We start from the raw sequence: 46204 nt of genomic DNA on the forward strand, positions 1-46204 counted from the left end.
AGACATATTAACCAAAAGAGGGTTAGTTAGTCCATTAGATTACTATGAACACAGACGTAATGTTAGATTTAATTGAACCGCCGTATACGGAACCGTACGTACGGTGGTGTGAGAGGGAAATTTATTTTTCCCTACTCGATTATATGACAATTATTGGCGTGAATTAGCTAATGAAATTATTAGGATGATTCCATAATATTGCAGGTCATGAGTATTGATAATTATATAGATTAAGGTTTTTTATTGAAAAAAACAAATATTGCGTTTGTGTAGAAGGTATTTAGAATTTATTATTGAATAATATGGTAAAGCATATCTAAAAAAGCACATAGAATTTACAGGTTCCTTGTAATTAAACGGTAAAATGTATTATATTAAAAGTAAAAATATTAATATAATACAAGATACTCGGGAAATAGTAGAATTTCAATTGGTTCTTCAACCTACATATGAATATATTCGTATATGTAAGAGCATATGTTACGACCGTGCTAAAAGTGAAGCACTTACATTAGATAATAATAAAAGGCCAGTAAAGACACTACTATTGACAACATATTATTAATGTTATATAAATTGATTATTGACAGAAATCTGTAAAGCAAGATAAGAGTTTGATTTGTATTTTTTTATAACCAATAGATTTTATGATTATATTTTTAATATAATATTTTTTTAGTTAAACTTGCATTGCTTCTATTAATTTTATAACAATTAAAGATAAAGGAAGATAATAATGGAGTATAAAGTTATTTTAGAAACCTTTGAAGGTCCCCTAGATTTACTTATGCATTTAATTGAGAAAGAAAAAGTTGATATATACGATATTCCAATAGCTAAAATAACAGATCAATATATAGAATATATTAAATCAATGCAGAGCATAGATTTAAATATGACTAGTGAATTTCTTGTTATGGCTGCAACTCTTTTGGAAATAAAGTCTCGAATGCTCTTACCAGTAAGCAATGTAGACGATGAGCAGTTAGAATTGGAAGAACTTGATCCAAGAGAAGAGTTAGTTAAGAGATTATTAGAGTATAAAAAATATAAAGAAGTTGCAGAAAGCTTAAAAGCAAAAGGAGACATTCAAAGCAAAGTATTCTTTAAGCAAAAAGAGGAACTAGGAGAATTTATAGGACAAGATTCTTTTGAATTAGAAAAAATTGATTTTGATGAACTTGTGACAGCTTATTTTAATATTTTAAAAAAATGCAAAGAAGTGACAAATGAAGTAGAGCTCGCAGAAATTCAAAGAGATGAACTAACTATTGAAGAATGTATGAATGATATAGCAATTATTGTTAAGCAAAAAAAGAAAATTAAATTTAATGAACTTTTCAATGAGAATATGACAAGAACTAAAGTTGTTATAGTTTTTCTATCTGTTCTTGAGTTAATAAAATTAAAAATTATTAAAGTAGTTCAAGAGCAGAATTTCGGTGAAATAATAATCAAAATTATTGATTCTATGCTAGAAAGTTAGGAGTGATTTTATGGATACTAGAGAAATAAAATCGATTATAGAAGCATTATTATTTACTTGGGGCGATCCACTTTCTATAGAAGATATTTCAGATGTTATAGAGTTAGATATTAATACAGTAAATAATATTGTATGTGAAATGATAGATGACTTCAACTTTAGTAGAAGAGGAATCCAGATTGTTCAGGTAAACAATAAATATCAATTAAGTACAAGGCCTGAGCATTTTGAATGGATTAAAAAGTTATGTACGCCTAGAGTAAATAAAACATTGTCAAATGCAGCTCTAGAAACTTTATCGATTATTGCATATAAGCAGCCAATAACAAAAGCTGAAATAGAAATAATTAGAGGAGTTAAATGTGATAAAGCCTTAAATACACTAATTGAAAAAAATCTTGTAAAAGAGATTGGAAGACTGGACAAAACAGGAAAGCCAATAATTTATGGTACAACAGATGATTTTTTAAGATGTTTTGGATTGTCTACATTAGAAGCTTTGCCTACACTTGATGAAAATATAATTGAAGAAGACTTAGATAACACAAAATAACTTTGTGTTATTTTTCTTTTTTTGGAAAAAATACTAAAAGGCGATAAATATTAATATGGAGCTGATAAAATGAAATTTGTGCTTTTACTAATTTTTATTATTCTAGTTATTATTTCAATTATTCCTATTTATATAAAAATTGAGCTAAAGAGAAAAAACCATGATGACATAATAAATGTAAAAATATCATTGTTTAAGAGGTTGATCAATTTGGAATATAAGATTACATATAATGATATAGTTAAAACTTATAAAGAACTCGAAGACAAGAATATGGAAAAGAATTTACCAAAAAGAAAGGTAATATTTATACTAGATGAGATTATTAAAAAGTATAAAAAAGTAAAAAAATTCAAAAATACTTTTAGTGAAGTTTTTAAATATATTCTAAGGAAAATTGATTTTAGTTCTTTTGGATGGTCATCAAAAATTGGGTTAGGAGATGCAGCTTTGACGGGAATTGCATATGGAACAGTTTGGGTAATAGTGAGTACATTAATAAATGTAATAACAAATTATAAAGATATTAAAGAAACAAGCATAAATATATACCCAGACTTTGATGAAAATATTTTAGAAATTGACTTGTTTTGCATAATTAAGTTTAAAATTGTCCATATTATAATTGCAGGCTTTAAAGGAATAAAAGTATTTATTAAAGGTGGTGTATTAAATGCCTGATCATCCTATTCAAGGATTAATGAAGACAACAATGGAAAGCATTAAAGAAATGGTAGATGTAAATACAATAGTTGGTGATCCAGTAGAATCTCTTGATGGGCAAGTAATAATTCCAATTTCAAGAGTGTCTTTTGGTTTTGCTTCTGGAGGATCCGAGTTTAAAGGAACAAACGGGAATAATAATAACGAACAACATAGTAGCGGTGAAAACAAACTTCCCTTTGGTGGGGGCACAGGTGCAGGTGTATCTATACAACCAGTTGCTTTTATTGTAGTAGGAAATGGAAATATGAAACTGCTGCCAGTAGATCAAAATGCAAATATATTAAATAGTATCTTAGATTTAATCCCTAAGATGACAAGTGGTATACAGAATAAACTTAAGGGGAATGAAGCTAAAGGGAAAAATGCAGATAATTGTGATAATAGTTAGGAGCAGAAGATACTGCTCTTAATTATTTAAGCTATATTTTATAATAAATTATGGAGTGTTGAGATTGAACAAGTTAAAAAAGGCAAAAATATTAATAGCAATAATATTAATAGAGTTTCTGATACTAGGATTTACTTATCCATCAACTAGTGCGGAAAGTGCTATATTAATTGATTTTAAAACTGGAAGGATATTGTATTCCATAAATCATGATCTAAAGAGGCCTATGGCTAGTACTACTAAAATTATGACTGCATTGTTGGCAATTGAGCATGGTGATTTAGATTCTTTAGTTAAAGTTAAGACTAATGCATTAGGTGTAGAAGGATCAAGTATCTTTCTTAAGAAAAATGAAGAGATTCTATTAAGAGATTTAATTTATGGTTTGATGCTCAGATCTGGAAACGACGCTGCAGTAGCTATTGCAGAGCATATTTCTGGGTCAGTAGATAAGTTTGTAAACTTAATGAATATTAAGGCAAAGAATATTGGTGCAAACAATACTAATTTTGTTAATCCTCACGGATTACACGATCCCAATCACTATTCATCTGCATATGATATGGCTATTATTACTCGAGAAGCAATGAAGTTAGATTTTTTTAGAGAAGTTGTAAAAACAAAAACATGGGTGGCAAACCGAGACACTAACCAATATTTTTCAAATAAGAATGATGTTTTATGGAAATACAAGGGTGGAGATGGGGTTAAAACTGGTTATACGAGAGCAGCTGGTAGGTGCTTAGTAGCTAGTGCAACAAGAGATGAAATGCAGCTAATTGCAGTAGTAATTAATGATAGTAATTGGTTTAATGATTGCTATAGTATGTTTGATTATGGATTTGAAAATTATAAACCGGCTTTGTTATTAAGCAAAGGACAATTTCTTAAAAAAATAGAAATACTAGATGGAGACAAAGAATATCTGAATCTTCTATGTGAAGATGATTTGATTATTCCTGTAAAAGATGACGAGAAAGGGAAAATTAAGATTATTTTAAATCTTCCAGACTCATTAGCTGCACCTGTGTATAAAGATCAAAGGATAGGAAATATTCAGGTTTTTCTTGAAGGTAAGCTATTATATACTGCGCAAATAAAATCCAATTTCGATTTAAACAAAAGTAAACCTAAAGGTAACTTTATTAAATTTATCAAAAGTATTTTCTAGTATTAAATAAAAAATGGTTAAAATAACATGGTTTTAAACTATGTTATTTTTTTTGTAACAAAAAACTCCTAGTTCTATAATCTAATACTATAGTCAAAAAAAGAGAAGGGAGTGAAGTGTTTGAAAAAAAGACAGGAGTGTGTAGATGTTGGTAGTGAGTATTGTCCATGCTATCTTGCAGAAACTAATAATTGTATAACATGCTCTCAACTTCAAGGAAAAGAGTTTTGTGACTGCAATTGGAGAGGAGTATGCGTGTATCAAGAATTTGTAATGAACAGAAACAAAATAAAGCAACAAAGAGACTATTATAATAGTTCGGTTGAGGATATTAAACAAATAGGAATGGATAGTTATCTAATAAAATTAAAAGTTACTAAAACGCTTGCTAGGCAACTTAATGAGCCAGGTTCTTATGTTTTTTTAAGGGATAAAAAGCTACCACAATATTTTGATGTTCCTATGTCAATAATGCAGTCTGATACTTCAAATGGTGTAATTACTATAGCTTATAAAGCTATCGGTGCTAAGTCTAAAAGTTTAAATAACTGTAAGGATAGTATTTTAATTAAGGGTCCTTATTGGAATGGAGCTTATGGATTAGGTAACTTGAAAAAGGTCAAAAATCAAAACTGTCTAGTTATAGCGAGAGGTATTTCACAAGCTCCATCTTTGCTTGTTATAGAGAAACTTATAAAAAATGGGAATAAGATTTCTTTAGTATTGGATAAAGGAAGTGTGGGAGAAATTTTTATTCATGACTTAATTAAAAATACAAATATATATACATACGAAGAAGATGTCATGAGTGAGAAGGGAAAAAGCTTAATCACACATATATTGCATAATAAAAATATAAGTCTTATATATAGTGCAGGTTCAGACTTACTTCATATGAATATAATAAAGATAATAGATGAACTAGGTATGGATCCATATTTAGTTGTGACAAATAACAATGAATTATGTTGTGGTGAAGGTATTTGCGGTGGTTGTACTACGCGACTCAAAGATGGAACAAGAGTTAAACCGTGTAAAACTCAAATTGATTCAAGACAAATAATTGAGAGGAGGGTATTACTTGACTAAAGTAGTAGTAATAGGTGGAGGATGGGCAGGTTGTGCAGCTTCATTGACGGCAAAAAAAGCTGGAGCAGAAGTAACTTTAATTGAAAAAACTGATATGCTAGTTGGTTTAGGAAATGTTGGAGGAATAATGAGAAATAATGGAAGATTTACAGCAGCGGAAGAGAACATTCATCTAGGTGCAGATGAGTTATTTAAGATAACTGATGAATCATCTAGACATAAGAATATAGAATTCCCGGGACATAAACACGCATCACTTTATGATGTAACTAAGGTAGAACCAGAAGTGAGAAAGTTACTAATTCAAAAAGGTATTAATGTAATGCTTGAAACTAGAGCAGTTGATGTAATGATGGAGGATAGAAAAATAAAGGGAATAGTGCTTGCTGACGAAAGAATTATAGAGGGGGATGTCTTCATAGAAACCACAGGTTCAACAGGTCCTATGGGTAATTGCTTGAAGTATGGTAACGGATGTGCAATGTGTATTTTGAGATGCCCTTCCTTTGGGCCAAGAATTAGTATAAGTATGCGTGCAGGAGTAGAAGATATTTTAGGGCAACGTGGAGATGAGTCCTATGGTGCCTTTAGCGGATCATGTAAACTAAATAAAGATTCGTTAAGTAAAGAAATAAGAGAAAAACTTGACAAAGAGGGAGTTGTTATATTACCAATTCCACCAGAAGATATTAGACCAGAGAAACTTAATCTCAAAGTATGCCAACAATATTCTTTGAAAGAATTTGCCGAAAACATTGTATTGCTCGACACTGGTCATGCAAAGCTTATGACACCTTTTTATCCTTTAGAAAAATTAAGAAAAATAAAAGGACTAGAATATGCTAGATATGAGGATCCATATTCAGGTGGGAAAGGGAATTCAGTAAGATATTTATCTATTGCTCCAAGAAACAATGCACTTAAAGTTAATGGAATTGATAATTTATTGTGTGCAGGAGAAAAATCTGGACTGTTTGTTGGGCATACAGAAGCTATTTCAACAGGTAGCTTAGCAGGACATAATAGTATAAGATTAAACCTAGGAATGACTTTGCTAGAACTTCCTAGAAGCTTAGCTATAGGAGACATAATTGCATATGCAAATGAGGAAATTAAAACTAAAGATGGTTTGAAGAAAAGATATACATTTGCAGGTTCAGGATTTTTTGATAGAATGAAATTAATGGGCACTTATACTACTGATACCGAAGAAGTTAAAAGAAAAATACAAAGAATTGATTTGTTGAATATTTATAATGAGAGACTTGTATAATACTATTACACTCAATAACTATGAATAGTTAAAAATTCATGATTACGAAAGAAGGGGTATGATGAGGCTACAAAAGTTTATGGCACAATGTGGAATTGCATCAAGGAGAAAATCTGAAGAAATAATAGCTAATAAGAGAGTAAAAGTAAATGGAACAATAGTAACTGAACTAGGATACAAAATAGATCCATTGCACGATGTTGTTATAGTTGATGGTAAGAGGATCAAGCATAGAGAAAAAAATATTTATATAATCATGAATAAGCCTAAAGGATACGTTACTACAGTATCGGATGAATACAGTAGAAAAACAGTATTGGACCTTGTCAAGGATGTAAAAGAAAGAGTATATCCTATAGGCAGACTTGATTATGATACTTCTGGTCTTTTGCTTTTAACTAATGATGGTGAATTAGCTTATAAACTAATTCATCCTAAGTTTGAAGTTGTTAAAACTTATATTGCAACTGTTAAAGGCAAACCAACAGAAGAAGAATTAGAAAAATTCAGGAATGGCTTAGAAATTGATAGATACATTACATCTGATGCAGAAATTGAAATATTAAGTAATACAAATGATAAATCTGTTGTGAAAATTCAAATACATGAAGGAAAGAATAGACAAATAAGAAAAATGTGCGATAAAATAGGTCATCCAGTTACTTCGTTAAAAAGAATAGCCATCGGCGAGTTAGAGCTTGGAACTTTAAAAAAAGGCTGTTGGAGATTTCTAAGAGAAAATGAAATAGAATACTTAAAAAGAATCTAATCATTACGTATTTACGTAGTGATTAGATTTTTGATGCAAATTTTTAACTTTATATGTTTGAAAATGTATTAGATAGTTTTATAATATTTATATATCAATTGAACTTAAATTGTATGTTTGGTATAATTTGGTTTAAGGAGAGGATGATTTGATAGTAATTAGAAAAACAAAAAATAAAGAAGAGAATATAAAAATGGAACAAATGATTAATGATTATAGCTTTAGTAATAATATTAACAGCAGTAGTATTTTTTTTGTTTTAGAGGATAAAGGTGAGATAAAAGGTGGCTGTAATTTTCAAATTGCTAATAGATATGTAATAATAAACTTCCTTGTAATAGATAAAGATAGGAGAGGAGAGAACCTAGGTGATGGTCTACTAAGATCGGTGTTAAATTATTGTTCAAAGAATGATGTAGAAAAGGCCTACTTTATAGGAGATAGTAACTACTTATTAAAAAAGGGGTTTTCAAGAATCGAAGGAGATATAAATGAGGCTAAAGTTCCTATAATAAGGGAAAATATAAAAAATATCTTAGAGTGCGATGTTGAAGATTTTTTTAGTAAAGGATGTTGTTGTAAGAGGAGCTGATGGTATGTACAAATATTTTAATAACGCGACTAGCATTGCTAAAGAGATTATGAAAAATAAGGTTACTGAAGGCGATGTTGTTGTTGATGCAACTATAGGTAACGGCCATGACACTCTTTTACTAGCGGAGTTAGTTGGATCACAAGGCAAGGTTTTTGGATTTGATATTCAGCAAACTGCAATAATTAGTACAAAACAAAAATTAAATGAACATAACCTTAGTGAAAGGGTATATTTAATAAGAGATAGCCACGAGAACATTGATAAGTATTTAGTGAATAAAGTAGATTTAATTGTTTTTAATCTAGGATATTTACCAGGAGGCGATCATGATATAGTAACAAAAGTGGATACGACAATTATAGCATTAGAAAAAAGTTTGGATTTACTCAAAGAAAATGGCTTATTGTTAGTTACAACATATGTAGGCCATAGAGAAGGGAAAAATGAAGATAAATATATTAATGAGTACTTTTCACATCTAGACCAAAAAAAATTTAATGTACTAAAATTTGAATTTATTAATCAAGTTAATGAGCCACCTTTGCTTTATGGTGTAGAGAAAAACAATTAAAAACTTTAGGGGGAATATATTATGAGTAAACCGAAAATTACTGAAACAATTTTTAGAGATGCTCATCAATCACTAATTGCAACAAGGATGAGAACTGAGGAGATGCTTCCTATTGCAGAAAGATTAGATGAAGTAGGCTTTCACTCTTTAGAGGTATGGGGAGGAGCTACATTTGATGCTTGTCTTAGGTTTCTAAATGAAGATCCTTGGGAAAGGCTTAGAAAACTACGAAAAGCAATTAAGAAAACAAAGCTTCAAATGCTTCTTAGAGGACAAAATCTTTTAGGATATAAAAACTATCCAGATGATTTAGTGGAGGAATTTGTAAAAAAATCAATTGAAAATGGTATTGATATTATTAGGATATTTGATGCATTAAATGACGTCAGAAACCTGAGAACATCAATAGAAGCTACAAAAAAAGCTGGAGGACATGCTCAGACAGCTATCTCTTATACAATAAGCCCAGTACATAATATTGATTATTATGTTAAACTATCGAAAGAAATGGAAAACATGGGTGCTGATTCTATTTGTATAAAAGATATGTCTGGAATATTGCTACCATATTCAGCTTATGAATTGGTTACAAAGCTTAAAAAAGAGATAAAAGTTCCAATACAACTACATTCTCACTTTACAAGTGGTATTGCAAATCAGACATACATGAAAGGAATAGAAGCTGGGGTTGATATTATAGATACAGCACTTTCGCCTTTTAGTATGGGAACTAGTCAACCATCAACTGAATCGATGATTGCTTCATTGAAAAACTCGCCTTATGATACAGGTTTAGACTTGAGTCTTGTTGCTGATATTGCAGATTATTTTAAGCCTATAAGAGAAAGATATATTAAAGAAGGTGTTTTAAATCCTAAGGTTTTAGGAGTAGATAGTAGAACCTTGATAAATCAAGTTCCAGGTGGAATGCTCTCAAACTTAGTATCTCAACTTGAAAAACAGGGCTCTCTTGATAAATTTGAAAAAGTACTTGAAGAAATTCCAAAAGTTAGAGAGGACCTAGGATTTCCGCCATTGGTAACTCCAATGAGTCAGATGGTAGGTACACAGGCAGTTTTTAATGTAATATTGGGAGATAGATATAAAATGGTTCCTTCAGAGGTTAGAAACTACGTAAAGGGTCTTTATGGTAGACCAGCAGTCCCTATTTCAGATGTTATTAAGGAAAAAATAATCGGAGGCGAAGAAGTGTACAGTGGTAGACCAGCAGATTTACTGGAACCTCAGTTAGAAAAGATGAAAAATGAAATAAATGAATACATTGAACAAGATGAAGATATATTAACATATGCTTCTTTTCCACAAGTTGCAATAAATTATTTCCAATATAGGCAGGCTGAGAAGTATAAATTAGATAGTTCTTTACTTAATGTAGAAGAGAAGACTTATCCAGTGTAGAAGCTCTTATTAAGAGCTTCTTTTTATTATTTTAGAAAAGATATAAATATCTACCACATATTTAACAATGATGCAGAGAAAATCAAAGTTAGAAAATTAGCAATTGTCATGAATTATTATAGTTGTTTTTCTATTGCTAATATATGTTATTGCTTTTACTTTTGAGTTTCTTTTTATTTCCTTACCACACTTCAGACACATAATATTACTTTTTAGAGCAATAGTCTCATAAATACTTGGCTTTAGATTTCCGTACTTTCTCCAACTTTTCCAACCTGTTTTACATAAATCTTTTCTTTTTTCATAATCTGCATATACCCATTTTAGTATTGTATGAAAATGAAAAGGATATTTATTGAAACGAATATAATTTTTAAAAAGGCCTAAACTAAGGCAATAATTTTCAAAGGTTGATTCTATAATAGATTGTAATGGTTCTTCTATTTTACAGCTTAAATAGTTATAGTTTTCTCTTGATAGCCATTTTCTCAAATTATCAAACATATACCCTCTGCATATTTGAATCTCTTCTGTTGTGTCAACATTAAGTTTTTTTAATAAATTGCTTACTATTATTACTACATAATCAAGATATTTTTTTTCATTAAAAGCAGAGTCTCTATAGAGCTCTATAGGAATAATTTCATAGTAATATTCCATTGTTTCTTTCCTTAAAACACCTATACAAGTACCTCCTATTAAACTTCCACTTCCAGCATCATCTATTTGTATCATAAAATCACCCCTATAATGAACAAAATTAGAACAAGACAATATTTAGTATTTGCTTATGGATATAAAATATTAGTGTTTACTAATTATTATTATTTCATTTATAGTCTTAGTGCTGTAATAAAGTGAATTTTTGAGTGATTTAAATGTTATGAAGTTAAACTTGCAAAACTTTTCAATTAATTAAAAAAATGAAATAAAAATTGCATAATTAGAAACGTTTTGATATGATATATTTATAGAATATTTTAACAATATTATAAGGGGGACTTAGAATTGGCTACCACGAGTGAAAAAGAGCTAAAACTTAATGTAGAGTGGTGTAAAGGTTGTGGTATCTGTGTTGAATTTTGCCCAAGAAATGTATTGGAACTTAAAAGTGGCAAAATAAATATTAAAAACATAGAGGCATGCATTAAGTGCGGACAATGTGAACTAAGATGTCCTGATTACGCAATTTATTTGGGGGGTAAAGAGGATGGACGGTAAAAGGATTAAATTAATGCAGGGAAATGAAGCTTGTGTTGAGGGAGCAATTGCTGCTGGAATGAGATTTTATGCTGGTTATCCAATTACGCCATCAACTGAAATAGCTGAGCTTTCTTCTGAGAAGTTGCCTAAAATAGGCGGAAAGTTTATTCAGATGGAAGATGAAATAGCTAGTATGGGTGCTGTTATTGGTGCTTCATTGGCAGGATTAAAATCAATGACTGCTACTAGTGGTCCCGGTTTTTCTTTAAAGCAGGAAAACCTAGGTTATGCTGCTATTACAGAGGTACCTTGTGTAATAGTAAATGTTCAAAGAGGAGGTCCTAGTACTGGACTACCTACATCTCCTGCACAAGGCGATGTAATGCAAGCAAGGTGGGGAACCCATGGAGATCATCCTATGATTGCACTTACTCCATCTTCAGTTAGAGAAACCTACGACCTTACAGTAAAAGCCTTTAATTTTGCAGAAAAATATAGAACTCCTGTGATACTGTTAATGGACGAAGTTATAGGACATCTTAGAGAAAAAATTGAAATACCTAATTTTGAAGAAATTGAAGTTGTAAACAGAATGAGACCAGATAAAAGTTCATCTGATTATAAACCTTATGAAGTATTAGAGGGTGAAATAGTACCGAGAATGGTACCCTATGGAGAAGGATATAGATTTCATGTTACAGGTCTAGTGCATGACGAAACTGGTTTTCCAACTGGTAAGCCAGAAGTTGCAGAAAAATTGATATCCAGACTCATAAATAAAGTTGAATTAAATAAAGATGATATTTCGTTATATGAAGAATACATGCTTAATGATGCTGAAATAACAATTATTGCTTATGGAGGAACTGCTAGGTCAGCAAAATATGCTGTTGAACTTGCTAGAAAACAAGGAATAAAAGTTGGATTATTTAAACCAATGACTATATGGCCATTTTTGGATAAGCAAATTATTGATTTATCTAAAAAGGCTAAAAAAATTATTGTGGTAGAAATGAATTTTGGTCAGTATGCAATTGAAGTAGAAAGAGTAGCTAATAAATATGCTGATATTTATAGATGTAATAGAGTAAATGGAGAATTGATATCACCAGATGAAATAGTGGCTAAAATTAAGGAGGTCTGTTAAATTGCCTAGTAAACTTGTAGAAACTTATTTTAGGTCAGATAAGTTACCTCATATTTGGTGTCCTGGATGTAGCAATGGCGTTGTTATGAGGTCAATTGTTAAAGCCATCGACAATTTAGATTTAAACAAGGATAATGTATGTATAGTATCTGGAATAGGCTGTTCTTCAAGAGCTACTGGCTATTTAGACTTCAATACTTTACATACTACTCATGGTAGGGCTTTATCCTTTGCAACAGGAATAAAAATGGCCAATCCAAAGTTAAAGGTAATAGTAATAACTGGAGATGGTGACTGTGCAGCTATTGGAGGAAATCATCTTATTCATTCTGCAAGAAGAAACATCGATATAACCACAATAGTATTTAATAATAGCATTTATGGAATGACTGGGGGACAATACTCTCCTGCAACTCCAACTGGAGCATTCGGGACAACAGCTCCTTACGGAAATATTGACTCTAACTTTGATTTGTGTCAACTTGTGAAAGCAGCAGGAGCAACTTATGTTGCAAGATCCACAGCATATCATGCTAATATGATTATTAACCAGATTGAAGAGGGTATTATAAATGAAGGATTTTCTTTTGTAGAGGTTGCAAGTATATGTCCAACTTATTTTGGTAGAAAAAATAAAATGGGGAATTCAGTTGATATGATGAAAAATCTAAAAGAAAACACTATTAACATTAAAGCAGCTGAAAAGATGACTCCTGAACAAATTGATGGAAAGCTTTTAATTGGAGAGTTTATTAAGTCTAAAAGACCTGAATATACAGAAAAGTATCAAAAAATAATTAATAGTTTTCAAAAGGAGAGATAACATGTCTAGTCAATATGAAATACGATTAAGTGGTTCAGGGGGTCAAGGATTAATATTGGCTGGTATAATTTTAGCGGAAGCTGCAATTGAAGACGGTAAAAATGCAGTTCAATCTCAGTCATATGGCCCTGAAGCAAGAGGCGGTGCAAGTAAGGCAGAGGTTATAATAAGTAATGATGAGATACATTATCCTAAGGTAAAAGAATGTGATTTATTATTAGCTTTAACTCAACTAGCTTGCAACAAATATATTGATACTTTAAAGAAAAACGGAACTTTAGTAATCGATAGCAGTATAGATTGGCCAGAACGAAATGATATTAGAATAATAAGTATCCCTATTTTAGATACTGCAAATAATAAGCTAATGAAACCACTAGTTGCTAATATAGTTGCATTAGGTGCCATTAATTGTGTATCTAATATTGTTTCAAATGATTCTTTAAGAAGTGCAGTTTTATGTAGAGTACCAAGGGGAACTGAAGAATTAAACGAAAAAGCATTAGAGGAAGGTATGAAACTTATAAAAAGGCTCAAGGAATGATGACATGGAAGATAAGAAGAAAGATTTAATGAAAATTATACAGATGAATTTTACAAGGCTTAGCAAAGGACAAAAGCTAATTGCTGAATATATAATGTCTAGTTATGATAAGGCTGCGTTTATGACTGCAGCAAAGCTTGGAGAAGTAGTTGGGGTAAGTGAATCTACTGTTGTAAGATTTGCTTTAACCCTTGGGTTTTCTGGTTATCCAAGTTTACAGAGAGCTTTACAAGAACTTATTAAAAATAAACTTACTACCGTACAACGATTAAGTATGTCAGATGACTATACTAACAAGGAAGTAGGATTAAAGAAAGTTTTGAGAACTGACATGGAAAATATAAAGGCAACTATTGATGAAATAAACACTGATACGTTTGATAAGGTTGTAGATAGTATTTTAGGTGCTAGAAGAGTATATATATTAGGTCTTCGTAGTTCAACAGCATTAGCAGATTATCTTGGCTTTTATTTAGGTATCCTTATAGATGATGTTAAAGTCGTAAGAACTGGAATAAGTGATATTTTTGAACAGATCCTTAGAATAACCAAGGATGATTTAGTAATAGGAATTGGTTATCCTCGGTATTCTAGGAGAACTTTAGATGCACTTAAATATGTCAAAGCTCAACAATGTAAGGTGGTTGGTATTACGGATAGTTTGATCTCACCTATAGCCAGTATAGCTGATTATACACTTATTGCACGTAGCAACATGTTGTCATTTGTTGACTCTTTAGTTGCGCCAATGAGTTTACTTAATGCTTTAATAATTGCCATAGGCATGAGAGAGAGAGAGGATATTGAAAAATATTTTAATGAGTTAGAGAGTATTTGGAAGGAATATAATGTTTACGATAGCAAGGATAAATTAAATAACATCGATAAATAAGGGAACTGTTAATCAGTTCCCTCATTTATTTTATAGCTCATTAAAAGGTTCTTATTTACTGCACCAAAATTATTTTAATTGTAAGCTACATACTTATTATCATAATAGATGTTATCATAAATGATAACAAACTTTTTATTTTATTATTTTTAGTTTATAATGTATATAATAAATTTAAACAACTATGAATTAAAAATAATTTTATTGAGACTAACTTAAATCTAATAATTTAGACATAATATTTCTTATTTATAGGAGGAAGCAATGAATAGACTTTATTTAGTAAGACATGGTGAATCTGAGTGGAACATTTTAAATAAAGTTCAAGGGCAAAGTGATGTGAACCTTACAAAAAAAGGTATAGAACAAGCTAAAAAAATTGGAGAAAGATTAATTCATGAAAAAATCGATATGATTTTTTCGAGTGATTTAAAGCGTGCCTTTGACACTGCTAAAATAATAGGAAAGCTGCTTAATTTAGAAGTAAAAAGTTTAGAGGAATTAAGAGAAATAAGATTTGGAATATGGGAAGGACTTACGACAAAAGAAATAAAAGATAAATATCTGAATGAGCATATTGTTTGGATGACAGAACCTCATAAATTAATTCTACCTGAGGCTGAAAGATTAATAGATTTACAAGAAAGACTTTTGGGGGTAGTAAAGAGTTATATCAAGAAAAATGAGAATAAAAATATTTTGATTGTCTCACATGGAACCTCTATTAAAGCTCTTATATTAGGGATATTAGGTATTGACCTTTCATTTTATAATAAGCTTTCTATAGGTAATACAGGATTAAGTATTTTAGAATATAGAGACTATTCACCTGTTCTAAGGGTTTTAAATGATACAAGTCATCTTAAGGAGGTTTAAATGTTGAAAAATCGTATAGCAGTAATAGGTGGAGGACCTGCTGGAATGATTGCGGCTGCTACAGCTGGAGCCTTAGGGAAAAACGTATTTATTTTTGAAAAAAACAATAAGTTAGGCAAAAAATTATTTTTGACAGGAAAAGGGAGATGCAATATTACCAATGCAGGTGAAGTCGAAGATTTAATTGAAAATGTTGTGTCTAACAAATCATTTTTATATAGCGCATTTTATTCTTTTACAAATAATGATATAATCGAACTATTGTCAAAATTTGGAGTTGATACAAAAATAGAACGTGGGAATAGGGTGTTTCCAGTTAGCAACAAGTCAAGTGATGTAATAAAAGCTTTAGAAAAATACTTAAGCCATGAAAAAGTTGAAATAGTATTAAACAAAGAAGTAAAATACATAGAAAAAAGAGATAATGATAATTTTAGAATTGAGTTTTCTGATTCTGAAGAACAATATTTCGATAGAGTAATTATTGCTACTGGAGGCAAATCATATCAGCAAACAGGATCTACTGGAGATGGATATTATTTTGCCCAAAATTTTGGACATACAATTATTGATTTAAGGCCTGCCTTAGTGCCATGTGAAATTAGTGAAGAGTGGGTTAAAAAATTACAGGGCTTAGCATTAAAAAACGTGAAAATATCTGCATACGTGGGAAAAACAAAGATTTTCGAGGACTTTGGAGAATTACTATTTACTCATTATGGTATTTCTGGGCCTATTGTTTTAACTATGAGTAATTATATTAACAGATATATAGGGGAAAAAATAAATATTGTTGTTGACTTAAAACCTGCATTGTCTGATGAAAAATTAGAGGCAAGAATACTAAGAGATTTTGAAAAATATTCGAAAAAACAGTTTAAAAATTCACTAGATGATCTACTTCCCCGAAAATTAATTCCCGTAATAGTAGAACTTTCTAACATTGATGAAGACAAATTTGTAAATCAAATAACTCGTGAAGAACGAAAAAGAGTAATTAATTTATTTAAAAATTTAAGAATGAACTTTTCTGGATTTAGATCTATTAATGAAGCAATAGTAACTTCTGGAGGGGTATCAACACTGGAAATTGATTCTTCTACAATGGAATCTAAAATAGTTAAAGGATTGTTTTTTGCTGGAGAAGTCATTGATGTACATGCGGTAACAGGAGGATTCAACTTACAAATTGCCTATTCTACTGGTTACCTTGCAGGATTAAACTGCTAAATATAAATAGTAAGATTAGTAAAAATGTACTGTATAAGTACATTTTTTTTCTTTTTTTGCATAGTTTATTTTAATAAGATTAATTTTGGAGGTAAAAGAAATGAAAAGAATTTTTGATAAAATTGAATCTATAATTCTAGTGTTGAGTATAATTGGAGTTTTATTCTTTGTAATACAATTAGGTTTTATAGCTGATATAGAGATGCCAGTTTTTTATGATCATTATGAAATAGAAATAGATAATAATTATACGAAAAACGAAGAAGTGGGCTATATTATTATTAAAAAAAATAGCACAGATTTTAGTAAACTAAAAGTTAATATCAATGGAAGAGGAAAATATAAATTTGATGATAATAGTGAATTAACAATTAAAGTCTATGATGGAGATATGATAGAAGTAGATGGTACTATGTATGATGATGAAATCGAAATAAAGGTAGTGGGTATAAGCAAAAATATTAAAGAACCAAGGCTAAATCAAAAATTAGTAATTAAAGAAGGAATTAAATCTTTTCCAAAGGTTAAGATATATAAGAGATAAATCATCTGGTTTAATATTCATTTAATCAAAATGAAAAAGATAATAATATATATGCCATGGATAAATACTCTTGTGAAGTACAGGTTAATAATATATAATTAATAAGAAGATACTAGAAAAATCGAACAAACTAGCCACCTTGAAAGGTGGTTATGTTTATTAGGAGAGTGTAGTGTAGCCATGAAAAATTTAAAAATAGCCATAGATGGACCTGCAGGTTCAGGGAAAAGTACGATTTCAAAAAAAATTGCTAAGAAATTGAATATTGTCTACATAGATACAGGAGCAATGTATAGAGCATTGACTCTAAAAATCCTTAAGAATGAAATAGATATACAAAACAAATTAGAAGTAAGTAAAATTTTAGAAAAAACAAATATAGACTTCAGAAATAATCATATATATTTAGATGGTGAAGAAGTAAATGAAGAAATAAGAAAAAATCAAATAAGTACTAGTGTTTCTGATGTGGCAAAGATTAAAGAAGTTAGACAAAAACTTGTTGAAATTCAAAAGAATATAGCTAGCAATAAGAGTGTTATAATGGATGGAAGAGATATTGGAAGCTTTGTTCTTCCTAATGCTGATTATAAATTTTACGTTACAGCCTCTATAGAAGAAAGAGGTAGGAGAAGATACAAAGAATTGCTGGAAAGAGGATATAATGTTGATTTAGAACATATAATTGAAGAACTAAAAACTAGAGATGAAATAGATAGTACTAGGGAGTTTGCACCATTAATTAAGTGTATAGATGCATTTGAAATTGATACCACTAAAAAAACTATTGATGAAGTAACTTCAGAAATACTTGATATAATTAACAAGGGGGTAAATAATGACTCTTTATAGTTTTCTTCGAACTATATTATTTGTTGTTTTTCGACTTGTTTTTAGAATTAATGTTACAGGGATTGAAAATGTGCCAACTGAAGGTAAAATAATAATATGCTCTAATCATGTCAGCATGTTAGATCCCATTACTGTTGCAATTTCAGTTCCTAGAAGGATATATTTCATGGCAAAAAAAGAATTGTTTAAGAATAAAATTTTTGGTAAACTCTTAGATAAGTTAGGAGCTTTTCCGGTAGATAGAGAAGGAGCAGACTTATCTGCAATAAGAAATTCCTTAAAGATACTAAAAAGTGAAGAGGCTTTAGGGATATTTCCAGAGGGTACTAGGAGTAAAAAAGAGGAGATTGACAATGCTAAACCTGGTATAGCAATGATTAGTATTAAAGGAAAAGCGCCAATTGTACCTATATATATAGATACCAAGTACAAGCTGTTTAAGAAAATAAACATTATAATTGGTGAGCAAATAATCTCTGAAGAATACTATAATCAGAAATTTAATATGGAAGATTATAAGGAATTTAGTAAACAAGTTATGACTAAAATTTATAGCCTTAAAAACTCTTAAAATAAACAGGAGGAAGGAATTTGAAAATAATAATTGCAGAAAATTCGGGGTTTTGTTTTGGAGTGAATAAAGCTCTTGAATTAACAAAAAAAGTTCTTAGTGAAGGTTGTAAAAAAACATATTCATTAGGACCGCTTATTCACAATAGTCAAGTGATAAAAAAGCTTAAACAAGAAGGCCTAGAAATAATTGAAGACATTGAAGACATTGATAACGGTAAAGTAATTATCAGGTCCCATGGTGTTCCTTTACATGTATATGATACTGCTAAGGAAAGAAATATTGAACTTGTGGATTGTACATGCCCATTTGTTAGGAAAATACAAAGCAAAGTAAAAGAATTTTATGATCTCGGTTATCAAATAATTATTATTGGTGATCCTAAACATCCTGAGGTTATTGGTATTAATGGATGGTGTGGTAATAGTGCTATTATTGTAAATAATGAAGAAGATGTTGCAGTTATGTTAAATTATGATAAAATATGTATTGTAGCACAAACTACTTTTTTTGAAGGTAAATTTAAAAAACTAGTAGAACTGATTTCATTGAAAGGAAATGAAGTAGAAGTTTTCGACACTATTTGTAATGCAACTCAGCTAAGACAAAAATCATGTGAAGAAATAGCTAAAATATCAGAAGCAATGGTGGTTATAGGTGGATACCACAGCTCTAACACTCAGAAACTTGTTGATATTAGCAAGGAATTTTGCAATAATACTTATCATATTGAAATAGCAGATCAGTTGCCTATTAATGAACTAAAAGGATTTAAATCTATTGGACTAACAGCTGGAGCATCTACTCCTAGCTGGATTATTAAGGAGGTTTACGATAAAATGAGCAATTTGGAAAATATGGATGAACTAATGAAGGCCATTGAAGATACGATGGTTAAGGTTCATAGAGGGGATACTGTAAAAGGAAAGGTAATATCAATAAAAGATGATGAAATAATGGTGAACATTGGCTACAAGTCAGATGGTATTATCAAGAAAGAAGAATTGTCAAATGATCCAGAAGTAATTCCCTCTGAACTCTTATCTGTGGGGGATGAAATAGAAGTATATATATTAAAACTAGATGATGGTGATGGGAATGTAATCCTTTCAAAGAAAAGAGTAGATACAGTTAAGAGCTGGGATGAGTTAGAAGAGTTGTTTAATAATCAATCAAAAGTAAGTGCTAAAGTTATTGAAATTGTAAATGGTGGAGCTATTGCTCTAGTTAAGGGATTAAGAGGATTTATACCTATTTCTCAAATAGCAAATAGGTTTGTAAGTGATCTACAAGTTTTTATTGGTAAAACATTTGATGTGAGAGTAATTGATTTTGATAGAAATAAGAAAAGAATAGTACTTTCAAGAAAAAGTATTGAAGTAGAGGAGCTTGAAAATAAGAAAAATAATCTATGGAAAAGCATAGAGAAGGATCAAGTAATTGAGGGACAAGTAAAAAGAATTACTGACTTTGGTGCTTTTGTGGATATTGGAGGAGTAGATGGTCTTGTTCATATCTCTGATCTTTCATGGTCTCATGTAAAGCACCCATCAGAAATAGTTAAAGAAGGAGATATAATTAAGGTAATAGTACTAGATGCTGATAAACAGAAAAATAGAATCTCATTAGGGTTAAAACAAACTTATCCACACCCATGGGAGAATATTGAAGAAAAATATAGTGTTGGAGATGTAGTTGAAGGAAAAGTTATTAGGTTAGTTGACTTTGGTGCATTTGTAATGCTTGAAGAAGGAATCGAGGGATTAGTTCATATTTCGCAAATTTCTGATAAACACATAGCAAAACCATCTGAAGAATTAAGAGTTGGAGAAAAAGTAAAAGTTAAAATATTAGATATTAATAAAGAAGAGAAAAAAATAGGGTTAAGTATTAGAGAAGCTTCAGCGAATGAATCAAATGAGAAGATAGAATATAATTCAGAAGAAAAAATCACAATAGGCGATATTATTAAAGAAAATAAATAGAGTGAGGTTATTTACCTCATTCTTTTTTATTATATAGAATATTTTTAGGGATTATGTAAAAAATATTAATGACCTCACAAAATACATCAAGACCCCCTTTATATAGTTTCCTGTGGCATATTGCCACAGGGTTTTTTTATTGATAGAATATATATTATACATTAGGTTCTAAAGAAAAGGGGACATAAAGATGGATAAGTATGAATGGTTCAAGAAACAAGTATATTATCTAATAGGGATAGACTTATCAAGCTATAAAGAAAAACAGATGAAGAGAAGGATTCAATCTTTATTAAGCAGAAATAAATATAAAGATTTTGGTGATTATTTAGAAGGATTAAAAAAGAACTCTGTATTACTTGATGAATTTATAAACTATTTAACTATTAATGTATCTGAATTTTTTAGAAATCCTATGCAGTGGGAAGTCCTAGAAAAAGAGATATTACCAGAATTAATTAAAAATAACAAAAAACTGAACATATGGAGTAGTGCTTGTTCTACAGGAGAAGAGCCATATACTCTTGTTATGCTTTTATCTAGATATTTTAACTTGAAGGATATAAGAATTCTTGCAACTGATATTGATTTAGGCGCTATAGAAAAAGCTAAAGCTGGTATTTATAACGAAAAAAGCCTTCAGAATGTGCCAAATGATTTAAGAATCAAATACTTTGAAAAAGTAGGTAACAGTTATAAGATCCATCGATCTATTAAAGATTGCGTTCAGTTTAAACGCATTGATTTGCTTCAAGATAAATATCCAAACAATTGCGATCTTATTTTATGTAGGAATGTACTAATATACTTTACTGAAGATGCTAAGGTGAAAATCTACAATAATTTCCATGATTCTTTAAGCAATTATGGAGTATTATTTGTAGGGAGTACAGAGCAGATAATAATGCCTGAAAAATATAATTTAAAATCAGCAAGAACTTTTTTTTATAAAAGAAGCATTTAAATCTTTGATTATCATAGTATTATAATGATTTTTGTAAACAGAATTGATTTCGATATTTGAGAAAAAGGAGGAGAAAACATTTGGAAGCAAAAGAGTTATTGAAGTTTTTATGCGAAAAGTCAGGTGTCTCTGGACACGAGCAAGAAGTATCTAATTTAATAGTTAAAGCCTTTAAAGATTTCACAAATGAAATAAGTACTGATAATTTAGGAAATGTTGTTGCCTTAAAAAGAGGTGCGAAGAATTCGAATAATATCAAAATAATGATGGCAGCTCATATGGATGAGATAGGTCTAATGGTTTCTGACATTGATGACAATGGCTTTGTAAAGTTTACAACAATTGGTGGTATTGACCCTAGAACCTTGTTGGCACAAGAAGTTATTGTACATGGGAAGAAAGATTTATTTGGTGTTATTGGAGCGAAACCTCCTCATTTACAGGATGAAACTGAAAGGGAAACAGCAGTTAAAATTGAAGATTTGGCAATTGATGTTGGCTTTTCTAAAGAGCAATTAGAAGATTTGATTGAAATAGGTAATACTATAACTATTAAAAGAGACTTTATAGAATTACAAGGTAACTGGGTAAGTGGGAAGGCATTAGATGACAGAGCAGGCGTAGTGACTATGTATGAATGCGCTAAGGAGCTGAATTATTTTAGACATGAAGCTGATGTCTACTTCGTATCAACTGTACAAGAAGAAGTAGGGGTAAGGGGAGCTACCACTAGTACATATAGTATCAACCCTGATATAGGAATTGCTATTGATGTAGGATTTGGTTCTACGCCAGAAATACCAAAAGAATATACATTAGATATAGGGAAAGGGCCTGGCATTACTATTGGAGGCAACATTCATCCAAAGCTTAGAGAAAAACTAACAGAAATAGCAAAAACAAATAATATTCCTCACCAGTTTGAAATAGATCCTGGGCCTACTGGCACAGATGCTCGTGCAATGCAGATTACAAGATGTGGAGTCCCAACTTTATTAATATCTCTCCCTCTCAGATACATGCATACCTCAATAGAAACTATAAATATTGAAGATATTAAGATCTCAGCTAAATTATTAGCTAGATTTATATCTATAATTTCTCAGGAGAATTTGGAGGGATTGCTATGTTATTAAAAAAGCTAACAGAAGCCTGTGGTGTTTCAGGAAATGAAAAGGAAGTAAGAGATATAATTATTAATGAAATAAAGAACTATGTAGATGACATTCAAGTAGATAGGATAGGAAATATCATTGTATATAAAAAAGGAGAAATTGATACTCCTAGGATCATGATAGCAGCACATATGGATGAAGTAGGACTTATGATTACTAAGATTGAAGACAGCGGGCTTCTAAGATTTACAAATGTAGGAGGTATCGACCAAAGAGTTTTAGTTTCAAAACCAGTATTAGTAGGTAATAAAAAGTTAAAAGGAGTAATTGGAGCTAAGCCGTTTCATTTACAAAAAAGAACTGAATGGAAAAAAGCCTTGGATTATAAAGAGTTATACATTGATATTGGCGTAAATAATAAAGATGAAGCTGAAAAGCTTGTAAAGGTTGGAGATTATGTTTCTTTTTTAAGTAATTATGTTGAGTTTGGAAATGATTTAATAAAATCAAAAGCTTTAGATGATAGAGTGGGATGCAAAATATTGATTGATTTACTTAAGACCAGTAGGAAGCTATCTATATATGGGGTATTCACTGTAATGGAAGAAATAGGGTTAGTAGGAGCTGGTCCTGCAGCATATAGAATTGAACCAGATATAGGAATCATTTTAGAAGGAACAACTTGTTCTGATGTACCAGAAATAGAAGGCCATTTGCAGGCTACAGAATTAGGAAAAGGCCCAGCTATCTCTGTGATGGATAGAACAACTGTATTTAATAAAGGATTAAGAAATTACATAATTAATATAGCAAAAGAAAATAACATTCCTTATCAACTAAGAAGAACTACTTTTGGTGGAAATGATTCTGGAAAAATTCATTTAACTAGACATGGGGCCATAACTGCTACTATTTCAGTTCCATGCAGGTATATTCATTCACCTATTAGTGTTATGAGCAAAAATGATTTTTATAATGCAAAAATACTATTAAATCTATTTATAGAAAAACTTGAAAAGGGAGGGCTTTGTAATGAATTTTAATGGAGAATTATTAAAAAGGTTAGTTAATATTTTTTCTCCTTCTGGCGACGAAAATTTAGTTGCGGAATTTATAAAAAGTGAAATAAAGAGCTATGTAGATGAAATAGAAGTTGATAGGCTAGGAAATCTAATTGCAAGAAAAAAAGGAAATGGTAAAAAAATAATGGTTGCTGCACACATGGATCAAATTGGATTACTTATAACAGACATTGATGAAAAGGGTTTTTTGAGATTTACAAATATAGGTGGTGTTTCGCCTTTTGTTTCTTTAGGTCAACGTGTTGTATTCAGAGATGGAATAACCGGTGTAATTCACATGGAACATATGGAGGATATTAGTAAGCTTAAGCTAGATAATATGTACATCGATATAGGAGCTAACTCAAGAGAAGAAGCTGAAAAAAAAGTTAATATAGGTGACTCGTGTGTATATTCTTCACAATACTATGAAGACGAAAACAGAGTTATATCAGGCTGTTTAGACGATAGAATAGGTTGTTATATATTAATTGAAACCATGAAAGGGTTGAAGGAATCAAAAAATGATATTTACTTTGTTTTCACAGCCCAAGAAGAAGTAGGCATAAGGGGAGCAAAAACTTCTGCTTATAGTATTGATCCCGACTTCGGTATTGCAATAGATATAACAGGTTCAGGAGATACACCTAAGGCAAAAAGGTTTGCAATAGGATTAAATAAAGGAGCAGCTATAAAGGTAAAAGATCAGAGCATAATTGTAAGTCCATCTGTAAAGGATTTTATGACCAGTACAGCAAGAGAAAATAATATTCCTTATCAGTTGGAAATATTAGAACATGGAGGAACAGATTCAGGTGCTATACATCTTTCAAGAGCAGGTGTTCCAACTGGAGTTATTTCTGTTCCTACAAGGTATACTCATAGTCCATGTGAATCAATTTCTAAAAGCGATGTTAATAATTGCATAAACTTATTATCGAGACTTTTAATTAAAGAATTAAAATTTTAAGAGGGTGAAAATTCACCCCTTTTTTTTATATAAAGATATTGCTGAAAATTGTATTCTTATTATTTATTTTACTAGTTAATAGTATATTATGTTTTAATTTATCGGAATATTTTGGTCGATAGTGATATAAATGTAAAGGAAATATCAAATGTATGAAGAATTCATTTATTATGTATGATCTTCTGGGAGGTGAGTTTTATGTATGATGCAGAAAAAGAATATACAATTTCTGAAGTATCAGAATTAACAGGTTATCCAGCTCATGTTATTAGGTATTATGAGAAAGAGTTTGAGCTAGATATACCTAGAAATAATGCAAATCATAGGTATTATACTTATAAAGAATTAGAGATTTATAACTACATAAAAGCTTTACAAGAAAAAGGATTTACTAATAAGCAAATTAAACTTATAATGAGTTCGCCAGAAATATTAGTCTCAAATGGCGAGACTGCTGTAACTACATTATTTAATAAAGAAACCGAAATTGTTCCAAATACTACAGAGATTTGCAGATTACTAAAAGAATTAATTTCTGAAGAATTGAGACCTATATTAATTGAAAAAGCAGATATTAGCTTAAGAATAGTAACCGAACTTAAGGATGAAGTAACACGGTTAAGAAATGAAATTAGCAATAATGAAAGAGATGTTCTCATTTGTGAAAACATTAAGCTTAAAATGAAAATAAAAGAAAAGTCGTATGAGGTAGTAGAATTAAAAGATAAGTTAAAGAAAGAGCAAGAAGCAAATAAAGGAATATTCACTAAATTTTTTGGTAGAAAATAAAAATTAAACCTAACTGTAATGTTAGGTTTAATTTTTTAACCCATAATAATTTGAAAAATAATCCGACTATGATATGATTATAATGTATGGAAACAATATCATTATATTATAGCAATTGTTCATTAAATGGAGGATTATAAAGTGAAAACAGTTGAAGAAATCAAACTTGACAAGAATAAAAGTCAATATCTATACTTACAATTATATGAAGAGGTAAAAAAATTAATTGAATCCAATATTATTGAACCTCATGTAAAATTACCAACTATAAGATACTTGGCGAGTAAGCTTGGAGTGAATAATGTAACTGTTGTAAATGCCTATAACCTTTTAGAAGCAGAGGGGTATATATATAAAAAAATGGGAAGTGGCTCATATGTTCAGGATATTCGTAGCAAGGAAGTTGAAAGATTAATTTTAGATGAAGAAACAAATATGAATTTTGCAAATTTAGATATAGATATTGATATAAATAATAAAGAAAAAATAGTTAACTTTGCAAGTACTGCACCTATGCCTGATCTATTCCCAGTAGATGATTTTAAATTAGTTTTAAACCAAGTATTAGATAGAGATAAAGGTAGAGCTTTTACTTATCAAGAAAGTCAGGGATATTTTAATCTAAGAAATGCAATAAGCAATTATTTATCTGACTTTAATATTAAGACTAATGAAGGTAATATTCACATCATTTCAGGAGCACAACAAGGCATAGATATTCTATCGAAGGCTCTAATTAATTATGGGGACATTGTTTTTACTGAAAATCCTACTTATACTGGAGCTATAGCAGTGTTTAAATCAAGGTCTGCAAGAATAGTTGAGATACCTATAAATAAGGACGGAATCGATTTAATTGATTTAGAATATAAGTTAAAAAGCTTCAAACCAAAATTTATCTATGTAATGCCAAACTTTCAGAATCCAACAGGTTATTCTTATAGTGTTGCAAAAAAGAAAAAGCTAATTGAATTGGCTACAAAATATAATTTTTATATTATTGAAGATGACTATTTAAGCGACTTAGATTTCTTCACCCAATCAAAGAACACATTGAAATCCCTAGATACCTCTGACAAAGTTGTATATATAAAAAGCTTTTCGAAGATATTTATGCCAGGATTAAGACTTGCATTTATGATAATACCAAAGAGTATATATAATGAGGTGCTGTCTGCTAAACATATATCTGATATATCTACCTCAGGCCTTATACAAAGAGCCTTCCATTTATACTTAGAGAAGGGTATATGGCAAAAACACATTAGAAATGTCAACACTATTTATACTGAAAGATATAAAACAATCGTAAAAAGTGTACGGAAACATATGCCTAAGGAAGTAAAATATATTTTACCTCAAGGAGGACTTAGTTTTTGGTTTTCATTGCCTAGTGGCTACTCTGCAAACGAATTATATAGACTTTGTTTAAAAAATGATATTTCAATAGCACCAGGCTCTCTATTTGATATTTGGCAACGTGACACACATTTTTTTAGATTAAGTATAGCATCTATACATAATGATGAAATAGATTATGGAATAGCTAAGTTAGCACATATAATTAATTATTTTTTGAAAAATTTTCAAAAAGATCGTATTTCTATTGATTTATACAACAACCTATTTTAGGATTTGTATGTATAGTTTTTCATTAAATAACATAAACAAATTGATATAATTATTCTCTTTTCTTCAAAAAATACTTATAGAAAGGAGAATAATTATGTTCCCTAATATTGAAACAATACCTTTATTGCCAAAAGAGATAGAAGTTTTTAAAAACTATATGATTGAACAAGAAGATCCTATAAGAAGGAAAGTATTTAGTTATAGCTTAGTTTCATTTGTTGTTAAGAACATAGTACCTTTTCCAGTTAATATAGAATACTATTATGAAATAAAACCTAAAGATAATAATGTGGAAGAATTTATGGAATTTCTAGTCCTAAGTTATATAAGACGAAAGTTATATCTTATTAGTTACAATCTAAAAGATATTTTTATCAAGAGTGAAGACATGTTCTATAGTAGCAATTTTATAATGACTTTTTTTGACTTTGAAACTCCAATTAGAGATAATGACCAAACTGAAACTGAAATTGTATGGATATACCCTAAAAAAAGTATCAGAAATTTCATTTCCAATAACTTTTTTAATAAAAACCATAATAATTATTTTTATGATGAAATGGTTTTAATTAAGCTTATTATGATAATGGCTGGTTTTTCAAGATATGAGTTAAATAACTTGGATAATTGTACTAATGAAGAAATAAAGCAAATTAATTATCCAACGCTTATTTTAGCAAACATTGGACTATATGAAAAAAATCTAATAAAAATTAGAGATGATATTAATGGAATTAGTGTTTTTTTAGATTTAAAAGCTAAAGGAGAAAAAGAACAGTTATTTTCAAAAGACAAGGAGTCTTTGAAAGAGACTATATTAAAGGTTATTAATAAGACAGAAGATGTATCATATACTATTAAGGATTTTTTATAAGAGGAAGGCTTGCTCTTCCTCTTTATTTAATAAAATTTTCTCTATAAAATATAGCTTGAGCTATATAGCTGTATAATTACTTTGTTTTTATTATCATGTCTGTTATAATGATAGAGTAATTTGTAATAGTTTTGTAGAATTGCTGGAAGTATAAGGAGGATTATAATGGTAGATAACAACAAAAAATATATAATTCTTACATGGGGTTGTCAAATGAATGAGCACGACTCGGAGAAAATGTCAGGAATTTTAGAATCTTTAGGATATATAAATACAGATATAAAGGAAGAAGCAGATTTAATAATTTTCAATACATGTTTAGTTAGAGAAAATGCAGAATTTAAAGTTTATGGTAATCTCGGTGAATTAAAATCTTTAAAGAAAGAGAGACCAGAACTAATAATAGCCATATGTGGATGTATGATGCAAAGAAAAGAAATAAGAGACATAATTAAAGATAAATATAAGTTTGTTGATATAATATTTGGTACTCATAATATACACAAGCTTCCTGAACTGCTAGCAAATTATAATCAGCATACACGAATGATAATAGATGTATGGGAAGATGGAGTAGAAATAATAGAAGGGATACCTGCAAAAAGAAAGTATAGTTTTAAAGCTTTTGTTAATATTATGTATGGTTGTAATAACTTTTGTAGTTATTGTATAGTACCATACACAAGGGGAAGAGAAAAAAGTAGAGCGCCTGAGGATATTGTTAACGAAATCAAAGGACTTGCCAAAGAAGGTTTTAAAGAAGTAACTCTTTTGGGACAGAATGTTAACTCGTATGGAAAATCATTAGATTCTAAACTATCTTTTGCAGAGCTACTTTACCTAATTAATGATATTGAAGGGATTGAAAGAATTAGATTTATGACATCTCATCCTAAAGATTTATCTGATGAACTTATTAATGCAATAAAAGACTGTAGTAAAGTCTGTGAACATATTCATTTACCTTTTCAAGCGGGTAGTGATAGAATATTAAAGCTTATGAATAGAAAATATACAAAAGAGCAATATCTAAATCTAGTAAAAAATATTAAGGCAAAGATACCTAATATTTCGCTGACTACTGATATAATAATTGGATTCCCTGGAGAGACTGAAGAAGATTTTTTAGAAACTATTGATGTTATCAAAAAAGCAGAATTTGACTCAGCCTTCACTTTTCTTTACTCTATTAGAAAAGGTACACCTGCTGCAAATATGAAGGAACAAATTCCAGATGAGATAAAGCATAAAAGACTAAAGGTGCTTCTAGATGTCTTAAATCCTATTAGTCATGATAATAACTTAAAGCTTATGAATACTTACCAGGAAATTTTAGTTGAAGAAACTAGTAAAACTGATTCAACAGTACTAAGTGGTAGAACTAGAACAAATAAATTAGTACACTTTAAGGGGAATACAGACTTGATTGGGAAAATAGTTACTGTTAAGATTACTAACACAAAAACATGGACACTAGAGGGAAATATCATAGATGAAAAATAATAATTCAAATCCTATAGTATTTGAAAGAAAATTGGGCTATTCAATTATTGAATCAACAGAGTATAGAACTTTAAAATAGACAGAAGAAAATATGCTAAACGATACAGTTTGTATTAAATAGACTAATGTACATTAGTCTATTTTTTGTAACACGAATGAAAGTATAGGACACTGTTTTCTATATATGGTATAATAATTAATAACAGGGATTTTGGAGGGAAATAATTTGAGTTTGACGCCAATGATGAAACAATATTTGGAAGTAAAAGAAAAACATAAGGATTCAATTCTTTTTTTTAGATTAGGCGATTTTTATGAAATGTTTTTTGATGATGCTATTATTGCTTCGAAAGAATTAGAAATTGCATTAACCGGAAGAGATTGTGGGCAAAAAGAAAAGGCACCTATGTGTGGAGTTCCTTTCCATTCTGCAGATTCATATATAGCTAAACTAATAGAAAAAGGTTATAAGGTTTCTATTTGTGAACAAGTGGAAGATCCTGCAAAGGCAGTAGGACTTGTGAAAAGAGATGTAGTTAGGGTAATAACTCCTGGTACAATTATAGATACTAATGTACTAGATGAAAAGAAAAACAATTATCTATGTTGCATATTTTTAGATGAAATAGGCTTTGGATTAGCGTATACTGATATTTCTACTGGTGATTTTTTTACAACAGAAAAAAGAATTGAAAATGATAATATTATTGATTCTCTTTTTGATGAGTTAGGCAAAATTATGCCAACTGAAATAATATGTAATAGTTTTCTTTACCAAAACAATATTTTAACATCTAAGATTAAACAAAGATTTGAATGTATGATAAATGCATATCATGAATGGAGTTTTGAGCTAGATTTCGCTAAGGAGTCAATAAAAAGACAATTTTCAGTCATAAATCTTGATGGACTTGGCTTAAATAATAAAGAATATTCTACCATTGCTTCAGGTACTTTAATTGAATATTTAAGAGAGACTCAAAAAATTTCTTTTCAACACATTAATAAAATTTCTCAATATTCAACTAGCAATTTTATGATTCTAGATTTAAATACTAGAAGAAACCTCGAGCTTACAGAAACTATTAGAGGTAAAACTAAAAAAGGTTCATTGCTATGGGTACTTGATAAAACATCTACTGCTATGGGAGGTAGACTTCTTAAGAAATGGATCGAAGAACCTTTGATAGATAAAAAAGATATTGAAAGTAGACTAAATATAGTTGAATTTTTTATTGATAATTTAATGTTAATAAATGATATAAGGGAATTACTAAAGCAAGTTTATGATATAGAAAGACTTATGTCAAAAGTTGTGTTTGGAACCTGTAATGCAAGGGATTTAGTTGCTTTAAAAGAATCAATAAAAGCTTTTCCAAAAGTTAAAAAATTATTGATGTCTACAAACTGTAAAGGATTGCTTGAAATAAGCCATAAACTTGATGGACTTGAAGATATTTATGATATAATAAATGATTCTATTGTTGATGATCCACCTTTTTCAGTAAGAGAAGGTGGGATTATTAAAAAAGATTATAATATAGAGATTAAATCTCTTAAAGAGGCATCAATACAAGGGAAGGAATGGTTATCAAAGCTAGAAGAGCAAGAGAGAGCAAAAACTGGTATTAAAAACTTAAAAATTGGTTTTAATAAGGTTTTTGGGTATTATATTGAAGTTTCAAAAGGTAATATTAAGTTTGTTCCAGATTATTTTATAAGAAAACAGACCTTAGCAAATTCAGAAAGATATATAACTCCAGAGTTGAAAAATATGGAAGATAAGATTTTAGGTGCTGAGGATAAGATGGTAGCTTTAGAATACCAGGTATTTGTCAGCATTAGAGATAAGATTGCATCTGAAGTTAAAAGAGTACAAGAAACTAGTAGACTTATAGCAAAAATTGATGTACTAAATTCACTTGCGCTAACAGCTCTTAATAACAATTATATTAAGCCAAAAATAAACACAAAAGGTTTAATCAGTATTAGGGACGGTAAACATCCTGTTGTGGAAAAGGTACTTGAAGAAGGATTATTTGTTCCTAATGATACCCTATTGGATAATGATGAAAGCAGAGTTTTAGTTATAACTGGTCCTAATATGGCAGGAAAATCTACCTATATGAGACAAGTTGCACTTATTGTGCTTATGATGCAAATTGGAAGTTTTGTACCAGCTGAAGAAGCAGATATATGTATTGTAGATAGGATATTTACAAGAATAGGGGCTTCTGACGATTTATCTCAAGGTCAAAGTACTTTTATGGTAGAAATGAGTGAGGTTGCAAATATACTAAATAATGCAACGAAAAATAGTCTTTTAATACTTGATGAAATTGGTAGAGGTACAAGCACATATGATGGTTTAAGTATAGCTTGGTCAGTAATCGAATATATAAGTGATGTGAAAAAAATTGGAGCTAAGACTTTATTTGCTACACATTATCACGAACTTACAGAACTTGAAGATAAATTAGAGGGAGTAATTAATTATAAAATACTAGTTCAAGAAAAAGGTGAGGATATAATATTTTTAAGGAAAATTAAGAGAGGGGGAGCAGATAGAAGTTATGGAATTGAGGTTGCAAGGTTAGCTGGTGTAAGGGGAGATGTAATAAATAGAGCATATGAAATATTGCAAGAACTTGAAAGAAGAGATAAAAGCGAGTCAGAAATAGCAGCTTCAACAAATGAAAAAATCGAAAGACAAACAGCTATTGAGAACAATAACAGCATGCAGCTAGATTTGTTTAATATTAAGAAAAACAAAATAATTGAAAAAATTAAAAAGGTAAATATAGAAAATTTAACCCCATTAGATGCAATTAATATATTGTATAAACTTCGTGAAGAAGCAAAGGAAATATAGGTGATATAAATGAGTAACGAAATTAGGTTATTAGATCATAATACAATAAATAAAATTGCGGCTGGAGAAGTAATTGAACGACCAGCATCAGTAATTAAGGAGCTTATTGAAAACTCAATTGATGCAATGTCATCTTTCATAACTATTGAAATAGAGAGCGGAGGTAAAAAGTATATCAGGGTTACTGATAATGGAACAGGAATAAATCCAGATAATATTGAGCTAGCATTTCTAAGACATTCTACTAGCAAAATAACTAATGTTGAGGATCTTCAGTCTTTATCTACCTTGGGTTTTAGAGGTGAGGCGTTGGCAAGTATTGCTTCTGTATCACAATTAGAGCTTATTACTAGAACAAAAGAAACTATTAGTGGATTGCATTTATTTATTAATGGAGGTCAGATTGTTAAGAAAAATGAAGTTGGTTGTCCTATAGGTACTACAATAATACTAAAAAACCTATTTTATAATGTTCCAGTTAGACAAAAATTTTTAAAAAGTGATACAGTAGAATCTTCTTATATAAGTGATATTATATATAAATTAGCTTTGGGAAACCCTGGATTGAAGCTAAAGTATATTAAGGATAATAAGGTGATTTTAAATACTCCAGGTAAACATGATATTAGATCTACAGTTTATAGCCTCTTAGGCAAGGAATTTGTTAATTCTATGTTTGATATCATTTATTCTGGAGATGATATAAAGATACGTGGTTTAATCAGTAACACTTCTTTTACTAGGGGTAACAGGAATCATCAATATACTTATGTGAATGGTAGATATATAAAGAATGAATGTATTACAGAAATTATCGAATACCTATATAAATCATTAATACCAACCAACAGATTTCCTGTATATGTTATATATATTGATATAAAGCCGGGATTAATTGATGTCAATGTACATCCTACGAAAACGGAAATAAGATTTTCTGATAATGAAGCTATAAAGAAAGCACTTTCAATTGCTATTAGTTCTGCTTTTTCAAATAATAATTTAATTCCTGAGATTACTATTCCATCCGTAAAACATAAGGATATGATAACAACACAAAAACAGGAGTCTTTTTTGGATAATGCCTTCAACTCAGACTATGAAAATTTAATTACAAATGATAACTCCTCAAAAATTGATTTAGAATACGAGATTTCTTTTAAGAATAAAAATTCTGAGAATAACTTTGATGTAAATGATATAATAAGAATTCTAGATTATAGTGTTAATGAATCTGATAATATAAGCTATGAAAAAGAAACGGAAATAAAAAAGAACCCCATTCCAGATCTCCATATAATTGGCAACCTATTCGATACATATATTTTTGCTGAGGATAGAATGGAAAAGGAGTTATATATTATTGATCAACATGCTGCACATGAAAGAATAATGTATGAAAAAATAAAGTTTCAATTAGAATCAGACGAAGTCTATATGCAGCAGTTGATAGTTCCACAAATTGTTGATGTTTCTCATAGTGAAGCTCAATTAGTAAAAGAGAATATGAGTTTATTTAAGAATATAGGTTTTGATATAGAAGAGTTTGGCACCAATTCAATTGTCATTAGGAGTGTACCATTAGTTTTTGGTACTCCTGATGCTAAAATTCTATTTCTAGACATATTAGACAATTTGAAATATGATATTAAGAGTAGCTACGATATGAGACTCGACAAGGTTATGAAATTAGCATGTTCAAGTGCAATCAAAGCTGGATATAATATTAAAGATATTGAAATTGATACTTTATTAAATGATTTAAGAAAAGCGAAACAGCCATATACATGTCCACATGGACGACCTATAATAATAAAAATATCTAAATATGAAATTGAAAAAAGATTTAAGAGAGTATAAAGCAAGGGATGATTTTATGAATGACAACAGGCCATCAATTGTTATAATAGCTGGACCAACAGCTGTTGGGAAAACAAGCATTTCTATAAAGGTGGCAAAAAAAATTAATGGAGAAATAATATCTGCAGATTCTATGCAAATCTACAGACATATGGATATCGGAACTGCAAAGATTACCAAAGCAGAGATGGATGGTATTAAGCATTATCTAATAGATGAAGTAGATCCGGATGAAAATTTTACTGTTTCAGATTTTCAAGCTAAAGCTAATGAATATATTTTGCAAATATTGAATAAAAAAAAGATCCCCATTATTGTAGGTGGTACTGGATTATACATTAATTCATTAGTTTATGATCTTGATTTTACTAAAGCTATTTCAAATTGGGAATTAAGAAATAAATATTCTGAAATGGCACAAAAACATGGAAATCAATATATATTTAATGAACTTAAAGAGGTAGATATAGAATCAGCTAATAGAATTCATATCAATGATACCAAAAGGATTATTCGTGCCTTAGAAATATTTCATGAAACTGGAAAACCAATGTCGTATTTTTATAAAGATTTCAGAAAAGAAAATGATAAATATAATGTTGTATTTTTAGGAATTACAATGGATAGAGATAAGTTATATGAAAGAATTAATAGACGTGTTAATATTATGATAGAATCGGGGTTAATTGAAGAGATTAAAAAACTATTAGACATGGGTTATAATGAAGATTTAGTATCCATGCAAGGATTAGGATACAAAGAAATTATTCGATATATAAAAGGAAATCTTACATTGGCTCAAGCTATAGAAATACTTAAAAGAGATTCCAGAAGATTTGCTAAAAGACAATTAACTTGGTTTAGAAGAAATGAAAATATAAAATGGATAAAAATTGATAGTTTTTGTAATAGTGAGGAATTAATTGAATATATTGTTAAATATTTAGAAGAAAAGTTGTAGTAAAAATGTATAACATTAGTTTTATTTGTAAATTTTTCTTATAAAATAATTTTATGAGGGAGGGATGACTGTGAAAAACACTATGAATTTACAAGATATTTTCCTAAACAGAGTAAGAAAAGATAATAATCCTATTACTATTTTTCTGCTTAATGGTTATCAGTTAAAAGGTCAAGTAAAAGGATTCGATAATTATACAATAGTTTTGGAAAGTGATGGTAAGCAAAATCTAATATATAAACATGCAATATCAACTATTGTACCAAGTAAGATGATAAATTTTATGAATAGGGGAAATAATGACGACAGTTTTGAATAATAGATATTAAGAAGTACATAGATAAATGAAACCTTTTGAGTGAAAGATAACTTAAGAGGTTTTGTCATGTTAAATCTAATTGAAACTGCTAATTTCATATGTTAAAATACATAAGACAATAATTATAGAAGGTGATATTTTGGACAAGGATACAGTAAATATATTATGTAAACAATTTGGTATATGCAACGAGGTTATTGACTACGTGTCAAGTAAAGAAAAGATACTTAAAGATAAATATTTTAGCAATATCGAAATTACAAAAGAACATAATCAATACAAAATTATTCATGCAATGCAAAAAGCTAGATTAAACGCCACGCATTTTAATTGGACCACCGGTTATGGATATGATGATGTTGGGAGAGAAAAGGTAGAGGAAATCTATTCCTATGTATTTGGTACAGAGGATGCCTTAGTAAGACCGACAATAGTTTCAGGAACCCATGCAATTACATTAACATTGTCTGGAATATTGAGACCTGGAGATGAACTTCTTTCCATTACTGGAAGTCCCTATGATACATTACAAAAGGTTATTGGTGTTAAAGGGAACGAAAAGGGCACTTTTATAGAATATGGAATAAAGTACAAAGAAATATCTCTTGATTGTGATGGAAAGATTGATATTAATAAAGCACTAGCATCAATATCAGATAATACTAAGGTGATTTTGATTCAAAGATCTACAGGATATAGTGACAGAAAAGCTTTAACAGTGGATGAAATTAGAGTAGCTATAAAAAGTATTAAGTCATTCAATAAAAATCTAATTATTATGGTAGATAATTGCTATGGCGAATTTATTGAAACATTAGAACCAACAAATGTAGGTGCAGATATAGTGGCAGGTTCACTTATAAAAAATCCTGGAGGCGGTATGTCATTATCTGGTGGATATGTTGTCGGTAGAGAAGATTTAATAGAATTAGTTGCTAATAGAAGTACAGCACCAGGTATAGGAAAAGAATGTGGATTAACTTTTGGAACAACTAGAAATACTCTACAGGGTCTTTTTTTAGCTCCAATGATAGTAGGCGAGGCGCTAAAAGGTGCTTTGTTAACTGCATTAGTATATAAAGACCTTGGGTTTAGAATTGTACCAGATATAAATGATAAAAGAAGTGATATAATTCAAGGAATTGAATTTCAATCAAGAGAAAAAGCAATCAAGTTTTGTCAAGGAATACAAAGTGCTTCTCCAGTCGACTCTTATGTAACACCTGAACCCTGGGAAATGCCAGGATATGAGGATGAAGTGATAATGGCTGCAGGTGCTTTTGTACAAGGTTCTTCCATAGAACTAAGTGCAGATGGCCCTATGAGGGATCCTTACTTCTCATATTACCAAGGTGGTTTAACTTATAGCCACTGTAAACTGGGTGTTATGATGAGTTTAAATAACTTATATAAAAATAATTTAATAGAAAAAGAAAAGCTGGTTTTTTAGCCAGCTTTTCTTTTTTATCTTATTCTACGGTATACCCCAATCACTTTACCCAAAATTACAACATGTTTAGTAATAATAGGTTTCATAAATTGATTTTCAGGTTGTAAACGAATGAAATCTTTTTCTTTAAAAAATCTCTTAATAGTTGCTTCTTCATCTAGAAGAGCAACCACTATATCACCATTAATCGCGGTGTTTTGCTGTCTTATAAGTACAAGATCACCGTCAAGAATACCTGCATCAATCATACTTTCTCCTCTTACCTTTAACATAAAAACAGAATCGTTTTCGACAAAATCAATAGGTAGAGGAAAGGAGTCTTCGATATTTTCTACTGCTAATATTGGCTCACCAGCAGTAACTTTACCTACAATAGGAACATTTACAATTTCTCTTCTTGGAAATGGGATAATATTATCAGTTCTATCTAAAATTTCGATTGCCCTTGGTTTAGTAGGATCTTTTCTTATATAACCCTTTTTTTCTAATTTCTCAAGATGTCCATGAACAGTAGAAGTAGATCTTAAATCTACCGCTTTACAAATTTCCCTTACTGCAGGAGGATACCCTTTAGAACAGATCTCTTTTTTTATGAACTCAAGTATTTTTAATTGTATTGATGATAAATCCTCATACATGCTGGCACCCCTCAATAAAGTATTTGCTGTTATTATAACATATAAATAATCAAATGGCAAACATTCGTTCGACAAATTTCAAAAAACTATTGACAGGAACATATGTTCTTATTATAATAATGTTAACGAACAAATGTTCTATTGGAGGTTTGATTATGAGAAAAAAACAAGTAAGAGTAGCGAATAAAAAGAGATTTACTATTTTTTTATCAATTGTATTTGTTGTTACTGTACTTATCATTAACAATGTAGCAAAAATAAATTTAGCGTATAGCTCTGATCTTAGAAGTTTCTCTGAAATAACTATTGTATCTGGAGATACACTATGGGATATTGCTAAAAGAAATAATCCTTATAACCAAGATGTAAGAAAAGTTGTTCACGAAATAATGAAAATAAATAACATGAAAACTGCTGAGATTAAAGCCGGTAGAGTAATAAAGATTCCTACATATTAGATTTAATAAAAAATAGACCCATATAGACCTATGGGCCTATTTTTTATTATGCATCATATTTTGTTGAACATATAAGTTAAGTGCGTGATTTTTTAGATAATGGATTACTCTTTACAGCTTTTCTTAGCCTTTCATCATCAATATGAGTATATATTTGTGTCGTTGATACGTTTTCATGACCTAATATTTGTTGCAAGGCTCTAATATCTACATTTCCATACTTGTACATAAGAGTAGCAGCCGTATGCCTTAGTTTATGTGTTGAGTATGTTTCTGTATCTAATCCAGCTTCCTTAATATATTTTTTTACTAGATATTGAACAGTTTTATTACTTATTCTACTTTTTCTATTACTTAAAAATAAGGCATTTGGTGTTTTAACACCATCTGTAGGTCTTACTCTTAGATAGTCGCTAATTGCTTGTAGACAAGCTTCATTTAGGTAAATAGTGCGTTCTTTGTTACCTTTACCTACAACAGTTAATGTATCTCCTTTAATCTTATCAATATCTATACTAACTAGTTCTGATAATCTTAAACCACAATTCAAAAATAATGTTATTATAGCATAATCTCTTTCTTTAAAAGAACCATCGATAGAATCTAGTAAATTTTCTGCCTCTTCGAGAGTAAGATGTACTGGATGCCTAACACTAGTTTTTGGTGATTCTAAATCAAGAGCAGGGTTTTCGCTTATGATCTTAATTTTAGTAGTTAAATACTTAAAAAACGATCTAATACTAGCAACCTTACGAGCTTTAGCGTTATTTTTATTGTTGCGATCTTTATCAACAAAAGAAATAAATGCATATAGATCTTGTAAGGTAACTCTTCTAATAATCGTTTCATCAACATCTGATATATCAATTTCATCAAAAGGTATATTTTTATCTACTAACTTATATCTAAGTTTCAAGAATCTAAGTAAGGTACGTAAATCAAAAAAATATTCCCTTACAGTATTTTCTGATTTTCCTTTGATAGTTTCTATGTAATTTAAAAAATCTTCTAATATTACTGGTGTGTTATCCATTTTTTCACTCCTTATTATACAAAATATACATTTTGTATAATAATATTCTACATTTTTTTGAGAAATCCTTCTAAAAAATTAATATATTTTTATATAATACGCTTAAGCAAGTTTCAAGTTTATATTTTCAAATATAGTTTACATATAAAAGTTAAAAATTAGCGATTTATGTTTTATATTGCTGTAGTATTTTGCTTTTCAATTGAAAACATTAATATTTATTTAAAAAATCAATTTTTAAGCAAGTATATCAAATATTAGCGTTTAAAATCGATTTTAAGCAAATCTTAGCGCTTAGTCATATAAAACCATTAGAATATAAAAATACAGGCCTTATATCTTAAATATGAGTTTGTTTTATTTTGAATTTTAATATTTTATTAATATTAAAGTGTTTAGGTAATAAAATTGGCAAGTGATTTTTCTGAACTCTTTCCAATGAAAAATCTAATATTTATATTATAAATATAATATCGCGTTCTAAGTTAAATCATCAAACATTAACGATTGAAGTCAACTTTATGCATACAATTATTCTTTATCATATAAGACCACTAATTAGTTTACATAAAATAATTATGCAAACTAATACTTTTAGATAGAATATATTTTACTTTCAGATGATTTCATTCATTACTATCCTCAATTATAATGAAACTTTTTATAATTAAAAAACTACATATAAAATAAATGTAGTTTTTTAAAATTATATCTATCCCCCAGCCAACAAGTGAATAACCTGTACCTCATCTCCGTCATAAATTAAGGTACTTGCATATTCATGTTTAGGTATTAAATTACCATTTACTTTCACTATGATTTTAGGAAAGGTATATTTTTTAATATCTAAAATCTTTTGAACAGTTAAGTCCTTTGTCCATTCATGTTCATTACCATTAATTAAAATCATGTTATATCAGCTCCTGTTTCATTAGAGGTGTTTTTCTACCACCTTAATTAGTTCTGGTAAGTCCATTTTAATTTCTTTTAATTTCTCTATAGTAGGGATACCATTTTCTGTCCAACCTCTTCTTTTATAAACTGCATCAATTAATTTTTCGTATTGTTCTTCTCTGTAGGCTCTGAGGACTTTTATTTTTTCTTCAGTTGATTTTCCTGTTGGGTCATAATTCAATTTCTCTTTAAGCTGAGCATCATATCTTTCTTGTCTAGATTCATATTCTTGGGCAGTAACAGGACCTACAGAACGATAAGGTACCTTATCATCTTCTCTTTTGCCGTGCCCCATTCTTATATTGAAAATCCTTTGGAAGTTATATACCCTCTCTGATTGAACTATTAATTCATTCTTATCAATGTTATTCCCAGTCATTCCATTATATAAATCAACATAGTTCTGTACGTGTTCTGGTATTTTAGCAGGCTCATCTGTGGATACATTGCTTGCAGGTACAATATCATTCCATGGTAGCTTACAAAGCCCCATGAGGCCAAACCATGTTCTAAACATTGGGAAATAGTGTAGTGCTTCTGCTTTGTCTTCAAAGGTTGGTAATTGATTATTAACCATATCCATAAATATTAACCAAGCCTCATCATGTTGAGGTCCTTTATTCGTTAACCCATATCCTCCTTGCTGCGCTAAAGATTCTTTAGGCAGATATTCAGAATACTCTAATCCTTTTTGCTCCATACCGATATCTTTTAAGAAATCTTTATCTGCGCCATATTCATCAATAAATACTTTTTTTAGTCTTCTTATACCTAATCCTGCTAATTTTCCAAAACCTTCTCCTCTGGACATTTGATGAAGAAGTTCAATGGCAGCATCTTTATTACCAAAGGTTAATTCTAATCCTCCAGTAATTTCTTTGTTTATTATATCATTTTCATAGCATTCCATTAAAAAAGCAGTGATTGTAGCAAATGAAATAGTATCAATTCCATATGTGTCACAATAAAAATTACACTCTAAAATATATTCAGGATCAAAAATCCCACAATTCGCTCCTACTCCTGCTGCAGTCTCATATTCTGGTCCATCAACAGTGACTTTATCACCTTTATATGGTCCTGTTTTTAATTCAAAGCTATCTGCAGCTTTAGCACATGATAACGAACATCCGTACCAGCAGCCATCGGGTCTTCCTTGCGTTAAATAGTTGTCTCTAAAGACATTTGAAGCTATTTTGTATGTATCAGGATGTCTGCCATATTTATAATTATGAACTGGTAATAAATCATATTCATCCATTACTTCAATAATATTTGCAGTTCCTACTTGCCTCATTCTACATTGCTCATTATCAAATCTACTTATTTCTCTGTGAAGTCTTAATCCAGTTCTATTTATTTTAGCTTGATCAGCAGGATTATTTAAATTCCCTTTAACTCCACTAAACTTTACTACTAAAGCTTTAATTTTCTTATCTCTAAATACTGTTCCTATTCCGCCTCTTCCAGCTTGTTTAAGTCTGGTCACCTTTCTTCGTACATCATAGAAAGTAAAGTTCAAAAGTCCTATCAAGGTATTGTCAGCAGCAGTACCTGCTGTAACAACAGCTATGTTTCTCTTGTCTTCTTCGGAATCAGCATACATTTCTGTTAATTGTTCTCCTAGCACATGCGCATCTATAGCTTCTAGTGGTGCTTCCTCTATCCTTACAATGCCTTTATTGCCATCTATATATACTACTACATCATTATCAGCCTTACCTTGTATTTCTAATGCATCCCAACCAGAGAATTTTAACAGCGGGCCAAAGTACCCCCCCACATTACTGTCTATAGGAATTCCAGTAAGGGGTGATATGGTTACTACTAAAGATTTTCCTGCTCCAGGATATTGTGTAATTCCTCCTATAGGTCCACTAGCTATTACTATTGCGTTTTCTGGATCTGTCCATTTTGTCTCTGATTTTACCGCATTCCATAAGTACCATAATCCAAAGCCCTTTCCTCCAACAAATTTTTCTTTCATCATGTCTGTTACAAGCATAGAATCAATTTTGTTATTCGATAGATTAATATATAGACTTCTATTTGTATAACCTCTATTAATTTTTCCTAGATCATACTTAAATTCGTTGAGTAATTTACGATTCTCTTTAAGTGTATCTATTTTCAATAGATTCGCCCCCTTTAATTAAGTTGTATTATATCTCTTCTAAGTAAATTGCTCCCGTAGGACACTTTTTAGAGCAGAGTCCACAAGAAATACATTTAAAAGGTTCAGTAAAATCATCGTGATGGAACATGGCTCTTTCATTGCAAAAACCTACACACATTAAGCAACCTACACAAATATCTTTCTTTATTCTAACAATTCCTCTATTATCTCTATAAATAGCCTCTACTGGACAGATATTAATACATTCACCACATTGGGAGCATGTAATTATTTTGTTATTTGCATCTACAATTTCTGTAACTTTTAAGGAAGCTTTATTCAAATTTTTTTCTTTAAAATATACTTGAGAACAGATCTCTTCACATTGATGACAACCAATACAGCGTTCCTCATTTTTTCTTAATACCTTCAACATTACCACCTCCAATTGAATACACAAATTATTATTATACTACAGATGGTTCAAATACTAGCTCGCCTTTTTCAAATCTCTCCAAAGAAAGTTTACTAATATCAATAGTATTTTTTTCACCTAGAATTTGTTCTGCCATCAATAATCCGGTCATAGGTCCAAGCATGAATCCATGTCCACTAAAACCAATTGCGAGATAAAACCCTTCTAGGTTTTTAACTGGACCATATATAGGGTGTTTATCAGGTGTCATAGTATATAAGCCTGCCCATTGTCTAATGACCCTAAGTTCTCCTATTGGCGGTAATAGTTCGGTAACTGTCTTGGCCATTTCATCTAAAAATTGCCAACTAGATGTTATTCTCAAATCTCTAGGTTCATTATCATCGCCTCTTCCCATAATAAAGGACCCATGTGGAGATTGCTGACAGTAAATATTCAATGAGAAAGACATAACCATAGGACCTTGCATTGGTTCTACAGGCTCAGTTACCAAAATTTGATGCCTTTCTGCATATACAGGAATATCTATATTAACCATATCTGCTATTAATTTAGAGTAGCCTCCGGCAGCATTAACTACTATATTAGTTGATATTTCGCCTTTATTAGTAATAACCCCTTTTATCTTACCATTTTCAGTCTTTATTCCTATTACTTCAGTAAATGTATATATCTTAACTCCTAATCTTCTAGCTGCGTTTGCATAAGCATCAGTTGTTAAAAAAGGATTTAAGTGTCCATCATCTGGGCAGAAGGTTGCACTGCTGATCATATCTGTATTTAAATAAGGCACTATTTCAGCTGCCTCTTTTGGAGTTAGAAAGTCTACTGTTATTCCCAATGATTTTTGCAGTTCAACATTCTTTTTAAATTGCATATCCTCTTTTTCTGTAGAAGAAACTAATAAGTAGCCTCCCTGTTTAAATTCGATATCTCCATCATATTCTAACTCTTCGTTTGCAGTTTCAAAGAATTTTATACTTTCCATTGACAATCTACAATTCATCTCTGTTCCCCATTGTTGTCTAATGCCAGCTCCACATCTTCCGGTAGATCCGCTTGCAAGAAATCTTTTTTCAAGTACAACGATATTTTTGACACCTTTTTTAGCTAGATTATATGCTATAGAGCAACCAGATATTCCTCCCCCAATAATTACTACATCAGCAGTTTTAATCATTAAATTCACCTCCAGTTAACATTTGTTTTATTTTAATTCCAGATATTGGAGGCCTACTTACACATACATCTAGTTCAGCTATATTTTTACCAGTATAACTTGCAATTTCTCTTAATATAAGTTGGCTACAGGTTCTTCCCTGACATGGACCCATACCTGCTCTTGAAATTCTCTTGATTTCGTCCACTGTTCTGTATCCATCTTGAATTAATTTTCTAACATCTCCTAATGTAATATCTGAACATCTACATATTATTGTATCATCATTCATTAACCTCAACCCCCACCTTAATATTTCTAAACTCATACAAAAAATCTCTATTTACTATGACATCAACAATAGCTGTTTTATCAAAAGATTTAGGATTTTGGACCCTAAGAACTTTAGCATTTGTAATATATTCACCTCTTCTATTTAATCCCGCAATAATATCACCTTTATTAGGAAGAGGAAAAAATTCATAAGGTATTCTAAATACTACTTCTTCTTCAGAATAGCTTCCATCTACGACCATGATAGCTAATCCTGGGCATTTGCTTATACAAATTCCACAGCCATTACAATTATTATAGTTTAGTGAAGGCAAGTCATTAATATCATTCATAGTGTTCATTGCTTTTCTAATACATGAAGTAGAGCAAGGATTGCATGGAATATTCTGAAAACACTCAATAACAGCTACTGGACCTTGGTTTATTCTTTCTATACTAGGAAATGCTTTTTTTATTAAATCTTCTGTTGGTATTCCTGTACATTCGATCATTTAGATCACCTCTCTTACAATTTTGCTAATTCCAGATCTAATTTTATCTCCCACTGTACCTGAACGTAGGGCTTTTAATTGTTCCAAATAGTCTTGTCTAATCTCTTCAAATTGCTGATGCTCATATCCAATACCTTTCGAAGCACATAGTCCTGCTAAATATCCTTCTACCATCGCGCTACTAGCTTCTTCAACACCAGATACATCTCCTGCTACATATATGCCTTTTTTCGTAGTCTGATAATTTACATCTCTAATTGGCACTAATCCACCTAATTCAGGTATATATTTCATATCACATCCAGCTTGCATAATTAGCTCTGTTAATGGTGTAAGACCTACTGAAATACACATAATGTCAACGTCAAATTCAATTTCAGTACCTTCTATAGGATTCCAGTGTTGATCTAACTTCCATATAATAACTCTTTCAAGATATTGGTTACCTACTGCTTCTTTTACTGTGTATCCTGTTAAAATAGGAACCCCCATTCTTCTAATTTTAGATGCATGTACAAGATAACCACCAATTCTTGGAGCTGCATCAATAATGGCTTCTACTTCTACTCCAGCTTGCATTAATTGATAGCTTACAATAAGGCCAATATTTCCTGCTCCTACCATTAATACTTTTTTCCCAGGCTTAATGCCATATACATTCATAAGTGTTTGAACAGCACCTGCTCCGTAAATTCCAGGTAAATCGTTATTAGGAAATGCTAAGACTTTTTCACTAGCTCCAGTGGATATTAGCATTGCCTTAGGGTTTACTTTTATATATTTTCCATTGTGATCTATGCTAATAACTCCATCCTCATATACGCCTAAAACTGTAGCCTCAGTCATTATTTCAACATTATCACTAAATTTCATTAAGTCGTTTAGTAGAATTTTTGCTATATTTATTCCTCTTGTAGAAGCATATTGTTTCTCAGAACCAAAAAACATATGTGTTTGCTTAATTAATTGGCCACCTAAATACTTATTTCGATCTATTAATAGTACTTTTGCTCCACTAGATGCAGCGCTAATAGCTGCACATAATCCAGCTGGCCCGCCTCCTATAATTGCCAAGTCAACGTGTTTCATAATTAATAACCCCCTTTCCCTGTTGAGTTTCAATACACATTCCATTCTTAAGTTCGGTAATACAAGTACGTACATTTGGTTCACCATCTACAACCATATTACATGACGAACAATTTCCTATTGCACAATAAAAGCCTCGAGGCCGATGCTTAAATAAGCTCTTACCTAAAACTTTTACTCCAGCTGCATGAAGCGCAGCTGCTATGGTTTCACCCTCATATCCTTCCATCTCTTTACCATTAAAAGTGAACTTTACTTTTTTTCCTCTCTTGAATTCTAATATTGGATGCTCCTCAATTCTCATTTTTTCTCCCCCCTAAGGATAATATAAATATATTAAAGCAATAAACATACCAACTTTGGATTATATTAAATGTGTACTTATGGGAGCTTTAGCTAAGTTGAAATTTATGATGTCAGAAAATTGACATAATTTTGAAGATCCTTGTTGTAAATATT

General features: G+C 30.2%; 47 protein-coding genes. 36 read left to right on the forward strand and 11 right to left on the reverse strand.

All coding sequences use genetic code 11. The features are described from left to right. Nucleotides 1-736: 736 nt before the first annotated feature. From ABV008_RS00500 to ABV008_RS00550, 11 genes are all read left to right on the forward strand, one after another. On the forward strand, nucleotides 737-1486 hold the full coding sequence (locus ABV008_RS00500) for a segregation and condensation protein A (RefSeq protein WP_352417859.1): 750 nt from the start codon (nucleotides 737-739) through the stop codon (nucleotides 1484-1486). A 10-nt stretch (nucleotides 1487-1496) separates the two neighbouring features. Then, nucleotides 1497-2039 carry an SMC-Scp complex subunit ScpB gene (gene scpB / locus ABV008_RS00505; protein WP_352417860.1) on the forward strand — a complete coding sequence of 181 codons (543 nt, stop codon included), beginning with the start codon at nucleotides 1497-1499 and terminating at the stop codon, nucleotides 2037-2039. Nucleotides 2040-2108: 69 nt separating this feature from the next. Next, complete coding sequence (locus tag ABV008_RS00510; RefSeq protein ID WP_352417861.1) at nucleotides 2109-2720, forward strand: DUF2953 domain-containing protein; 612 nt, start codon at nucleotides 2109-2111, stop codon at nucleotides 2718-2720. Continuing rightward, nucleotides 2713-3153 carry a GerW family sporulation protein gene (ytfJ, locus tag ABV008_RS00515; RefSeq protein WP_352417862.1) on the forward strand — a complete coding sequence of 147 codons (441 nt, stop codon included), beginning with the start codon at nucleotides 2713-2715 and terminating at the stop codon, nucleotides 3151-3153. The genes ABV008_RS00510 and ytfJ overlap by 8 nt, the downstream gene beginning before the upstream one ends. A gap of 64 nt (nucleotides 3154-3217) precedes the next feature. Further along, nucleotides 3218-4324 carry a D-alanyl-D-alanine carboxypeptidase family protein gene (locus ABV008_RS00520; RefSeq protein WP_352417863.1) on the forward strand — a complete coding sequence of 369 codons (1107 nt, stop codon included), beginning with the start codon at nucleotides 3218-3220 and terminating at the stop codon, nucleotides 4322-4324. Nucleotides 4325-4444: 120 nt separating this feature from the next. Next, nucleotides 4445-5413 carry a sulfide/dihydroorotate dehydrogenase-like FAD/NAD-binding protein gene (locus ABV008_RS00525; protein WP_352417864.1) on the forward strand — a complete coding sequence of 323 codons (969 nt, stop codon included), beginning with the start codon at nucleotides 4445-4447 and terminating at the stop codon, nucleotides 5411-5413. Then, nucleotides 5406-6686 carry an FAD-dependent oxidoreductase gene (locus tag ABV008_RS00530; protein WP_352417865.1) on the forward strand — a complete coding sequence of 427 codons (1281 nt, stop codon included), beginning with the start codon at nucleotides 5406-5408 and terminating at the stop codon, nucleotides 6684-6686. The genes ABV008_RS00525 and ABV008_RS00530 overlap by 8 nt, the downstream gene beginning before the upstream one ends. Nucleotides 6687-6744: 58 nt before the next feature. Continuing rightward, nucleotides 6745-7455: a pseudouridine synthase gene (locus ABV008_RS00535; protein ID WP_352417866.1), complete on the forward strand. Its 711-nt coding sequence runs from the start codon at nucleotides 6745-6747 to the stop codon at nucleotides 7453-7455. Between the two features lie 148 nt (nucleotides 7456-7603). Continuing rightward, nucleotides 7604-8047 (forward strand): GNAT family N-acetyltransferase, encoded by a 444-nt coding sequence (locus tag ABV008_RS00540; RefSeq protein ID WP_352417867.1) that lies wholly within the window; start codon nucleotides 7604-7606, stop codon nucleotides 8045-8047. A 4-nt stretch (nucleotides 8048-8051) separates the two neighbouring features. Continuing rightward, nucleotides 8052-8621, forward strand: coding sequence for a tRNA 5-(aminomethyl)-2-thiouridylate-methyltransferase MnmM (gene mnmM / locus ABV008_RS00545; RefSeq protein ID WP_352417902.1), 570 nt, complete (start codon nucleotides 8052-8054; stop codon nucleotides 8619-8621). 21 nt (nucleotides 8622-8642) lie between these two features. Then, complete coding sequence (locus tag ABV008_RS00550; protein ID WP_352417868.1) at nucleotides 8643-10040, forward strand: oxaloacetate decarboxylase subunit alpha; 1398 nt, start codon at nucleotides 8643-8645, stop codon at nucleotides 10038-10040. 96 nt (nucleotides 10041-10136) lie between these two features. On the opposite strand, the gene ABV008_RS00555 is transcribed toward ABV008_RS00550, so the two are convergent. Further along, complete coding sequence (locus ABV008_RS00555; RefSeq protein ID WP_352417869.1) at nucleotides 10137-10775, reverse strand: hypothetical protein; 639 nt, start codon at nucleotides 10773-10775, stop codon at nucleotides 10137-10139. A 273-nt stretch (nucleotides 10776-11048) separates the two neighbouring features. Here ABV008_RS00555 and ABV008_RS00560 point away from each other — a divergent pair, with 273 nt between their 5' ends. From ABV008_RS00560 to ABV008_RS00675, 24 genes are all read left to right on the forward strand, one after another. Next, a complete protein-coding gene (locus ABV008_RS00560) occupies nucleotides 11049-11261 on the forward strand; it encodes a 4Fe-4S dicluster domain-containing protein (RefSeq protein WP_352417870.1) in 213 nt (70 codons plus the stop codon). Next, on the forward strand, nucleotides 11251-12390 hold the full coding sequence (locus tag ABV008_RS00565) for a 2-oxoacid:acceptor oxidoreductase subunit alpha (protein WP_352417871.1): 1140 nt from the start codon (nucleotides 11251-11253) through the stop codon (nucleotides 12388-12390). The genes ABV008_RS00560 and ABV008_RS00565 overlap by 11 nt, the downstream gene beginning before the upstream one ends. Nucleotide 12391: 1 nt before the next feature. After that, entirely contained in the window at nucleotides 12392-13213 is an 822-nt protein-coding gene (locus ABV008_RS00570; protein WP_352417872.1) for a 2-oxoacid:ferredoxin oxidoreductase subunit beta, read from the forward strand. 1 nt (nucleotide 13214) lies between these two features. Continuing rightward, complete coding sequence (locus ABV008_RS00575; protein WP_352417873.1) at nucleotides 13215-13757, forward strand: 2-oxoacid:acceptor oxidoreductase family protein; 543 nt, start codon at nucleotides 13215-13217, stop codon at nucleotides 13755-13757. Between the two features lie 4 nt (nucleotides 13758-13761). Beyond that, entirely contained in the window at nucleotides 13762-14649 is an 888-nt protein-coding gene (locus ABV008_RS00580) for a MurR/RpiR family transcriptional regulator (RefSeq protein ID WP_352417874.1), read from the forward strand. A gap of 264 nt (nucleotides 14650-14913) precedes the next feature. Continuing rightward, nucleotides 14914-15525, forward strand: a complete 612-nt coding sequence (locus tag ABV008_RS00585; protein ID WP_352417875.1) for a histidine phosphatase family protein — start codon at nucleotides 14914-14916, stop codon at nucleotides 15523-15525. Continuing rightward, nucleotides 15526-16755: a BaiN/RdsA family NAD(P)/FAD-dependent oxidoreductase gene (locus tag ABV008_RS00590; RefSeq protein ID WP_502929726.1), complete on the forward strand. Its 1230-nt coding sequence runs from the start codon at nucleotides 15526-15528 to the stop codon at nucleotides 16753-16755. A gap of 100 nt (nucleotides 16756-16855) precedes the next feature. Beyond that, nucleotides 16856-17299 carry a hypothetical protein gene (locus tag ABV008_RS00595; protein WP_352417876.1) on the forward strand — a complete coding sequence of 148 codons (444 nt, stop codon included), beginning with the start codon at nucleotides 16856-16858 and terminating at the stop codon, nucleotides 17297-17299. Between the two features lie 180 nt (nucleotides 17300-17479). Then, nucleotides 17480-18151, forward strand: a complete 672-nt coding sequence (cmk, locus tag ABV008_RS00600; RefSeq protein WP_352417877.1) for a (d)CMP kinase — start codon at nucleotides 17480-17482, stop codon at nucleotides 18149-18151. Then, the gene (locus ABV008_RS00605; RefSeq protein WP_352417878.1) at nucleotides 18138-18722 is read left to right on the forward strand and encodes a lysophospholipid acyltransferase family protein; all 585 of its coding nucleotides are present in this window, start codon (nucleotides 18138-18140) and stop codon (nucleotides 18720-18722) included. Before cmk ends, ABV008_RS00605 begins: the two co-directional genes overlap by 14 nt. A 20-nt stretch (nucleotides 18723-18742) precedes the next feature. Then, nucleotides 18743-20707 carry a bifunctional 4-hydroxy-3-methylbut-2-enyl diphosphate reductase/30S ribosomal protein S1 gene (locus ABV008_RS00610; protein ID WP_352417879.1) on the forward strand — a complete coding sequence of 655 codons (1965 nt, stop codon included), beginning with the start codon at nucleotides 18743-18745 and terminating at the stop codon, nucleotides 20705-20707. 190 nt (nucleotides 20708-20897) lie between these two features. Continuing rightward, complete coding sequence (locus ABV008_RS00615) at nucleotides 20898-21671, forward strand: CheR family methyltransferase (protein ID WP_352417880.1); 774 nt, start codon at nucleotides 20898-20900, stop codon at nucleotides 21669-21671. A gap of 80 nt (nucleotides 21672-21751) precedes the next feature. Continuing rightward, on the forward strand, nucleotides 21752-22807 hold the full coding sequence (locus ABV008_RS00620; protein WP_352417881.1) for a M42 family metallopeptidase: 1056 nt from the start codon (nucleotides 21752-21754) through the stop codon (nucleotides 22805-22807). Beyond that, nucleotides 22798-23829 (forward strand): M42 family metallopeptidase, encoded by a 1032-nt coding sequence (locus ABV008_RS00625; RefSeq protein ID WP_352417882.1) that lies wholly within the window; start codon nucleotides 22798-22800, stop codon nucleotides 23827-23829. Before ABV008_RS00620 ends, ABV008_RS00625 begins: the two co-directional genes overlap by 10 nt. Continuing rightward, a complete protein-coding gene (locus tag ABV008_RS00630) occupies nucleotides 23819-24817 on the forward strand; it encodes a M42 family metallopeptidase (protein WP_352417883.1) in 999 nt (332 codons plus the stop codon). Before ABV008_RS00625 ends, ABV008_RS00630 begins: the two co-directional genes overlap by 11 nt. Nucleotides 24818-25015: 198 nt before the next feature. Then, nucleotides 25016-25606: a MerR family transcriptional regulator gene (locus tag ABV008_RS00635; protein ID WP_352417884.1), complete on the forward strand. Its 591-nt coding sequence runs from the start codon at nucleotides 25016-25018 to the stop codon at nucleotides 25604-25606. Nucleotides 25607-25747: 141 nt separating this feature from the next. Beyond that, entirely contained in the window at nucleotides 25748-27238 is a 1491-nt protein-coding gene (pdxR, locus tag ABV008_RS00640) for a MocR-like pyridoxine biosynthesis transcription factor PdxR (RefSeq protein ID WP_352417885.1), read from the forward strand. A gap of 94 nt (nucleotides 27239-27332) precedes the next feature. Beyond that, a complete protein-coding gene (locus ABV008_RS00645) occupies nucleotides 27333-28112 on the forward strand; it encodes a hypothetical protein (protein WP_352417886.1) in 780 nt (259 codons plus the stop codon). A 165-nt stretch (nucleotides 28113-28277) separates the two neighbouring features. Further along, complete coding sequence (miaB, locus tag ABV008_RS00650) at nucleotides 28278-29615, forward strand: tRNA (N6-isopentenyl adenosine(37)-C2)-methylthiotransferase MiaB (protein WP_352417887.1); 1338 nt, start codon at nucleotides 28278-28280, stop codon at nucleotides 29613-29615. A 241-nt stretch (nucleotides 29616-29856) separates the two neighbouring features. Beyond that, nucleotides 29857-32487, forward strand: a complete 2631-nt coding sequence (mutS, locus tag ABV008_RS00655) for a DNA mismatch repair protein MutS (RefSeq protein ID WP_352417904.1) — start codon at nucleotides 29857-29859, stop codon at nucleotides 32485-32487. A gap of 9 nt (nucleotides 32488-32496) precedes the next feature. Further along, on the forward strand, nucleotides 32497-34347 hold the full coding sequence (mutL, locus tag ABV008_RS00660; protein WP_352417888.1) for a DNA mismatch repair endonuclease MutL: 1851 nt from the start codon (nucleotides 32497-32499) through the stop codon (nucleotides 34345-34347). 16 nt (nucleotides 34348-34363) lie between these two features. After that, a complete protein-coding gene (miaA, locus tag ABV008_RS00665; protein ID WP_352417905.1) occupies nucleotides 34364-35308 on the forward strand; it encodes a tRNA (adenosine(37)-N6)-dimethylallyltransferase MiaA in 945 nt (314 codons plus the stop codon). 82 nt (nucleotides 35309-35390) lie between these two features. Beyond that, a complete protein-coding gene (hfq, locus tag ABV008_RS00670; protein WP_502929727.1) occupies nucleotides 35391-35627 on the forward strand; it encodes an RNA chaperone Hfq in 237 nt (78 codons plus the stop codon). A gap of 139 nt (nucleotides 35628-35766) precedes the next feature. Continuing rightward, complete coding sequence (locus tag ABV008_RS00675) at nucleotides 35767-37077, forward strand: methionine gamma-lyase family protein (RefSeq protein WP_352417890.1); 1311 nt, start codon at nucleotides 35767-35769, stop codon at nucleotides 37075-37077. Between the two features lie 14 nt (nucleotides 37078-37091). Here ABV008_RS00675 and lexA read toward each other — a convergent pair whose 3' ends face one another. Beyond that, entirely contained in the window at nucleotides 37092-37715 is a 624-nt protein-coding gene (gene lexA, locus ABV008_RS00680) for a transcriptional repressor LexA (protein ID WP_352417891.1), read from the reverse strand. A 155-nt stretch (nucleotides 37716-37870) separates the two neighbouring features. Here lexA and ABV008_RS00685 point away from each other — a divergent pair, with 155 nt between their 5' ends. Then, nucleotides 37871-38173, forward strand: a complete 303-nt coding sequence (locus ABV008_RS00685) for a LysM peptidoglycan-binding domain-containing protein (RefSeq protein WP_352417892.1) — start codon at nucleotides 37871-37873, stop codon at nucleotides 38171-38173. A gap of 76 nt (nucleotides 38174-38249) precedes the next feature. Here ABV008_RS00685 and ABV008_RS00690 read toward each other — a convergent pair whose 3' ends face one another. The 9 genes from ABV008_RS00690 to ABV008_RS00730 form a co-directional block, all read right to left on the reverse strand. Next, a complete protein-coding gene (locus ABV008_RS00690) occupies nucleotides 38250-39206 on the reverse strand; it encodes a tyrosine recombinase XerC (RefSeq protein ID WP_352417893.1) in 957 nt (318 codons plus the stop codon). Between the two features lie 712 nt (nucleotides 39207-39918). Then, entirely contained in the window at nucleotides 39919-40116 is a 198-nt protein-coding gene (gene thiS, locus ABV008_RS00695) for a sulfur carrier protein ThiS (protein WP_352417894.1), read from the reverse strand. A 21-nt stretch (nucleotides 40117-40137) separates the two neighbouring features. Further along, entirely contained in the window at nucleotides 40138-42294 is a 2157-nt protein-coding gene (locus tag ABV008_RS00700) for an aldehyde ferredoxin oxidoreductase family protein (RefSeq protein WP_352417895.1), read from the reverse strand. A 28-nt stretch (nucleotides 42295-42322) separates the two neighbouring features. After that, nucleotides 42323-42712, reverse strand: a complete 390-nt coding sequence (locus tag ABV008_RS00705) for a 4Fe-4S binding protein (RefSeq protein WP_352417896.1) — start codon at nucleotides 42710-42712, stop codon at nucleotides 42323-42325. Nucleotides 42713-42743: 31 nt separating this feature from the next. Further along, entirely contained in the window at nucleotides 42744-43892 is a 1149-nt protein-coding gene (locus tag ABV008_RS00710; RefSeq protein WP_352417897.1) for an NAD(P)/FAD-dependent oxidoreductase, read from the reverse strand. Further along, nucleotides 43885-44163: a (2Fe-2S)-binding protein gene (locus tag ABV008_RS00715; RefSeq protein ID WP_352417898.1), complete on the reverse strand. Its 279-nt coding sequence runs from the start codon at nucleotides 44161-44163 to the stop codon at nucleotides 43885-43887. Before ABV008_RS00715 ends, ABV008_RS00710 begins: the two co-directional genes overlap by 8 nt. Next, nucleotides 44156-44656, reverse strand: a complete 501-nt coding sequence (locus ABV008_RS00720; RefSeq protein ID WP_352417899.1) for a 4Fe-4S binding protein — start codon at nucleotides 44654-44656, stop codon at nucleotides 44156-44158. Before ABV008_RS00720 ends, ABV008_RS00715 begins: the two co-directional genes overlap by 8 nt. Then, nucleotides 44657-45745 carry an NAD(P)/FAD-dependent oxidoreductase gene (locus tag ABV008_RS00725; protein ID WP_352417900.1) on the reverse strand — a complete coding sequence of 363 codons (1089 nt, stop codon included), beginning with the start codon at nucleotides 45743-45745 and terminating at the stop codon, nucleotides 44657-44659. After that, complete coding sequence (locus tag ABV008_RS00730; protein ID WP_352417901.1) at nucleotides 45732-46049, reverse strand: (2Fe-2S)-binding protein; 318 nt, start codon at nucleotides 46047-46049, stop codon at nucleotides 45732-45734. The genes ABV008_RS00725 and ABV008_RS00730 overlap by 14 nt, the downstream gene beginning before the upstream one ends. Between the last annotated feature and the right edge of the window lie 155 nt (nucleotides 46050-46204).

It is taken from the genome of Proteiniborus sp., assembly GCF_040308045.1.
Taxonomy (GTDB): domain Bacteria; phylum Bacillota; class Clostridia; order Tissierellales; family Proteiniboraceae; genus Proteiniborus.

Coding starts and splice junctions, on each gene's coding strand:
- ABV008_RS00500 (WP_352417859.1), top strand. CDS start 737: ATGGAGTATAAAGTTATTTTAGAAACCTTTGAAGGTCCCCTAGATTTA.
- scpB (WP_352417860.1), top strand. CDS start 1,497: ATGGATACTAGAGAAATAAAATCGATTATAGAAGCATTATTATTTACT.
- ABV008_RS00510 (WP_352417861.1), top strand. CDS start 2,109: ATGAAATTTGTGCTTTTACTAATTTTTATTATTCTAGTTATTATTTCA.
- ytfJ (WP_352417862.1), top strand. CDS start 2,713: ATGCCTGATCATCCTATTCAAGGATTAATGAAGACAACAATGGAAAGC.
- ABV008_RS00535 (WP_352417866.1), top strand. CDS start 6,745: ATGATGAGGCTACAAAAGTTTATGGCACAATGTGGAATTGCATCAAGG.
- mnmM (WP_352417902.1), top strand. CDS start 8,052: ATGTACAAATATTTTAATAACGCGACTAGCATTGCTAAAGAGATTATG.
- ABV008_RS00550 (WP_352417868.1), top strand. CDS start 8,643: ATGAGTAAACCGAAAATTACTGAAACAATTTTTAGAGATGCTCATCAA.
- ABV008_RS00555 (WP_352417869.1), bottom strand. CDS start 10,775: ATGATACAAATAGATGATGCTGGAAGTGGAAGTTTAATAGGAGGTACT.
- ABV008_RS00565 (WP_352417871.1), top strand. CDS start 11,251: ATGGACGGTAAAAGGATTAAATTAATGCAGGGAAATGAAGCTTGTGTT.
- ABV008_RS00575 (WP_352417873.1), top strand. CDS start 13,215: ATGTCTAGTCAATATGAAATACGATTAAGTGGTTCAGGGGGTCAAGGA.
- ABV008_RS00580 (WP_352417874.1), top strand. CDS start 13,762: ATGGAAGATAAGAAGAAAGATTTAATGAAAATTATACAGATGAATTTT.
- ABV008_RS00585 (WP_352417875.1), top strand. CDS start 14,914: ATGAATAGACTTTATTTAGTAAGACATGGTGAATCTGAGTGGAACATT.
- ABV008_RS00590 (WP_502929726.1), top strand. CDS start 15,526: ATGTTGAAAAATCGTATAGCAGTAATAGGTGGAGGACCTGCTGGAATG.
- ABV008_RS00595 (WP_352417876.1), top strand. CDS start 16,856: ATGAAAAGAATTTTTGATAAAATTGAATCTATAATTCTAGTGTTGAGT.
- cmk (WP_352417877.1), top strand. CDS start 17,480: ATGAAAAATTTAAAAATAGCCATAGATGGACCTGCAGGTTCAGGGAAA.
- ABV008_RS00605 (WP_352417878.1), top strand. CDS start 18,138: ATGACTCTTTATAGTTTTCTTCGAACTATATTATTTGTTGTTTTTCGA.
- ABV008_RS00615 (WP_352417880.1), top strand. CDS start 20,898: ATGGATAAGTATGAATGGTTCAAGAAACAAGTATATTATCTAATAGGG.
- ABV008_RS00625 (WP_352417882.1), top strand. CDS start 22,798: ATGTTATTAAAAAAGCTAACAGAAGCCTGTGGTGTTTCAGGAAATGAA.
- ABV008_RS00630 (WP_352417883.1), top strand. CDS start 23,819: ATGAATTTTAATGGAGAATTATTAAAAAGGTTAGTTAATATTTTTTCT.
- ABV008_RS00635 (WP_352417884.1), top strand. CDS start 25,016: ATGTATGATGCAGAAAAAGAATATACAATTTCTGAAGTATCAGAATTA.
- ABV008_RS00645 (WP_352417886.1), top strand. CDS start 27,333: ATGTTCCCTAATATTGAAACAATACCTTTATTGCCAAAAGAGATAGAA.
- miaB (WP_352417887.1), top strand. CDS start 28,278: ATGGTAGATAACAACAAAAAATATATAATTCTTACATGGGGTTGTCAA.
- mutS (WP_352417904.1), top strand. CDS start 29,857: ATGATGAAACAATATTTGGAAGTAAAAGAAAAACATAAGGATTCAATT.
- mutL (WP_352417888.1), top strand. CDS start 32,497: ATGAGTAACGAAATTAGGTTATTAGATCATAATACAATAAATAAAATT.
- miaA (WP_352417905.1), top strand. CDS start 34,364: ATGAATGACAACAGGCCATCAATTGTTATAATAGCTGGACCAACAGCT.
- hfq (WP_502929727.1), top strand. CDS start 35,391: ATGAATTTACAAGATATTTTCCTAAACAGAGTAAGAAAAGATAATAAT.
- lexA (WP_352417891.1), bottom strand. CDS start 37,715: ATGTATGAGGATTTATCATCAATACAATTAAAAATACTTGAGTTCATA.
- ABV008_RS00685 (WP_352417892.1), top strand. CDS start 37,871: ATGAGAAAAAAACAAGTAAGAGTAGCGAATAAAAAGAGATTTACTATT.
- ABV008_RS00690 (WP_352417893.1), bottom strand. CDS start 39,206: ATGGATAACACACCAGTAATATTAGAAGATTTTTTAAATTACATAGAA.
- thiS (WP_352417894.1), bottom strand. CDS start 40,116: ATGATTTTAATTAATGGTAATGAACATGAATGGACAAAGGACTTAACT.
- ABV008_RS00705 (WP_352417896.1), bottom strand. CDS start 42,712: ATGTTGAAGGTATTAAGAAAAAATGAGGAACGCTGTATTGGTTGTCAT.
- ABV008_RS00710 (WP_352417897.1), bottom strand. CDS start 43,892: ATGATTAAAACTGCTGATGTAGTAATTATTGGGGGAGGAATATCTGGT.
- ABV008_RS00715 (WP_352417898.1), bottom strand. CDS start 44,163: ATGAATGATGATACAATAATATGTAGATGTTCAGATATTACATTAGGA.
- ABV008_RS00720 (WP_352417899.1), bottom strand. CDS start 44,656: ATGATCGAATGTACAGGAATACCAACAGAAGATTTAATAAAAAAAGCA.
- ABV008_RS00725 (WP_352417900.1), bottom strand. CDS start 45,745: ATGAAACACGTTGACTTGGCAATTATAGGAGGCGGGCCAGCTGGATTA.
- ABV008_RS00730 (WP_352417901.1), bottom strand. CDS start 46,049: ATGAGAATTGAGGAGCATCCAATATTAGAATTCAAGAGAGGAAAAAAA.